A 57189-nucleotide genomic window follows, 5' to 3' on the forward strand; every position below is an offset into this window, starting at 1 on the left:
GACCGATTTTTCCTGGTCACGGGCCGAACTTCGCGGATCACTACGAGTGCCCCCGGAGGGACTCGAACCCTCACTCGAACCCTTTTAAGGGGTTTGCCTCTGCCATTGGGCTACGGGGACGCCGTAATCATACGTAACTGACCACTCATCAGAGGAGCACAACTTTGTATCAGGCGTCACACAAACCATGCCACAGCGTTCCGATCTCCGAGACCGCCCCCAGTCCCGGCCGTACGGTGTGAACGCGCGAGCCCCCTCCCGGAACGGACCGGGAAGGGGCTCGCGACGGACGGCGGCCACCTTCGGGTGACCGCCGGGTGGCCGTCAGGTCCTGGCCGCGCTGCGGAACTCCTCACGGGGCGCCTCGATCTCACCGAGCGAGACGGTCTCCCGCTTGAAGAACAGCGCGAGGGTCCAGTCCATCGTCACGCGGACCTTGCGGTTGACGGTCGGCACCCGCGACAGGTGGTAGGTGCGGTGCATGAACCAGGCGAGCAGCCCACGGAGCTTGATCCCGTAGACGTTGGCGACACCCTTGTGCAGGCCGAGCCCGGCGACCGAGCCGACGTACTTGTGGCGGTAGTCGGCCAGCGGCTGGCCGTGCAGGTGCCGGGTGATGTTGTCGGCCAGCACCTTGGCCTGCCGTACGGCGTGCTGGGCGTTGGGCGCGCAGTACTGACCGGGGCTGGTCACATCGGGCACACCGGCCACGTCGCCCGCCGAGAAGGCGTCCTCGACGCCGGCCACGGTCAGCCGGGTGGTGGTCTTGATCCGGCCGCGCTCGTCCAGGGGCAGGTCCCCGGCGTTGACGACGGGGCTGGGCTTTACCCCCGCGGTCCAGACGATGGTGGCCGCCTCGAACTCCTCACCGTCGGAGAGCTTCACCAGGCCGCCCTCGCAGGAGTCGAGGCGGGTGTTCATCTTGACCTCGATGCCGCGCTCACGCAGCTGCTCGGCGGTCCACTTGCCCATCTCGGGGCCGACCTCGGGCAGGATGCGGTCCGTCGCCTCGACGAGGACCCAGCGCATGTCCTTGCGGGAGACGTTGCGGTAGTAGCGGACGGCGTCGACGGCCATGTCCTCAAGCTCGGCCAGCGCCTCGACGCCCGCGAAGCCGCCGCCGACCACGACGAACGTCAGCGCCCTGCGGCGCAGCGCCTCGTCCTCGTCGGTCTCGGCGCGGTCGAGGAGTTCGAGCACCCGGTTGCGCAGCGCGATGGCCTCACCGACCGTCTTGAAGCCGATCGCGGCGTCGGCCAGACCCGGGATGGGCAGCGTGCGCGAGACCGATCCCGCCGCCATGACGAGGATGTCGTAGCCGATGTCGTGCGGGGTGCCGACGTTCGGCTCGAAGGCCACGGTCTTGGCCGCGTGGTTGACCTTGGTGACCTTGCCGTTGAGGATCGTCGCCTTCGACAGCACCCGCCGCAGCGGGACGACGACGTGCCGGGGCGAGAGGTTTCCCGCCGCCGCCTCGGGAAGGAACGGCTGGTAGGTCATGTGGGATTCGGGGGTGAGAACGGTGATCCGGACGCTACCGTCGCGCAGTTCCTTACGAAGGGTGTGCTGCAGACGCAGCACGGTGTAGAGCCCGACGTAACCTCCGCCGACGACCACGATGTGCTTGGCGGTACGGTTCACTTCGACGCCATCCTTAGGTCGATGCCTTGTGAAAGCTTTCACAAGCATACGTCTCCCTCGAAAACCAGACCAGGCACCCCCTGTGTAACTTTCGCCATAGTTTCCAGAACAGCGAGAAAATCCGGACATTTCAGAGCGAAGTTTTGACGATCTTCTCTTTGTGATCGAGTTCACAAGCTCCGCAACACGTTTGCCCTGGTCAGAAGGGTGTCGAGCATCTCGGCCGTCACCCGGCCGGTGAACGTGTTCTGCTGGCTCGGGTGGTAGCACCCGAGAAGACGGGCCGTTTTCCCGCCACGGGAGATCTCGACCTCGGCGCCGTGTCCGAAGGGCGGCCTGCGGGAGGGCAGGACGTACCCGGCTTCCCGTAGCGCGGGCCAGATCGCCTGCCAGGCGAATCCCCCGAGCACGACGATCACCCGGACGCTGTCGGCGACCAGTTCGATCTCCCTGGCCAGCCAGGGGAAGCAGGCCGTACGCTCGGCCGGCTCCGGCTTGTTGCCCGGCGGGGCGCAGCGCACCGAGGCCAGCATCCGGGCGCCGACGAGCCGCTGCCCGTCCCCGGCGCGCGTGCTGGTCTCCTGTACGGCGAGCCCCGTCCGGTACAGCGAGGCGAACAGCCAGTCTCCGCTGCGGTCACCGGTGAAGATCCTCCCGGTGCGGTTGCCGCCGTGCGCCGCGGGGGCGAGCCCCACGATGAGGACCTCCGGCCTGTCCTCTCCCCACCCGGCGATGGGCCTGCCCCAGTAGGTCTCCTCCGCGAAGGCCCGCCGTTTGACCGTCGCCACCTCCTCCCGCCAGGCGACCAGGCGTGGGCAGGCCCGGCAGACGGACTGCCTGGCGGTCAGTTCACCGAGCGTACGGCTCGCCGCCGCCAGCCGTACGACCTGGGCGGGGTCGTGGGCGACGGGGGTGTCCGGCAGGGCGGGGTCTTCGGGCCAGCCGGACCCTGGAGGAACGAATGTCATGTCCTCGATCGTGCCAGGAGGAAACACGCCCTTAACCTCGGGCACGCGAAAGCGGCGCCCGCCTGAGGCGAGCGCCGCTCTCTCAACTCGTTTCCGCCCCCGCGTCAGACGTGGGGCGGGCCGTCACGGAGCCGGGAGGGTTCCCCCGGCACGCGCTCAGGCCTGGCAGACCGCGTTGAAGTTCACCGACTGCGAGCCGGCCCCGTCGATCGCCAGCTTCGCGCTGCCGCCGTGGGTGCCGTTCGTCGCCTTGGTGAAGGTCACGGTCTTGGTGCCGGCCTCGGTGAAGACCAGCGGGCCGGACTCGACGGTCACGCCGTCAACGGTCCAGCGGTAGGTGAGCGTGGTCGCGCCACTGGCGTAGATCTGGCCGGAGCCGGACAGGGAGGCCGCGGGGCAGGCGCCCGCGGTCTGCGTGGCCGAGACGCTCTCGCCCACGACCCAGACCTTCACCTCGGGAGCGGGGGCCTGGCAGGTGACCTTGCCCTCGACGGTGCCGGTGGTCGAACCACGGTAGAGCTCGATCGCCCGCTTGCTCGTCCCGGAGGCCGAGGCGCCCCAGGAGTCGGTCACGGTGCGGGACTGGTAGCCGTGGCCACCGAAGTAGACGTCCTGCCAGGAACCGGCGACGCCGTCACGGATCCAGCGGTACTTGACGCTGCCACGACCCTCGGAGACCGAGATCGTGCCGGTGAAGTTACGGGTGACCGGGCAGGTGCCGGTGTAGGAGTCGGGAGCGCTGACGGACGCGGTCACCTTCGGCGACTCGTCCTTGCACCAGACCCTGAAGCCGACGCGGTTGGAGGAGTTCTGAACCGGGTCCACGATCTCCAGAACGGCCCAGCCGCTGAGGCTGTGACGCGGCCTGATCACGTGGAACACCTTGGTCGAGCTGCTGACGCGGACGACGTCACGGTCGACGACGTCACCGTTGACGACCCAGCGGTACCGCACCCAGGTGGGGCTGGAGGCGGTGATGCGGCCGACCAGCGTGGCCTGGCAGTTGCCCTCGTTGACCCACGCACGGGCGCCGACGCCGACCTGGATGACTTCCTTGCCGCCGCCCTCGTCGCCACCACCACAGGAAACCCGGAAGCTTCCCTTCTTGGAGGTCGCGCCCCTGGGGGCCAAGACCTGCAGGGCCTGCCAGCCCTTGACGTCACCCTTGAACTTCGAGGTCTCCTTGACGGTGACCGACTTGTTGCCCTTGCCCTTCAGAACAAGGGTCTTGACCTTGCTCTTGGAGCCGTCGCCGCGCAGCCAGCGGTAGGCGACGGTGGTCCGGGAGGCGACGGCCTTCACCTTGACGGTCGAGGAGAAGGTCACGTTGACGGGGCAGTCACCCTTGTAGTTCGAGGGGGACGCCTTGGGGGTGCCGACCGAGACCGCGGGCCTCGGCTTGGCGACGGCCGTGGCGGCCGTCTGGGTGGATGCGCTCGCAGCGGCCGCGGGCGAGGCCATCAGGGCCGTCGCCATCGTCGCCAGCATGGCCGTGCCGGCGCTCACCGCGGCTAGCCTGCGTGCTAGTCCGGACTTCATGAGGGGTTGCTCCGTTTCGTTAGGAAGCGAATGCGCTCCGGAGACGGTTGCCGCCCCGACACCAGCTGTGCCGGGCCCCACGGCAAAGCCTCGCTAAAGCCCCTTTACCTAATCATGAACGGAACGATCTCTCAATACCCCATCAACAAGTCAAATGTCTAGATCTCATTAAAGTTTAGATGTCAGCCATGCGATTCCATCGAGGATGTCACGTTCGCTGACAACGACTTCGTCGAATCCGTACCGCTGCAGGACGCGGTCGAGAATGAGGGCACCCGCGCCGATGACGTCCACCCGGCCGGGATGCATGACCCCTATGGCCGCGCGTTCCTCGTGGGTCATCCCCAGCAGTCGACGGGAAATCTCATGCGCCCGATTTGCCGGAATTCGCGAGTGGTGAATTTTATCCGGGTCATATTCCGGCAGGTCAAGCGCTATTCCCGCGACGGTCGTCACCGAGCCCGCGAGACCCACCAGCGTCAGCGCCCGCTCTACCGGAACCTTCTCCGCGACCCGGTCGAGCGCGTCGTCGATGTCGGAGGTGATGGCCTCGACCACCTCGGGGGACGGCGGCGCCGTCGAGCCCCGCAGGTGCCGCTCGGTCAGCCTGACGCAGCCGATGTCCACCGAGATCGCCTCCTCGGCGTGCGTCGAACCGAGCACGAACTCGGTCGAGCCACCGCCGATGTCGAACACGAGGTAGGGCGGCCTGGTTCCCTCCGGGGTCGGCAGGCCGGTCTCCGGCGAGAGCCGTACCAGGTCACGGGTGGCCCCGGTGAAGGACAGCTCGGCCTCCTCGGCTCCGGTGATCACCTCGGGCTCGACGCCGAAGATCTCCCTGACACCGTCGACGAAGTCCTGGCGGTTGGCGGCGTCCCTGGTCGCGCTGGTGGCGACGACCCGCACCGCCGAGGCGCCGTGCCGTTCGATGAGCCCGGCGTAACCGCGCATCGCGGCGAAGGTGCGTTCGAGCGCCTCCGGGGCCAGCCTGCCGGTCCTGTCGACGCCCTGTCCCAGCCTGACGATCTCCATCTGACGCTCGACGTCGGTCAGGACGCCCCCGTCGATGTCGGCGATGAGCAGGCGGACGGAGTTGGTGCCACAGTCGATCGCGGCGACACGGGTCACATGGTCTCCTCGTTGGTTGTCGTGTCTGAAGACTGGGTTTCCCCGGCGCAGCAGGGGCCGTCCGCCCACCACTCGCCGAGCGCGTCCAGCGCCTCGCGGCCGAACGGGTTGGTCCCCGGCGCCGCCAGTTCGTGCCCGACCAGGGCGTGCAGGCACTTGACCCTGACCGGCATGCCCCCGGTGCTCTGCATGTCCCTGGGCAGCGGCTCGATGCCCAGCTCGGCCGCGGCCTTGTCGCGGCGCGCGACGTAGTCGTCGTGCGCGGCCTGGTAGGCCCGGGCCAGCTCGGGGTCCTCGGCCAGCCTGGCCTGCATGTCCCGCATCATCCCCGAGGTTTCGAGCCTGCCGATGGCCGAGGCCGCCCTGGGGCAGGTCAGGTAGAACAGCGTCGGGAACGGCGAGCCGTCGGGCAGCCTGGGAGCCGTCTCGACCACGTCCGGCAGTCCGCACGGACAGCGGTGCGCGACCGCCCGCAGACCCCGTGGGGTCCGGCCGAGCTGCCGCTCCACAGCCGCGACGTCGCGGTCGTCAACCATCTGTGACACCCCCTGAAAGACGACATCCAGGGTATCGGGGTCATCCGCCGGTCCCGGCCACCTTCGCACCGGTTCCCGAGTCCGCCGCCTCGACCGACTCCCAGAGCGTCTGGTACCACGGCGACGTCACGGCCTTCTTCCCCCCGGCCGGGATGCTTCCGCCCTGCCCCTGGCTCTGGCCCTGCCGCTCCCGCATGACGACGTAGCACTTGCGGCCCGGGTCGCAGTAGAAGAGCCGCTCCCTGCCCTGCCGCTTGATGTAGCCGGGGTCGAAGTGCTGGCGGTAGCGGTCCTCCTGCTCCTTGATCTCGGCCAGTTCCCTGGCCCGTTGCTGTTCGAGCTGGGCGATGTAGCGCCGCTGCGCGACGTACTCCCTGATCGGGTAGGCGAGGCTCATGGCGATCGCGCACACCACGATCGCGAGGACCGCGGCCCGTCCCGTCAACTGCGGCCGTCTCGCCACCCGCGCCTCCCCGTCCCCGCTCGCTTCGCCCGCCTCGCCGTACGGCCGGGCCCTGAGCGCCCGCCGTATGGCTCGCGCCCGAGCAAATCGGGCGCAAGCCATACAGGCGAAACTACCGCTGGAAGCGCGGGAAAGCGGCGCGACCCGCGTAGCGGGCGGCGTCGTCGAGCAGTTCCTCGATGCGCAGCAGCTGGTTGTACTTGGCCACGCGGTCGGAGCGGGCCGGGGCTCCGGTCTTGATCTGACCGCAGTTGGTGGCCACGGCGAGGTCGGCGATCGTGGTGTCCTCGGTCTCGCCGGAACGGTGGCTCATCATGCAGCGGTAGCCGCTGCGGTGCGCCAGGTCGACCGCCTCGAAGGTCTCGGTCAGGGTGCCGATCTGGTTGACCTTGACCAGCAGGGCGTTGGCGGTGCCCTCGGCGATGCCCCGGCCGAGCCGCTCGGGGTTGGTCACGAACAGGTCGTCACCGACGATCTGGATCTTGTCGCCGAGCGCCTTGGTGATGGCCTTCCAGCCCTCCCAGTCCTCCTCGTTCAGCGGGTCCTCGATGGAGACCAGCGGGTAGTTGGCGACCAGGTCCTCGTAGAAGGCCACCAGTTCGGCGGAGGAGAGGCCCTTGCCGTCGATGGTGTAGACGCCGTCGGAGTGGAACTCCGAGGCCGCGACGTCGAGCGCGAGGGCGACGTCCTCACCGGGCACGTAACCCGCCCGCTCGATGGCGACCAGGATCAGGTCGAGCGCGTCACGGTTGGAGGGCAGGTTGGGCGCGAAACCGCCCTCGTCGCCGAGCCCGGTGGCGTAGCCCTTCTCCTTGAGCACGGCCTTGAGCGCCTGGTAGACCTCGGTGCCCATCCGCACGGCCTCACGGAACGACTCGGCTCCGATCGGCGCGATCATGAACTCCTGGATGTCGACGTTGGTGTCGGCGTGCGCGCCACCGTTGAGGATGTTCATCATCGGCACGGGCAGCACGTGCGCGTTCGGGCCACCGAGGTAACGGAACAGCGGCAGCTCCGCGCTCTCGGCCGCCGCCTTCGCCACGGCGAGGGAGACACCGAGGATCGCGTTCGCGCCGAGACGGCTCTTGTTCGGCGTGCCGTCGAGGTCGATCATCACCTGGTCGATGCTGCGCTGCTCGGCCGCGTCGAACCCGAGAATCTCGTCGGCGATCTCGTCGGTCACCCCGAGCACGGCCTTCTCGACGCCCTTGCCGCCGTAGCGGTTGTCGCCGTCACGCAGCTCGACGGCCTCGAACTGACCGGTCGAGGCGCCGCTCGGCACCGCTGCGCGCCCCTCGCTGCCGTCGTCGAGCAAGATGTCGACCTCAACCGTCGGGTTGCCCCTGGAGTCAAGGATCTCGCGGGCGGTGACACCCTCGATGGAAGCCACGAAGCGCTCCTAAAGTCGCAGGACAGATTGCCGCAGAAGCCTATCGAGGCCTACCTCCCAGTACGGTGGGCGGCTTCCCCCTTCGAATTCCGGATGTGCTCAAATCAGAACCATGAGCCAAGCCACGGCACTCGACCGGGTCCGTGAACTGCTGGACCCCACCCTGCTCGGCCTGGCGGGACGGGACGCCACGGCCGGCGGCTACCTGGACCTGCTCGGCGCGGAGCCCGCCGGATCGCCCGTCCAGTGGCTGATGCGTTCGGGATTCCTGCCGGGGATCTACGAGCGGGTCTGGCGCCCGGCGGTCCTCGGGGCGATGAAGGGCCCCTTCGGGCCGGGCACCCGCCAGGAGCTGGCACTGGTCGGCAGGATGCTCGAACTCGGACCCGGCGACCGGGTGCTGGACGTCGCCTGCGGGCCGGGCAACGTGACCCGGGCGCTGGCGGACGGCGTCGGCCCCGCGGGCCTGGCCGTCGGCCTGGACGCCTCGGCGTCGATGCTCGCCCGCGCGGTACGCGACACCCGGACGCGTGATCTCGGCAACGTCGGCTACGTCCGGGGTGACGCCGCCGGCCTGCCGTTCCTGCCCGGTTGCTTCGACGCGGTCTCCTGCCTGGCGGCGCTCTACCTGTTCGAACACCCCTTCGAGGCTCTCGCCGGGATGGCCAGGGTCCTCAGGCCGGGCGGCAGGATCGCCGTCATGACGACCAGGCGGGTGCCGTACGGCGGGCCGCTCAACGCCCTCGTCGGCGTGGCCTCGGGGGTGCGCCTGTTCGGGGACGAGGAGGTGGTCGAGGCCCTGAACAGGCTCGGCTTCTCCGGCCTGCGCCACCGCGCCTACGGCCTCGTCCAGTTCGTCAACGGCCGTCTGGTCTGACCCGGTTCAGGCCTCCCCGGTCTCCTCCGCCTCCCAGGCGCGGACCCGGTCGCGGTAGCGGCGGGCGGTGGCGCGCAGTTCGGCCTCGGGGTCGAGACCGGCCTCGTGCGCCCGCCGTACGAGGGCGAACAGGCGCGCTCCCAGGTCGTCTCCGGCGGCCTCGGGGTCGACGAGCAGGCCGTCCGGTGCGCCGACCCGCCCCGCGCGCCGGATGAGCTGCGCCGCCAGGGAGAGAGCGGGCTGGCCCATCGGGACCCCGTCGAGGACGGACCCGGCGTCGCCGTCGTTCTTGGCCGCGCGCTCGGCGGCCTTGATGGCCTCCCAGTTGTCGCCGACCTGCTCGGCGCCGGTGACCTTGACGTCCGCGAACACGTGCGGGTGGCGGCGGACGAGCTTGGCGACGATCCCGTCGGCCACGTCGTCGATGTCGAACCCGCCCTCCCCCGCGGAGCGCTCACGGGCGAGCCTTGCGTGGAAGGCCACCTGGAGGAGCAGGTCGCCGAGTTCCTCACGCAGCGCGGCGTGGTCGCCCTCCTCGATGGTCTCCAGCACCTCGTAGGCCTCCTCAAGGAGGTACGGCGCCAGCGACTCGTGGGTCTGTTTGGCGTCCCACGGGCAGTTCGTCCTGAGACGGTCCATCACCTCGACCAGGTCGAGCAGCCGCCCGCCCGGCAGGTCGTACGACCCCGGCACCACCTCGATCACCGGCGGGTCGTCGAGAGCGAGCGCCGCGTGCCCGACCGCGCGCATCAACGCCTCGTCGGCCCCGAGCCAGACCACGGTCCCGTCACGGGCCTCGCGCACCAGGGCCGCCGGATCGGGCTCGACGACCTCGACGGTGACGCCGGCCTCCTCCAGATGGGGCAGGTGCGGATGTCCGGCGGAGCCGGTGCGCACCGGCCCCTCCCTCAGGACCTGCCACGCGTGGTGGCTGAGCAGCCCGGGGGCGACCCTGGGCGAGGTGGTGACGACGATCAGGGGCATGCCCCCGAGACTACTGGGCCCGTGCGGCGGGAGGGATCGCGCCGAAACGGCCCGCGTCCACGAACAGCTGCGGAGACTGCTCGCTGCGGTTGTCGTTCAGCACGCCGTAACGCGGGCTCCAGGTGACCTTGACGGCCTGCAGGTCCTTGATCGCCTGGGCCTGGCCCCGCTGGAGCGCCTCCTGGTCGGCGCCGCCGCCGTACTTGGCCATGAGCTTGGTGAGCATCAGACCGGCCTTGGTGAACTCGCGCGAGTGCGACGGCGCGACGGCCTGCTGGAGCATCCGCTGCTCGTGCTGGGCCTCGCCACCGGAGGCGGCGACCACCTGGTCGATCTCGGCCTCGGTGACCGTGATGCCCTGCCGCTCGGCCGCCTTGGTGTACTGCTTGGCGGTGGCCAGCTGGAACAGCACCACCTGCGGGACGCTGCCGGGGAACTGCAGGTCAGCGGGGGAGACGTTGGCCTTGGCGAGGGCCTCCTCGTACTCCTTGACGCTGCTGTCCAGCTCGCCGGTGCTGATCCGCTCACCGCCGACGATGGCGGCGGTGCCTGCCTGCCCCGGAGAGCAGGCGGTCAGCGCGGCTCCTGCGGCGGCGACCGCCAGGATGACGCGCAGTCGAGTCGACTTCACTTGCGATCCCTTCACGACAGACGCCGTTTACTTTACCGGCTGGTTCTCAAGGAACATCGCCTGGACCAGGTCACCGCACCACCTGAGCAGGTCCAGGTCGCGCAGCGGCTGGCCGCCGAGCGGCCTGGTCTTCGGCACGGGTACGAGCAACGTACCGGCCGCCTGCTTCAGCAGTGCCTTCGGGTACAGCCTCTGCAGCCTGACCTGCTGGGAGTCCCTCAGGTCCACGGGGGCGAAGCGGATGTTCTGCCCCTGGAGGGTGACGTCGGTCAGCCCCGCCGTACGGGCCCGGATCCTGAAGCGGGCGACCTCAAGGAGGTTCTCGACCGGCTGGGGCGGCCTGCCGTACCGGTCGAGGAGCTCGTCACGGACCGCGGCGACCTGCTCGTCGGACTCGACGGCGGCGATGCGCTTGTAGGCCTCCAGGCGCAGTCGCTCGGAGGTCACGTAGTCGTGCGGGATGTGCGCGTCGATCGGCAGCTCGACCTTGACGTCGGCGCGTTCCTGGGTGACGGGGGCGCCGGACAGCTTGGCCTTCTGCTCCTGGACGGCCTCGGCCATCATCCGCACGTACAGGTCGAAGCCGACTCCCGCGATGAACCCGGACTGCTCGGCGCCGAGGATGTTGCCCGCGCCCCGGATCTCCAGGTCCTTCATCGCCACGTACATGCCCGCGCCCATCTCGGTGTGCTGGGAGATGGTGGCCAGGCGCTCGTGGGCGGTCTCGGTGAGCGGCTTCTCCGGCGGGTACAGGAAGTAGGCGTAGCCGCGCTCACGGCCACGCCCGACCCGGCCACGCAGCTGGTGGAGCTGGGACAGGCCGTAGTTGTCGGCCCGGTCGACGATCAGCGTGTTGGCGTTGGGCACGTCCAGGCCCGACTCGACGATCGTGGTCGAGACGAGCACGTCGAACTCGCGCTCCCAGAAGCCCACCATGATCCGTTCGAGCTGGTGCTCCTGCATCTGGCCGTGCGCGACGGCGATCCTGGCCTCGGGAACCAGTTCGTGCAGCATGGCCGCGACCTTGTTGATGCTGGAGACCCGGTTGTGCACGAAGAACACCTGGCCGTCACGCATCAGCTCGCGCCGGATGGCGGCGGCGATCTGCTTGTCGTCGTATGGCCCGACGAAGGTGAGGATCGGGTGCCGCTCCTCCGGCGGGGTGAGGATCGTCGACATCTCCCGGATGCCGGTGAGGCCCATCTCCAGTGTGCGCGGGATCGGCGTCGCGGACATGGCCAGCACGTCGACCTGGGTCCGCAGGTGCTTCATGGCCTCCTTGTGCTCGACGCCGAAGCGCTGCTCCTCGTCGATGATGATCAGGCCGAGCTCCTTGAACCTGATCTCCGGGGAGAAGAGCCTGTGGGTGCCGATCACCACGTCGACGGAGCCCTCGCGCAGTCCCTCCATCGTCGCCTTGGCCTCGGCGTCCGTCTGGAAGCGCGAGAGCGGCCTGACGTTCAGCGGGAATCCGGAGAAACGCTCGGTGAAGGTCGACAGGTGCTGCTGGACCAGCAGCGTCGTGGGCACGAGCACCGCGACCTGCTTGCCGTCCTGGACCGCCTTGAACGCCGCCCGCACCGCGATCTCGGTCTTGCCGTAGCCGACGTCGCCGCAGATCAGCCTGTCCATCGGGACGGCCCGCTCCATGTCGCGCTTGACCTCGTCGATGGCCTCCAGCTGGTCGCCGGTCTCGGCGTAGGGGAAGGCGTCCTCCATCTCCCGCTGCCAGGGGGTGTCGGTCCCGAAGGCGTGCCCGGGTGAGGCCATCCTGGCGGAGTAGAGGCGGATCAGCTCCCCGGCGATCTCCTTGACCGCCTTCTTGGCCTTGGTCTTCGCCTTGGCCCAGTCGGCGCCGCCCATCCGGTTGAGCGTGGGGGCCTCTCCGCCGACGTAGCGGGTGACCTCGTCGAGCTGGTCGGTCGGCACGTAGAGGCGGTCGCCCTTGGCGTACTCGATCACGAGATACTCGCGGGTCGCGCCCTGCACGGTCCGCTGCGCCATCTCGACGTAGCGTCCGACGCCGTGCTGCTCGTGCACCACGTGGTCGCCGACCTTGAGCTGGAGCGGATCGACCATGTTGCGCCGCTTGGAGGGCAGCCTGCGCATGTCCTTGGTCGAGGCCTTCTGCCCTACCAGGTCCAGATGCGTCAGTACGGCCAGCCCCGGCGCGACGAAACCGTGCTCGACCAGGCCGGTCGTGACGTGCACGACCTTGGGGTCGGGGGCCGTGTCGAGCCCGGCCTCAAGACGGGCGGGCAGGTCCACGCCCTTGAGCAGCTCGACCATGCGCTCGGCGGGGCCGTGGCCCTCACTGAGCAGCACGACGGCCCTGTCCTCCTCAAGCCAGCCCTTGATGTCGCCGAGTGCCCGCTGGGTGTCGCCCCGGTAGCTCTCCGCCTCCTTGGCGGGCAGGAGCAGCCCGTCGCCCAGGTCGTCGCCGCCGAACGGCGCGATCGACCACCAGGGCTGGCCCAGCTCCCGCGCGTGGTCGCGGACCTCCTCAAGGCTGCGGAAGGCCGCCGCCCCGAGGTCGATGGGCGCCTCGCCGCCCGAGGCGGCGTTGATCCACGACGCCTCAAGGAACTCCTGGCTGGTGCGCACCAGTTCCTCCGCCCGTCCCCTGATGCGCTCGGGGTCGCAGACGAACACCGCGGCGCGCGCGGGCAGGTGGTCGACCAGCAGGTCCATCTCCCCGGCGAGCACGGGCGCGAACGCCTCCATGCCCTCGACGGCGACCCCCTCGGCCAGCTGCCCGAGGATCTCGGTCAGCGCCGGGTGCTCCTCGGCCAGCAGCCGTGCCCGCTCCCTGACCTCCTCGGTCAGCAGCAGTTCCCGGCAGGGGGCCGCGAACAGGCCGCCCTCGGCCACCTCAAGGGAGCGCTGGTCGGCGACCTTGAACCAGCGGATCTCCTCGACGGTGTCGCCCCAGAACTCAAGGCGCAGCGGGTGCTCCTCGGTGGGCGGGAAGACGTCGAGCAGCCCGCCCCTGACCGCGACCTCGCCGCGCTTCTCCACCATGTCGACCCGGCTGTAGCCGTTCTCGACGAGTTGGGCGACGACGGCGTCGAGGTCGGCGTCCTGACCGGCGCGCAGCCGTACCGGGCGCAGGTCGCCCAGGCCCCGCACGATCGGCTGGAGCACGGCCCTGACCGGGGCGACGATCACCCGCAGCGGCCCGGCGGCGGCGTCGCCCGCGACGGGGTGCGCCAGCCTGCGCAGTACGGCCAGCCGCTGCCCGACCGTGTCGCTGCGCGGTGAGAGGCGCTCGTGCGGCAGGGTCTCCCAGGCGGGGAAGACCGCGACCGAGTCACCGTCGATGAGGCTGGTCAGCGCCGCGGCGAGGTCCTCGGCCTCGCGGCCGGTCGCGGTCACCGCGAGAACGGTCCGCGCGCCGTCCTCGGCCCCGTCCCTGGACAGCGCGGCCACGGTGAACGGCCGCAGCGCGGGCGGCGCGATCAGCGAGACGTCGGAGAGGTCGCCCCCGCGCACGTCACGGAGGACGGAGGCCAGCTTCGGCTCTCCAGCGACAAGGTCAAGTAGTCCGGAAAGGCTCATCAGATTCGCCCACAGCCCCACGACGGCAACACGGCAGGCCCCGGGCCGGGTCCGGCACGGGGCTCTCCCAGGCTACCGGTGTTCGCCCACGGTGTTCCGGCCCGCCGTCCGCCCGGTGGGCACGTGGGGCCCCTGGGGCGGGGACCGCAATCGTCACCGTCGGGCGATGGCCAATGCGCGACTATCGGTGCGCAATTGACTACTGTCGGTTGCATGTCTGAGGTACGGTCGGTCGTCTCGCGGGACGACATATTCAGCAGGCGGATTCGTGAGCAGGCGGCGGGGCAGCCCGGCAGACGGCTGGACATCCTGGTCGCCGGGTGCGGATGGCCGGAGCCGCTCGACCTCGAAGGGGTCCAGGCGCGGGTCACCGGGATCGACGAGGACCTGCCCGCGCTGCGGGTGAGCGCGGGGGCCCGCAAGGACCTCGACGCGCTGGCGCTGGGAGATCTGCGCTCGGTGCCCGTGCCGCCCCGCGCGTTCGACGTCCTGCACGTACCGTTCCTGCTCGAACGGATCGAGCACCCGGAGCTGGTGCTCGACCGGCTGCTCGCCGGGTTGCGCCCGGGCGGCCTGGTGCTGCTGCGGATGCGCGACCGCGCCTCGGCCTACGGCACGTGCGAACGGCTGCTGCCCAACGTGCTACGGCGGCTGCTGTGGCCGAAGCTGGCCCCCGAGGGCGCGGTCGGCCCGCTGCGCCCCTTCTACGGCGAGATCACCTCGCGCGAGGGGATGCACTCCTACTGCCTGACACGCGGCCTGATGGTGACCGACGACGTGTCGGCCACGAGCGGCCCGGCGCTGAGCGGGCCGAAGCACGCCCTGGTCAAGCTCGTCTGCTCCATGGTCGAGACCGTCTCCCGGGGGCGGCGGCCCGCCTCGCACGACGAGATCACCATGGTCGTCCGCAAGCCGCAGAACCACTTCGCCCGGTTGATATGAGCCGGAGGGGTTGGTGTGGGACAACTGGAGTAGGTAAGGTGATGAAATCCGACTAAGTTGATCGGGATTGTGGAGCAGATGACGGCCCCTTTCGAGTGGACCCCCGACGCCCATGAGCTGGCCGACCTGGAGCTGCTGCTCTCCGGTGCCTTCCAGCCTCTGACGGGCTTCATGAGCTCGGCCGACGCGCACTCCGTCGACGGGCACGGCGTCCTGACGGACGGCACGAGCTGGCCCGCGCCGGTCACGTTCGCGCTGCCCGACGACCACCCGGCCGCCCCCGGCGACCGGGTCACGCTGCGCGACCCCGAGGGCGCCGCGCTGGCCGTGCTCACCGTCACCGACCGTCACGACGGCCTCGTCGCCGGTCCGGTCGAGGCGCTCGACGCCCCGGAGCACGGCCCCTTCGCCAGGTTGCGCCTCACCCCGGCGGAGATCCGCAAGGAGCTGGGTGAGCGGCCCGCGCTCGCGGTCACCATGCGCGGCCCGCTGGACGACCTCGGCGAGATCGAGGCGACCGCGCGGGAGCTGGGCGCCGTGGTGCTGCTGCTGCCGCTGGCGTTCGGTGAGAACGGCCCCGCGGTGGTCCGCGCGGCGCTGAAGGCGCGTGAGAGGCTCGGCGAGGACGCCCTCCTGGCCGTGGTGCCCCTGGCTCGCAGAGACGACCCCAGCATCGATCTGGAGCTGCGTGAGCGTGTCGCGGAGGCCTACGGCGCCACCGAGCACCTGGCGGGCCCCGAGCCAGTGACGCTGCCCGGCCCGCCGCACCGGCGCGGCCTGGTGGTCTTCTTCACTGGCCTGTCCGGCTCGGGGAAGTCCACCGTGGCCAGGGGCCTGCGGGACGCGCTGCTCGAACGCGGCGGCCGTACGGTCACCTATCTGGACGGGGACGTGGTCAGGCGGCTGCTGTCCGCGGGGCTGACCTTCTCCAAGCAGGACCGCGACCTGAACATCCGCAGGATCGGGTTCGTCGCCGCGGAGGCGGCCAGGCACGGCGGGCTGGCGATCTGCGCGCCCATCGCGCCCTACGCCGCGACCCGCGAGGAGGTCAGGGAGATGGTCGAGGCGGTCGGCGCCGACTTCCTGCTGGTCCACGTGGCCACTCCGCTCGAAGAGTGCGAGCGCCGTGACCGCAAGGGGCTCTACGCCAAGGCGCGCGCGGGTCTCATCCCCGAGTTCACCGGGATCTCCGACCCCTACGAGGAGCCCGAGGACGCCGACCTGGTCGTCGACACCACCTCGATCAGCGTGGACCAGGCGGTACGGCAGGTGCTCGACCCGTTGATCCGGGGAGGGTGGGTCCGTTGACCCCGGGGCCCGGGGCGCCGGGCCCCCGCAACGGGCGGCCCCGCGCCGCCCGCCACACAGTGACCCTGAACGACCCTGAATGACCCAGAGTGACCGAGAAATGGTGAGCGACCGATGGCCATCGACATCCCCCTGGCAGCCGGCTCCTTCATCGTCGCGATCATCGTCGGGCTGACCGGCATGGGCGGCGGCGCGTTGATGACGCCGATGATGTTGCTGTTCTTCAACGTCCCTCCCCTGGCCGCCGTCTCCAGCGACCTGGTCGCCTCCGCCGTCATGAAGCCGGTGGGCGGGGTCGTCCACATGCGGCGCGGGACGGTGAACCTGCGCCTGGTCGGCTGGCTGTGCGCGGGCTCGGTGCCCGCGGCCTTCTGCGGGGTCTTCGCCGCCAGGGCCTTCGGGGACGGCGAGCAGGTCCAGGAGGTGGTCAAGTACGCCCTGGGTGTCGCCCTGCTGCTGGCGGTCGTCGGGCTGGTCACCAAGGCCTGGATGTCACGTGACGACCAGGGGAAGGCCTCGGCGGAGCTGTCGTCCATCGTCGTGCGCCCTATTCCGACCTTACTGGTCGGTACGGTCGGAGGCTTGGTCGTCGGCATCTCGTCGGTCGGCTCGGGTTCGCTGATCATCGTGGCGCTGCTCGCGCTGTATCCGGCGCTGAAGGCCAACCAGCTCGTCGGCACCGACCTGGTCCAGGCCGTGCCGCTGGTCGCCTCGGCCGCCCTCGGCCACCTGCTGTTCGGCGACTTCCAGCTGTCCATCACCACCTCCCTGCTGGTCGGCTCGATCCCCGGTGTCTACATCGGCGCCAGGATCTCCGCCTGGGCACCGGGCGGCGTCATCCGCGCGCTGCTCGCGGTCGTGCTGCTCGCCTCGGCGCTCAAGCTCCTGGGAGTCGGCAACACGGCCCTGCTGTGGAGCGTCGGCGGGATGTCCGTCGTCGGCGCCGTGGCCTGGTCACTTCTGCGGAACCGCGGGGGCGCGCAGGTCGGGGTCATGCGCGAGGCCGGAAAAGGCCTGTAGGGCCCCCGGGGTGGTGTCGAAGCGGGTGTCCCCCCTCGGGGCGTGCGGCGAGTCGAAGTAGACCAGCGCCTTGATCCGGGGGTAGTCGCGCACCTGCCGCCGTGCCCCGGCGAAGAACCTCTCCTTGAAGGCGGGGTCGCCCGGCCGCTCGAACACGCCCCACTCGGCGAGCATGACGGGCTTGCCCGGCAGGTGCGCGTTCATCCACCGGTAGGCCCCCGGCCAGCGGGCGAACCCCTCGCGGGTCCTGTCGACCAGGTCGCCGAAGTTCCGCACCCGCTCGTCGGCGTAGGGGTCCATCGCCACCCAGTCGACCACGTCGTCGCCGGGGTAGAGCCGGTCGAACCAGGGGCTCGCCCCCCAGTTGGGCGCGCCCATGTAGGTCATGACCGTGACCGCGTTGCGCACACCGTCCCCCCGCAGGCGCAGCACCACGTGCCGGAACATCGCGGCGTAGTCCTCGGCGGTCATACCCGAGCCCGGGCGCTGCCGTACGTCGTTCTCCGGCTCGTGATGGACGGTGAGGAAGAACCTCTCGGGGAAGCTCCCGGTGATGTGCGCGGCCAGCCGGTCGATGCGGGAGTCGATCGCGCCCTTGGCGATCTGCGCCCAGGTGTGGTCGAGGGACGGCTTCCAGTTGACCAGCAGGATTCTGCGGCCCTTCGGGTCACGGGCGATCCGGCGCTCCTGAGGGGTCGGGAACAGCTCGGTGCCCCGGTGGTAGAGGTGCACGATGTCGGCGCGGCGGCCCATGCGCCGTTCGGCGCGGGCGATCGCCCGCTGCGGGGGCCTGCCGGTGAAGATCTCCGGCGCGATCCCCCACCAGGCGCCGCAGGCGGGGACGAGCTTGGCGTCGACCGCGCAGGCGGACGGCCTCACGTCGGCCCGTGCCGGAGTGCTCCGCGGCCGGTCGCGGGAGGCGCCCTCGGAAGGAGCGCACGCCCCCGTTCCGAGCACCAGTGCCAGACCCGAAACGGCGAACAACGCCTTCCGCGAAAAAAGCCGCATCGCGGCATCACAAAAATACACCGTCAGAACCACCGTTTCCTCACGAACATTCCGACCATTCCGGTCATTCCGGTTTCTGGCTCCGCGGTCACCGCCGCGCCACAAGCCTGCCACCGCGTGGACGTGCCACGTCACCGGCTTCGAGGTTCCCGAGCCGCCCCCGCATGGCAATCGCAAGGAAATATCGGATAAATGGTGTTTATTTTCTTTCGGCCGCGACGGCGCCCGCCACGAAAATCTTGTGTATCGGATCGAGAAAACAACAGGCGGACCTATAGTTCCTAGCGTTCGAAATCATCGAACCCTCATATCAAACCCCCTCGAAAAGGACTCGAAACATATGAGCCCTCCGCCGGACGCCTCGGTCCGCCGCTCCGGCGGAGACCTGACGGACTACGTGTCCTTCCTCCGCCGCCGCTGGCCGACCATCCTGTTCCTGCTCGCCGGTGGCGCGGGCGCGGGTGCCGTGCTGCTGTGCGTGATCCCCCCCTCCTACACCGCCTCGGCCCAGGTGCTGGTCACCCCGACGGGCCTGCAGGAGCAGACGAACCAGGTCACCAACCGGCAGCGCGAGGCGCTCAACCTCGACACCGAGGCCCAGGTCGCCCAGTCCGCCGTGGTCGCGAGAAAGGCCGGGCGCACGCTCGGCGGCACCCCGGGGCCGGTGGAGGTCTCCGTGCCCCCGAACACCTCGGTCCTGGACATCTCCTACACCGCCTCCGACCCGGCCGCCGCGGCGGCGGGAGCGGGAGCCTACGCCAGGGCCTACCTGGACAACCGGCGCGAGGCCGCGGCACGGGCGATGGACGCCCAGCTGGGGGCGCTCCAGTCCAAGCTGAAGCAGGTCAACGCGAGCCTGTCCGCCGTGGTCGCCTCGCTCCCCAGCCTGCCCAAGGGTACGGCGGAGCGGACCCTGGCCGCGCAGCGGCAGAACGTCCTCGGCCGCCAGGTCTACAACCTCACCGTGAAGTACGACGCGCTGCGGACGGTGGCCGTGACCCCCGGCACCGTGATCAGCGAGGCCGTCCCCCCGACCGCCCCCAGCCAGCCAAGCCCGCCCCTCTACCTCGGCAGCGGCCTGATGGCCGGGCTCCTGACCGGGGTCGGCCTCGCCTGGCTCCGCGACCGCCCCGCCAGGCAGAACGCGCCCGCGACCGGAGGGACGGGACCCGGCGCCGTCCTGCGGGCACGCCCCGAGGAGATCGAGAGACTGGCGGGCGAGGAGGGCGCGGTGCTGCTGGTCAGCGTCGCCGGGATCTCCCCACGCGGGATGGCGCGGGCCGTACGGCGACTCGGAAGGCAGGGCATGCCGGTGGTCGGCGGCCTCCTCACCCCCCCGCCTCCCCCGCAGCGAACGGTGGAGCGCCCCGCCCAGCAGATCCCGCCGCAACCCCCGCAGGACACACCGCGCCATACGCGCAGCGTCGCGTCGCGCCGTGACGAGGCCCCCGGCGACTGGCCCACCTCCTTCCCGGTGAGCCGCCCGACGCCCCGCGCCGCCGGCCGTGCCCCGGAGAGCGTCCCCGAGCCGGGCAGGTGGGTCGCCGGGGCCTCGATGCCCACCGTGCCGATCAGGACGTTGTCCCCGCCAGAGACGGCCTTCCCCCCGTGAGAGGCCTGGACCGGGCGGCCTGGCCGATCGCCGCGCTGCTCGTCGGCTACCCCGTCTGGTGGGCGCTCGGTTTCGGCGGCCTGTCGATCGTCGTGCTGGCCCCGGCGATGGCGGCGGTGCTGTGGCGGCGACGGCCGATCAGGGTTCCCCGGGGGTTCGGCCTCTGGCTGATGCTGCTGGCCGGTTACCTCATCAGCGCGCTCATGCTGGGGGAGATGCCGCCGGGGACCTACGGCGACTTCGGTCTCGGGCGGGTGCTCGGCTACCTGATGCGCCTGGCCCTGTACGTCTCCCTGCTGATCATGGTCCTCTACCTGGGCAACCTGACCCAGCGGGAGCTCCCCCAGCTCACCCTGGTGCGCATGCTCGGCGCGCTGTTCGTCACGACCGTCGTGGGCGGCCTGCTCGGGGTTCTCGTCCCCGGCGCCGACCTCACCTCACCGGTCGAGATGGTGCTGCCCCACTGGATCGCCGACAACCCCTACGTGCACAACCTGATCCACCCGACCACGGCCCAGGTGCAGAAGGTCCTCGGCCACGCCTCCCCCCGCCCCGAGGCACCCTTCGAATGGGCCAACGCCTGGGGAAGCAACGTCTCGGTGCTGCTGGTCTGGTTCGTGGTCGGCTGGTGGACGTACGGCGGGCCGCGCAGACGCCTGGCCGTGGCCCCGCTGCTCGCGCTGTGCGCCGTCCCGGTCGTCTACTCCCTGAACCGGGGCCTGTGGATCGGCCTCGGGGTCGCGGCCGTCTACCTGCTGCTGCGCCTGGGCGCGCGGACCCGGATCATGGCCTGCTCGGCCATCGCCGCCGGGGCGCTGCTGCTGCTCCTGAGCCCGTTGCGCACCCTGGTCGCCGAGCGGCTGGACAACCCGCACAGCAACGACATCCGCGCCTTCACCGTCTCGGCGACCGTCGCCGCGGCACGCACCTCGCCGATCATCGGCTACGGCAACACCAGGAACGCCATGGGCAACCACAACACGATCACCACCGGCAGGACCGACTGGTGCGAGGGGTGCGGCCATCCACCGCTGGGCAGCGACGGTCAGCTCTGGCACCTGATGATCACCCAGGGGTTCGTCGGGGCCGGGCTGTACGTGGCGTTCTTCGTCGGGGCGATCCGCCGCCACTGGCCCGACCGGAGTCCCGTCGGCCTGGCCGGGGTGCTGGTGATGATCCTGACCCTGCTCTACATGTTCGTCTACGACGGGCTGGTCACACCGCTCAGCCTGTATCTGATCTCTTTCGCGCTGCTCTGGAGGAACTCGATGACGAGTGGGGCCGCATGAACGACACCCGTGTCCGGCTGCGCTACCTCACCAGGACGGTCGGCCTGCTGTTCCCCTCGGAAGGCGAGCCCCGCCCCTACAGCCTGCTCCCCCACCGCACGCTTCCCCGCAGGCTGGCGCCCCGCGCGTGGTGGCACCCGGGAAGGAGGGTGCTGGTGCCCTCCGGGGACGACACCATCGAGACCTACCTGAGCCAGGCGCTCGGCACCCCGATCCGGGTCGTGCTGCACGTCCGTCCCCCCAGGCGCGCCAACCGCAAGCCGATCCTCGAAGCCCACGCGCGGGACGGGCTGGCCGCCTTCGTGAAGATCGGCGACACGCCCCGGGTCCGTGACCTCGTCACACACGAGGCGCGCACGCTCGCCATGCTCGCCGACATCCCCCTGAAGACCGTCGTCGCCCCGACCGTGCTCCACCACGGGACGTGGCGCGGCCTGTCCGTGCTCGCGCTGTCCCCCCTGCCCGTACGGCGGAACGCCCGAGCGACCCCCGTGCCCGGCCGTCTCCTCGTCGAGGCCGTCACCGAGATCGGCCACCTGCCCGTCCCGCACAGGCGGGGCTTCGCCTGGCACGGCGACTTCGCCCCCTGGAACATCGCACGCGCGGCGGACGGCAGGCTGCTGGTGTGGGACTGGGAACGGTTCGGCACCGGTGTCCCGTTCGGCTTCGACGCCGTCCACCACCTATTCCACCGCCTGCTGCGCCGCAACGGCCCGGCGACGACCGCCAGGGCCTGCCTCGCCCAGGCCCTTCCTGCGCTGGCCCCCTTCGGGCTCTCCGCAGCCGAGGCCAAGCTGACGGTGATCCGCTACCTGATCGCGCTGGCTGACCGGCACGCGGCCGACGGCCACGCTCCTCTCGGCCCGCCGGAGCGCTGGCTCAACCCCACCGTCGACTTCCAGGAGCTCCTGTCGTGAAGCCCATGCTGAAACGTTCCGTGCACGCCGTCGCGCGGACCGCAGGCCGGTTCACCGCCGCAGGACGGGTGCTGCCCTCCTTCCTGATCGCCGGGGCGCAGCGCGCGGGCACCACCTCGCTCTACCGGGCGCTCTCCCAGCACCCGCTGATCCTCAAGCCCGGCCTCCACAAGGGGGTGCACTACTTCGACGTGGCCTATGACCGTGGCCTGTCGTGGTACCGGGCGCACTTCCCTCTGCACGCAGGAACCTCCAGGCTGACCCGCCGGTACGGCTGCCGCCCCCACGTCTTCGAGTCCTCCCCCTACTACCTGTTCCATCCGCTGGCCGCCTCCCGCATCGCCCGTGACCTGCCGGGTGTGAAGCTGATCGTCCTGGTGCGCGACCCGGTCGAGCGCGCCTTCTCCGCACACGCCCACGAACTGGCCAGGGGGTTCGAGACGGAGCCCTCCTTCGCCAGGGCGGTCGAGCTTGAGGAGGAACGGCTCGCCGGAGCCGCGGAGGGGCTGTGCGCCGCGCCGTACTCGACGAGTCACGCGCACCGTCACCACGCCTACCTCGCCAGGGGCCGCTACGCCGAGCAGCTCGCCCGGTTCGAGCCGCTGATCGGCAGGGACCGGATACTCGTGATCGACAGCGGGCGGTTCTTCGGCGAACCCGAGATCGTCTACGACCGGGTGCTGGAGTTCCTGGGGCTGCCGCACATCGGCGATCCGGTCTTCGAACGGCACAACGCCCGTCCCCGGCCCGGTCCGATGCCCGATTCGTTGCGCCGTGAACTCACCGACCACTTCGAGGAGTGGGACGCCAAGCTGCCCCACTGGCTCGGCGCGTCCCCCTCGTGGCGCCGCTGATCTCCGCGGGCCTGGCCAGGCTGCCGCGCGTCGGAGGAGCGGCCAGGGACGGCCTGGCGGGACTCGTCGGCGCCGGAGTCGGAGCGGGCGCCCAGTTCCTGACGGTCGTGCTGGTCACCAGGGGCACCGACCGGCAGACGGCGGGCGCCTTCTTCACCGCGACCGCGCTGTGCCTGACCGTCGCGGGCGTCCTGCGGCTCGACGCGGGCAACGGACTCGTCCACGCCATCGCCGGGACCGGCGCCTGCGGTCACGACCGCGCGCGAGGGCAGGTCCGTGCGGCGCTGGCGCCGGTCGCGGCGCTCTCGGTGGCCGTGGGGACGGTCCTGTTCGCCTGCCTGTCCGACCCGGCTTTCCGGGTGCTGGCGGTCGCGTTGCCCGCCGTCGTGTGCGCGGACGTCCTGGTCTCCGCCACACGCGGCTTCGGGATGATGCTGCCGACCCTGCTGCTCGACGGTCTGCTCCAGCCCGTCGCCCAGCTCGTGCTCGTCTCCCTCGCCGTCGCCTCCGGAGTGCGGACGGTTCCGGTCCTGGTGGCCGCCTGGGCGTTGCCGTACGTCCCGGTGCTGTGCCTGGCGGCGCTCTGGCTGCGCGGACGGCTGCCCCACACGCCCTACGCCGGGCCGTACGCCCTGGAGGCCGCGCGTGAGCTGTGGCGCCACACCTGGCCCAGGTCGGCCGCCGCCGCGATCCAGGCGGTGTTCCAGCGGCTGGACGTCATGGTCGTCGCGGTCCTCGCCGGGCCGGAGGAGGCCGCCGTCTACACCGCCGCCACCCGTTTCAAGGTGGTCGGCCAGCTCGTCAACCGGGGTCTGGCCCAGGCGGCGCAGCCCAGGCTGGTCGAGGCGCTCACCGCCGGGAACCTGGGCCGCGCCCGCGCGCTGTACCAGTCGGCGACGACGTGGCTGGTGGCGCTGACCTGGCCGCTCTGGCTGGGGTACGCCCTGTGCGCGCCATGGCTGCTCGGCCTCCTCGGCGACGGGTACGCCTCGGGTGCCGCCGTGGCGCTGGTCCTCGCCGTGACGATGATGCTCGCCGGGGCCTGCGGCATGGTGGACGTGGTGCTGACCGCCGCCGGGTACACCCGCTCCAGTCTGGCCAACCTGGTCGCCGCGATCACGGTGACCACGGCCTGCGGGGTGTTCCTGACCCCCGCGTACGGCGCGGCGGGCGCGGCCCTCGCCTGGGCCTCGGGCACGCTGGTCAAGAATCTGCTGCCGCTGTGGCAGATCCACCGCCGCCTCGGCCTGCGCCCCTTCGGCGCCCACAGTCTGGGGGCGTTGCGGCCCTGGCGGCCCCGGTGACGGGCCGGGTTCCCGTGCTCGTCACGGGGCTGCCCAGGAGCGGCACGAGCTGGACGGGCAAGATGCTGGCGGCGGGCGGCGGCCTGGTCTACGTCAACGAGCCGCTCAACCCCCAGCACCCGCCCGGCCGCTGCCCCGGGGTGCTGAACGCCCACGTCACCCACCGTTTCCAGTACATCTGCCCGGACAACGAGGACCTCTGGCTGCCCGCCTTCACCGACACGGTCGCGCTGCGCTACCGGTTCCTGGCCGAGCTGCGGCGCAACCGCTCGCCGTACGACCTGGCACGGATGGCCAGGTACGGCGCGGCCTTCACGCTGGGGCGGCTGACCGGGCGGCGGGCGCTGCTCGACGACCCGTTCGCGTTGTTCTCCGCCGGGTGGTTCGCAGAGCGCCTCGGCTGCCAGGTGGTCGTGCTGCAACGTGACGCGGTGCCGTTCGTGGGCAGCTGGCAACGGCTCGGCTGGACCGTCTACTTCCACGAACTGCTCGAACAGCCGCTGCTCATCAGGGACCACCCCCACCTGGAGGCGCTGCGCGCGTTCGTCGGCTGCCAGGACCGCATCGCCAAGGCCGTCGCGCTGTGGCGGGCGGCCAGACGGGTCGTCACGACCCTGGCGGCCGGGCACCCGGGGATCACCCTGGTCCGCTACGAGGACCTCGCCGCCGCCCCCGAGGAGGGCTTCCGCGCCCTGTACGGCAGGCTGGGCCTGACCTGGTCGGCCCGCGCGCGCGAAAGGGTCCTCAGGGCGTGCACGGCGTCCACGGGGCCGGCGGGCGGCTTCGTGTGGCACGGCCTGTCCCGTACGGCCTACCGCCCCATGGACTCCCGGCTGGCCCTGGCCCACGCCGCGAACCGGCTGAACCCCGAGGAGACCCGCCGGGTCCTGGAGCTGGCCTCCGGCGGGTGAGCCTCCCTCAGGAGAACAGACGCCGCAGCAGACAGACCGTGAGCAGCTTGAGCGCGAACGGCAGGTCGTGCAGAAGATAGCGGCGGGCCAGCCTGCCGGGCTCGTTGACCAGCCGGAAGAGCCATTCGAGCCCGGAGCGCCGCATCCACGCAGGCGCCCTGCGGGCCGTACCCGCCGCGAACGAGATCGCCGCGCCGCAGCCGATGAACCAGGTCGCGGGCATGTCCTGGCGGAGCCTCGCGATGAGCCGGTCCTGCTTGGGGAAGCCCAGGCCGACGAACACCACCCGGGGCGCGGCGGCCAGCATGGCGTCCTTGACCTCCGCGTAGCCCTCCTCGGTCGTCTCGAACCCGTGCGGCGGGGCGTCGGCCCCCACCACGCGCAGCCGGGGATGGCGGCCGCGCAACCGGGACGCCGCCTGCGCGGCGGCGCCCTGCGGGCCGCCGAGCAGGTAGACCGGGTAGCCGTAGAAGGCCGCCGCGTCCGACAGGGACCAGATCAGGTCGGCGCCGGTGACCCTGCCGGGGACGGGTGTGCCGAGCAGGTCGGCCGCCCACACCAGCGGCATGCCGTCGGCGACCGCCAGATCGGCCCTCTCGACCAGCTCGCGCGCCTCGGGGTCGCGGGCGACGGCCCAGCCGATGTCCACGTTGGGGGTCACCAGGTGGCCGCCCTCGCCGCGTTTCAGCGAGGCGACCACATGCTCGACGACCTCGCCCTCGGTCATCGGGTCGAGGACGAGACCGGCGACCCGCACCCTGCGGCGTTTACGGGCCTCCTCGTCCCTCCCCCCGTCCTGGCTCTTGTCCCGGCGCCGCCTGCCATGAGCCGGGCCCGGGGTCTGCCTGGCCGTACCGGTCGCCATCAGATGCCGTGCCCGCGGTGGTGCAACGCGCCCAGCACCGTGTGGGCGGAGACCAGACCGGCCGCGACGGCCAGCGCGATGGGCGTGCGTGGCTCGCCGCGCCGTACGGTGAACGCCCGCAACGCCCAGCGTCCGGCCTCCCTGCGCCTGCCGAGGGCCGCGTTGTGGAAGGCGATCTGGCCGTAGACCCGTGCCGCGCCGCGCGGGTCCACGGCCAGATCCGGGTGCCGGGCGAGCATCCACTCAAGCCCGGCGATGCGGTCCGCCCATCTGGTCGCATACTGCGAGGCGCCCCAGCGGACTCGCACCAGCGGACGGTCCACATGCACGATGGGACGGCGCTCGGCGGCGCGCAGCGCCAGGTCCCAGTCTTCGTTCTGACCGTTCGGCGCGCTCTCGTCGACCAGGAACGCTCCACGCCGGAACAGGAACGTCGAGGAGTGCACCATCGCCATCCGCGAGCGCAACAGGTGGGCCCGGGTGATGGAGGAGGTTCCCGCCAGGCGCCGGACGCTGCGGGAGCCGTACTCGATCTCGATGGCGCAGCTGGCGAACTCCGCGCCGGGCCGCGCCGCGAGCGCGCCCATCTGGGCGGCGAGTTTGCCCGGTGCCCACTCGTCGTCGTCGTCGCAGAAGGCGACCAGGTCGGTGTCGAGCGCCTCGATGCCCGTGTTTCGCGCCCCGGGAAGACCGGGGAGACGCCGGTTGGCCACGACCCGGACACTCCGCGAGGTCGTTCCCGCCCCCCGGGCGAGGAAGTCGGCTAGTTGGTCGGTGACCCCGGCGGTGTCCGTGCCGTCGACGACGACGACCACCTCGACCGATCCGGAGCACACCTGGCCGAGGGCGGCGCGCGTCGCGGCGCGCAGGTGCTCCGGCCTGTGACCTCTCGTGGGGATGACCACTCCCACCGACGGACTCACACAAGCCTCCCGCGATAGCCGTACTTGATCATCAGTGGCCAGGTCAGTGCGGTGACCAGGCTCCGGTGCAGGACGGGGGCCGCGGTGCGCCAGGCATCGTCGGGGACCAGCCCGATGGGGCCGACCGCGAAGCGCATCGGGTTCCCCGCGACCGTGTGCGCCCTGGAGAGCAGGGCCTTCTCACCGGTCAGGAAGTCAAGGCCGACGGGCAGGCCGATCCTGGCGGCCAGGTGCCCGAGCGTTTCCGCCGGGGCCCGGACGAGGTCCTCGTAGCGGACCCTGGTGACCGGCACGCCGCCACGGGCCAGCAGTTCGATGCCGAGGTTCTGCGCCAGCCAGTGCACCGAGGTGCGGCCGGGCGACCAGCGGGTCATCGGGGAGCCGCTCTCCGGGCGGATGACCCGCCTGTGCCAGGAGTGGGCGACCGCCCGGGGGTCGCGCACGACGTGCACGACGTGCACGTCGACCCCGGAGGCGGCCAGGCAGAAGGCCAGGGAGGCGTGCTTGCTCGAATCGACGACGACCGGGCAGCCCGCGACCTCACTCGCCGCGTCATAGAGACGGCGATGGGCGGCGACGTACTCGCCCAGTGCGGCGGGCCTCCGCGACGACCGGCCGCCGGCCAGGAACCGGGCCAGGGCGGGGATGCGCCGGGTGCGGTCGACCCGCAGGCCGAGTGTGACGACCCTTTCAGCGAGGTCCTCCGACCAGCCGCCGAAGGCGCGGGCGCCGACCTCGCGCCAGAAGGGGCAGGTGCCGAACGGCCTCGCGCACCCGCAGTCCTCGTTCGCGAGCACGCCCCGCGTCCAGAGGTGGGCGACCTCGCCGAGCGGCGCGATGCCGGGGACCTCACCGAGCAGCCGTTCGAGCAGTGTGGTGCCGCTGCGGCCGAGACCACCCAGGAAGACGACCCTGGCGGGAGACGGACTGTCAGACACGGGCACGAATCCTCACCGGATGGATACGGAACGTGCCGAGACTAGCGCGGAGAGTCACATTCGGGTTGGGGAACGGTCAAACGATCTACCGACCCCCACGCGGCGCGGCTTCGCGACCCGCCGGGACGGCTCGGCCGCGTGAACGCGAAGGTCCCCTCCCCCACCCGCGTACGGCGGGCGGTGAAGGGGACCGGAGGCAGGGCGTTATCGGGCCTCGACGATCATCCCGGCGCCGACGGTGTTGTTGGTCGTCTCGTCCACGAGGATGAAACCGCCGGTGAGGCGGTTCCTGGCGTAGTCGTCGACGAACAGCGGCTGGGTGACGCGCAGCGAGACCCGTCCGATCTCGTTCAGGCCGAGGGCCTCGGCCGACTCGTCGCGGTGCAGGGTGTTGACGTCGAGCCGATAGTGCAGGTCGCGGACCAGCGCGCGGGCCGTACGGGTGGTCTGCTTGATGGTCAGCTTGGCGCGCGGGCCCAGCTTGCTGGCGTCGGTCATCCAGCAGACCATCGCCTCAAGCTCCTGGGCGGCCTGCGGCTGGTTGTTCGGGCGGCAGATCATGTCGCCCCGGGAGATGTCGATGTCGTCCTCAAGGCGGAGGGTCACCGACATCGGCGGGAAGGCCTCGTCCACGGGGCCGTCGAAGGTGTCGATCGAGGCGATGCGCGTGGTCAGCCCGGAGGGCAGGTGCATGACCTCGTCGCCCGGCTTGAGGACGCCGCCCGCGACCTGGCCCGCGTAACCCCGGTAGTCGTGGAAGGCCGGGTCGGTCGCCCGCTGCGGCCTGATCACGTACTGCACGGGGAATCGCACGTCCACCAGGTTGCGGTCGGAGGCGATGTGCAGGTGCTCAAGGTGGTGCAGCAGCGAGGAGCCGTTGTACCAGGGCATGTTCTCCGAGCGGGAGACCACGTTGTCGCCGTGCAGCGCCGAGATCGGGATGAACGTCAGGTCCGGGGCGTTCAGCTTGGCGGCGAAGGCGGTGAACTCCTCGCGGATCTCCTCGAACCGCTCCTGGGAGTAGTCGACCAGGTCCATCTTGTTGACCGCGAGCACCAGGTGCGGCACCCGCAGCAGCGTGGTCAGGAAGGCGTGCCGCCGCGACTGCTCGACCACGCCCTTGCGCGCGTCGATCAGGATGATCGCCAGGTCCGCGGTCGAGGCGCCGGTGACCATGTTCCGGGTGTACTGGATGTGGCCCGGGGTGTCGGCGATGATGAACTTGCGCTTGGGCGTGGCGAAGTAGCGGTAGGCCACGTCGATCGTGATGCCCTGCTCCCGCTCGGCCCGCAGGCCGTCGGTGAGCAGCGACAGGTCGGTGTACTCGGTGCCGCGGTCGCGGGAGGTGCGCTCGACGGCCTCAAGCTGGTCCTCGAAGATCGCCTTCGAGTCGAAGAGCAGGCGGCCGATGAGGGTCGACTTCCCGTCGTCGACGCTTCCCGCGGTGGCAAAGCGAAGAATGTCCATCAGAGCTGCTCTCCAGAGATCGTACGGCTGGCACGGGAAGGCCGCGCGGCGCGCGGGCCGAGGGGGCGGGGCCGCTCCCGGGAGGGAGCGGGCCGGTGCGGCAGGACCTCGCGCACTAGAAGTACCCCTCCCGCTTGCGGTCCTCCATCGCCGCCTCGGAGGCCCGGTCGTCGGCGCGGGTCGCGCCGCGCTCGGTGAGCCGGGTCACCGCGATCTCCTCGATGATCTCCTCGACCGTGGTGGCGGTCGACTGGACGGCGCCGGTGCAGGTCACGTCGCCGACCGTGCGGTAGCGGACCGTCATCTCGACGAGCGGCTCGTCCTCGTCGCGGGGGATGAACTCGGTGTCGGACAGCAGCATGCCGTCGCGCTCGAACACCTTGCGCCGGTGGGCGTAGTAGATCGACGGGATCTCGATGCCCTCACGCCGGATGTAGTCCCAGACGTCGAGCTCGGTCCAGTTGGACAGCGGGAACACCCGGATGTGCTCGCCCTTGCGGATTCGCCCGTTGTAGAGGTTCCACAGCTCGGGCCGCTGGTTCTTCGGGTCCCACTGACCGAAGTCGTCACGGAAGGAGAAGACCCGCTCCTTGGCGCGTGCCTTCTCCTCGTCGCGGCGGGCGCCGCCGAACACGGCGTCGTACTCGTTGTCCTCGATCGCGTCGAGCAGGGTCGTGGTCTGCAGCCGGTTGCGGGAGGCCCTGCGGCCCGTCTGCTCGGTGACGCGCCCGGCGTCGATGGAGTCCTGCACGCTCGCCACGACCAGGCGGGCGCCCAGCTCGGCGGCCCTGCGGTCGCGGAACTCGATGACCTCGGGGAAGTTGTGCCCGGTGTCGACGTGCATCAGCGGGAAGGGGATCGGCGCCGGCCAGAAGGCCTTCTCCGCGAGACGGAGCATGACGATCGAGTCTTTACCACCGGAGAAGAGCAGACAGGGACGCTCGAACTCGGCCGCCACCTCACGCATGATGTGAATGGCCTCTGCCTCAAGGACATCGAGCTGCGACGTGGTGTAGTCGCACTGAAGCATCTGACTCTCCTAGCGGGGATTATCGGTGGAGATCCCGGATTCCGGCGAGCAAGGTCGGCGCCAGTCCCGGTAGGGAAACAAGGATATCCGGCAGCGACGGGTCGCCCTGGTTGTAGGTCAGGGGTGAGCCGTCGATCCGGCTGGCGTGGGCTCCCGAGGCGAGGGCGACGGCGACCGGGGCCGCGGAGTCCCACTCGTACTGGCCGCCCGCGTGCACGTAGGCCTCGACCCTCCCGGTGAGGACCGCGGAGATCTTGGCGCCCGCCGACCCGATCGGCACCAGGTCGGCCCCCGTACGGCGGGCCAGTTCGACGACGAACTCGGGGGGCCTGCTCCTGCTGACCGCGATCTTCGGCCTGGTGCCGGCCGTGAGCTGCGGGAGGACGGGGGGTTCCAGAGTGGACAGCGTCGTGCCGGCGGCGGGCAGCGCCACCGCCCCCGCGCGCAGTGCGCCGTTCTCCCACAGCGCCACGTGCACCGCCCAGTCGTCGCGGCCCTCCTCGGCGAACTCGCGGGTTCCGTCGAGCGGATCGACGATCCACACCCGCTCCGCCGTCAGGCGCCGGGGGTCGAGACGCTCGTCCTGAGTCGCCTCCTCGGATAGCACACTGTCACCTGGACGTGAGGTCGCCAGGGCGTCCATCAGGAGGCGGTGCGCGGAGGAGTCGCCCTCGGCGCGCAGCGCGGCCGGGTCGTCGAAGCCCCTCTTGTCGCGCAGGGCGAGCAGCAGTTCGCCCGCCTGAGTCGCCAGGTCCGCGGCGAGAACGTGGTCGTCGCGAATCGTCATCAGTATGCTCCAGCCCCTCGCGCGACAGCCGACCAGGTCTTCCACAGGATCTGCAGGTCCAGCGTGAGGGACCAGTTCTCCACATAACGTAGGTCCAACCGTACAGATTCCTCCCAAGATAGGTCAGACCGCCCACTGACTTGCCACAGGCCGGTCATGCCCGGCTTTACCAGCAGCCGCCGCCGGACGTCGTCGCCGTACCGGGCGACCTCCTCGGGCAGCGGGGGTCTCGGGCCGACCAGCGACATCTGACCGAGCAGCACGTTGACAAGCTGCGGCAACTCGTCCAGGGAGTGACGCCGCAGCCGGGCGCCCACCGGGGTGATGCGCGGGTCGTTGCGGATCTTGAAGAGCACGCCCTGGCCGTCTCCGGTCAGGGTGATCCGGCGCCGCTCCGCGTCGGTGGTCATGGTGCGGAACTTGTAGATCGTGAACTCGGCGCCGTCCCTGCCGACCCGCCGCTGCCGGAAGAACACCGGCCCCGGCCCCGAGGCCCGTACGGCCAGCGGCAGCACGGCGAACAGCGGCAGCAGCACGACGAGCAGCACCCCGGCGCCGACCCGGTCGAAGAGGTTCTTGACCAGTTGCCGCGGGCCGGTGAGCTCGGGGTGCTCCACGTGCAGCAGCGGCAGGCCCGCGGCGGGGCGGATGGTGATTCGCGGCCCGGTGACCTCCATGAGCGCCGGGGCGACGACCAGGTCGGTCTCGGTGCGTTCGAGGCGCCAGGCCAGACGCCGCAGCGCCACCCCGTCCATCTCGGGACAGGCCAGGACCGCGACCGTGTCGGCCGACACCTGCGGCACGGCGATCGGGACGTCCGACAGGCCGCCGAGCACGGCGACCCCCTCCACGTCCCCCATCCCGTCGTACGGCACGCAGACCCCGACGACCTCCATGCCGTGGTAGCGCTCCCTGCGGAAGCGGCGGACGAGGTCGGCGACCGCGGCGCGGTGACCGACCGCGACGACCCGGCGCATGCAGGCCCCCTGGGCCCGCCTGCGGTGCAGACGGCGGCGCAGGCCGTACCTGGCGAGGATGGTCAGCAGCGTCGCCAGCGGCAGGGCGAGCACGACGTATCCCCTGGCCACGTCGGTCTTCGTCACGTATGCGCCGATGGCGAGGGCCGCGGTGAGGGTGAACCCGCACTGGAAGATCCGCTGGAACTCCTCGGCCCCCAGCCCGATCAGGCGAGGCTCGTAGGCACGGTTGATCCTGATCGCGCAGACCCAGACGACCGGAAGCGTGAGGCTCAGCAACACGTACGGGGTCACATATGGGGTGACCTCGCCGAACCGGACGAACAGCGCGAGCGTCCCGGCCAGGGAGGCTGAGCCGAGATCGGCCACCGCGGCTCGCACCCGGTAACGACGGACCCAGTCCGGCAGACTCGGACGGACCGCCCATGCGGTCCTCGGCCTCGCCCGGTCGACGATTACGTCACGCACGCACTCCCCCTGCGTAACCATGCACCAACGGACAGTGACCGAATGTTAGCGTCAGGAACGGGAGGTACGAGGTTCGAAGGCCGAAACGCGCGCCGTTCGTACGAACGGCTAGAAGTCGATCACCGGGGCGGGCCCGAGATGTTCAGGTCGGTCGCGTGGAAGGCGTTCTGAGTGGGTTCGAGCCCCGCCTTCATCAGCGACTCGACCACGTCCGCCGCCTTGTCCACCAGGAACGGCAGGTCCTTGCGCTCGGCGGTCGCGAAGTCGCGCAGGACGAAGGAGGCGGCGTCCATCCGGCCGGGCGGGCGGCCGATCCCGAAACGGACCCGCAGGTAGTCACGCGTCGCGAGGGACTTGGTGATCGACTTCAGCCCGTTGTGGCCGTTGTCGCCGCCGCCGAGCTTGGCCCTGAGCGCTCCGTAGGGGATGTCCAGCTCGTCGTGGACCACGATCACCCGGGCCGGTTCGACCTTGTAGAAGTCGGCCAGGGCCTTCACCGGGCCACCGGAGAGGTTCATGAACGACAACGGCTTGGCCAGCACCGCGGAAAGGCCGGCGACCCGCCCCTCAAGCACCTCGGCCCGTGACCTGTGGGCCTTGAAGCGCCCCCCGGCCCGCGCGGCGAGCTCGTCGAGCACCATGAAGCCCGCGTTGTGCCGGTTCCCCGCGTACTCGGGACCGGGGTTCCCCAGACCAACGACCAGCCAGCGGTCCACGGTCGGCATCCCTTCTCGCATGCGCGTCAGGTCTCGCACGCGCGTCAGGGCAGCCCGGTCCCGGACTGCCCTGACAGGGGACGACGCGACGACCGCGCACCCCCGGCGTGCTCGGTTTCCCCGCCGCCGTACGGCGGAGCGGGGAAACGGGCCGGGCCGGCGCCCGTACGGCGCGCGGCCCGGTGTACCGGTCTTACCCGGTGTCCTACTCGGCGGCCTCGGCGGCCTGCTCGCCCTCGGCGGCCTCGGCGGCCTCACCCTCGGCGGCCTCGGGCTCCGGCTCGGCGGTCGGGGCGGCGGTGACGTGCAGGACCAGCGTCTCGGGGTCGGCGACCAGCGTCGTGCCCTTGGGCAGCTTCAGGTCGCCCGCGGTGATCTGGGCGCCGATCTCCAGGCCCTCGACGTCGACCTCGACACCTGTCGGGATGTGCGTGGCCTCGGCCTCGACGGAGACGGAGACGAGCTGCTGGTCGAGGATGCCGTCGGCGACCTCACCGGTCGTGGTGACCGGGATTTCGACGGTGACCTTCTCGCCGCGCTTGACCAGCAGGAGGTCGACGTGCTCAAGGAAGCCCTTGAGCGGGTCACGCTGGACGCCCTTGGGCAGCGCCAGCTCGGAGACCGCACCCTGGAGGCGGATCAGGACGTTCGGGGTGCGCAGCGCGAGCAGCAGCTCGTGGCCCGGCAGGGACAGGTGCTGGGGCTCGGTACCGTGACCGTAGAGGACGACGGGCACCTTGTGCTCGCGACGGATCTTGCGGGCGGCGCCCTTGCCGAAGTCGTTGCGGGACTCGGCGGTGATGACTACCTCGGACACGGTGGATCTCCTAGGGATCTTCGTCGGTGGAAAAGGACGCGCTCTCCCTCACCCGCCCTAGCGGAAGGCGTTACGAGCGCTGCGTCTCTTTGCCGGGCCGGCGCCCGGCGGCTCGGATGCCTTTCGAGCCGATGTCTTCGCCCGTCGTGCGGTCTCGGACATCTGCGGCATCCTCGCGGCGAACCCCATCAGCTTAGTGGGTTCCGCGGGGAGGTACGGCCCGGCGTCGCCGGGCCGTACCTCAGGGAGGGTCAGCTGTCGCCCTCGAAGAGGCTGGTCACCGAGCCGTCGCTGAACACCTCGGTGATCGCGCGGGCGATCAGCGGGGCGATCGACAGCACGGTGAGCTTGTCGAAGCGCTTGTCCTCGGCGAGCGGGAGCGTGTTGGTGACGATCACCTCGGAGACCCTGGAGTTCTTCAGCCGGTCGACCGCCGGGTCGGAGAAGACCGCGTGGGTGGCGGCGACGAGCACGTTGGTCGCGCCCTGCTCGTAGAGCGCGTCGGCCGCCTTGCAGATCGTCCCCGCGGTGTCGATCATGTCGTCGATCAGCACACAGGTACGGCCCCTCACCTTGCCGACGACCTCGTTGACCGTCACCTGGTTGGCCACGTCGAGGTCGCGGCGCTTGTGGATGAAGGCCAGGGGGGTGCCGAGCGTGTCGGCCCACCGTTCGGACAGGCGCACCCGGCCCGTGTCGGGCGAGACGATGGTCGTCGTCTCCAGGTCGAGCTTGTCCCTGAGGTAGTTGACCAGCACGGGCATGGCGAACAGGTGGTCGACCGGGCCGTCGAAGAACCCCTGGATCTGGGAGGTGTGCAGGTCGATCGACATCAGCCGGTCGGCCCCGGCCGTCTTGAACATGTCGGCCATCAGGCGGGCGGTGATGGGCTCGCGGCCCCTGCCCTTCTTGTCCTGCCGGGCGTAACCGAAGAACGGCATGATCACGGTGATCCGCTTGGCGGAGGCGCGCTTGAGCGCGTCCACCATGATCAGCTGCTCCATGATCCACTTGTTGATGGGCCCCGTGTGACTCTGCATCACGAAGGCGTCGCACCCCCGGACCGACTCGAGGTACCGGGCGTAGATCTCCCCGTTGGCGAAGTCCCGCAGGGCCGTCGGCGTCGTCCTGACACCGAGGTGGCTGGCCACCTCCTCGGCCAGTTCCGGGTAGGCGCGTCCGGAGAAGAACATCAGGTTCTTCTGGCCGGTCTGCTTCATACCGCTGCTCGTACCGCTGGTCATGCCGTCCTCCCGCCGTGACGGCCCACCGTTGCATTAGCGACGCCGCCGCGCCTGATGGCCCGCTTGCTTCGCTCGCTCACGTCTTGCTCCCCTGCTGGTTTTCGGCCTCGGCTGCCCGCAGTGCCGCCTCCGCCGACCTGGTGCCCGCGCGCCTGCGCGCGACCCACCCTTCAATGTTGCGCTGCCGCCCGCGGGCCACCCCTATCGCCCCGGGAGGGACGTCGCCGGCGATGACCGAGCCCGCGGCAGTGTAGGCGCCGTCGCCGATGTTCACCGGCGCGACGAGCATGGTGTCGCACCCGACGAAGGCGTGCTCGCCGACCGTCGTCTGGTGCTTGTCGACCCCGTCGTAGTTGACGAAGATCGTCGAGGCGCCGATGTTGGCCCCCGCCCCGATGACCGCGTCTCCCGCGTAGGTCAGGTGCGGCACCTTCGCGCCCTCGCCCACCTTCGCGTTCTTCATCTCGACGTAGGTGCCCGCCTTGGCCTTCCTGGCGAGCACGGTGCCGGGGCGCAGGTAGGCGTAGGGACCGACGAGGGCCTCGGGGCCGATCTCCGCCTCGACGCAGACCGCGTTGCGCACGACCGCGCGCTCACCGACGAGCGTGTCGGTCAGCGTCGTGGCCGGGCCGACCTCCGCGCCCTCCGCGATCGCCGTACGGCCGTGCAGCTGGGTTCCGGGGTGGAGGACCACGTCGGGCTCCATGGTCACCTCGACGTCGACCCAGGTGCTGGCGGGGTCGATCACGGTGACCCCGGCGCGCATGTGGGCTTCGAGCAGCCGGGTGTTGAGCACCTTGCGGGCGAAGGCGAGCTGCACCCGGTCGTTGACGCCCTCGACCTCGACGTGGTCGGCGGCCACGTGCGCGCCGACCCGGTGGCCGTCCTCCCTCAGGATGGACAGCACGTCGGTGAGGTACTCCTCGCCCTGGGCGTTGGTGGTCGAGACGCGCTTGACCGCGTCGGCGAGCAGGGTCCCGTCGAAGGCGTAGACGCCGGAGTTCATCTCCCTGATCGCCCGCTGCTCCGCGGTCGCGTCCTTCTCCTCGACGATCTGCAGGACCGCCCCCGTGGTGTCTCGCACGATGCGGCCGTAGCCGTACGGGTCGGGGACCTCGGCGGTCAGGACGGTGACGGCGTTGCCGTCGGCCTCGTGCCGCTCCAGCAGGGCGGCGAGGGTCTCGGTGCGCAGCAGCGGGGTGTCGCCGTAGGTCACCAGGACGGTTCCCTCGATCGCACCGACCGTTTCGAGCACGACTCTGACCGCGTGGCCGGTTCCCCGCTGGTCCTCCTGGATCACGGGCAGCGCGTCGGGACCGGTTCTCGACAGGTGTTCCCGGACCCGGTCTCTCTCATGACCGATGACAACAATGAGCCGCCCGGGTTCGAGGCCTCGGGCGGCTGCGAGCATGTGGTCGACCAGGGTGCGGCCGCACAGCTCGTGCAGGATCTTGGGTGTTTTCGATTTCATCCGGGTGCCCTCGCCTGCGGCGAGGACGATGACGGCGGCCGGGCGCGGCACACTCACGGACGAGGCTCCCTCGGCGTCGCAGCTGAGACATGACAAAGCGGGATGAGATGCGATTACCGCCTGGGAACCGTCCCGTCACCCACTCGACAACGCGAGGATACCTTCCCGTCCACCAACCCACCCAGCCGACCAGCCGGGTTGCCAAACTAGGCAGAACGGACAGCTCCGGCACCAGGACTCGAACCTGGACAACAAGGACCAAAACCTTGCGGGCTGCCAATTACCCAATGCCGGATCAGCCTGGCGACTCGGATCACATCCGATCGCCCGACTCCCCTACGATACCGACCCCTTGCTATCAAACGCGCCTCGTTTGGAGACCTCATCTGATACAGGGCGTGCCGGTCGCCGGAACAGCACCGGACAGGCGCAGGCCAAGTGCCGTCTAGCAGACGGCCGGGTGGCGCGCAAGTCGTTAAACCCCTAGACGACGTTCCCCCAAGAGTCACCTTCCCCACATTAAGCACTTAGGGATTCCTAACTTACGATGGCGTAGGTTACGGTTGCGTAGCCCGACAAACGCCCACCTCCTCCCAGCTTCCGTGAGGTAGTGCATGACCGTCATCGAAGAACGCCCCGCGCCCGGCCCGAAGCCGGAGGCGGACCCAGAGCCGAAGACCACGATCGAACTCGTCACGTTCGGCGTGGTCGTGGCCGCGCCTCTGCTCGCCTTGCTCGCCGCCGTTCCCTTCGCGTGGGGATGGGGGCTCGGCTGGACCGACGTCGCGATCTTCTTCGTGTTCTACGCGGTTTCCGGGCTGGGTGTGACCGTTGGCCTGCACCGCTACTTCACTCACGGTTCCTTCAAGGCCAAGCGCCCGATGAAGATCGCGCTGGGCATCGCGGGCAGCCTCTCGCTGGAGATGTCGGTGCTCGACTGGGTGGCCACCCACCGCAAGCACCACAAGTTCTCCGACAAGGAGGGCGACCCGCACTCGCCGTGGCGGTTCGGCAGCGGCTTCCTGTCGCTGACCAAGGGACTGCTCTGGGCGCACGCGGGCTGGCTGTTCGAGACCGACCGGGTCAACCGGGAGAAGTACGCCCCCGACCTGCTCAAGGACCCCGACATCGTCAAGCTGCACAAGTTCTTCCCGGTGATGGCGATCTTCTCGATGGTGCTCCCCCCGCTGCTCGGCGGCCTGCTGACCTGGTCGTGGTGGGGCATGCTCACCGCCTTCTTCTGGGGCACGCTGGTCAGGATCGGACTGCTGCACCACGTGACCTGGTCGATCAACTCCATCTGCCACGTCTTCGGCGAGGAGGTCTTCGAGTCGCGTGACAAGTCGCGCAACGTGTGGTGGCTGGCCATCCCGTCGTTCGGCGAGTCCTGGCACAACCTGCACCACTCCGACCCGACGTGCGCCAGGCACGGCGCGCTCAAGGGACAGATCGACCTCAGCGCCGGGGTCATCCGCTGGTTCGAGAAGGCGGGCTGGGTTCACGACGTCCGCTGGCCGACGCCGGAACGACTGGCGGCCAAGCGCATATCCGCCTGAATCATGACACCGCGCCGCACCTCCGGTGTCCCCCCTAACACCTTGGACAACACGCCCGCGCCCCCCTCAAGAAGGGGGCGACGGCCCCCGGTCCGGCGAAATACGGTTCCCGTTTCGCAACCTGGGAGCGCCATCATTGGAAACGTGAGCGAACCCCGACGACGCATGTCAGGCAAGGAACGCCGGGAGCAGCTGATCCAGATCAGCCGGACCCTGTTCGCTGAGAAGGGGTTCGACGGCACATCGGTCGAAGAGATCGCGGCGACCGCCAACGTCTCGAAGCCCGTGGTCTACGAGCACTTCGGCGGCAAGGAGGGAGTCTACGCGGTCGTGGTCGACCGGGAGATGCAGAAGTTGCTCGGCCTGGTGACGGAGGCCCTCTCCGCCTCACACGCGCTGATCAAGCTGGAGCGGGCCGCGCTGGCGCTGCTGGCCTACGTCGAGGAGAACAGCGAGGGCTTCCGCATCCTGGTCCGCGACTCACACGCGGCCTCGGGGACGGGCACGTTCGCCAGCCTGATCAACGACATCGCCAGCCAGGTCGAGGACGTGATGGTCGACCAGTTCGCCGAGCGCGGCTACGACCCGAAGCTGGCGCCCATGTACGCCCAGATGCTGGTCGGCATGGTCGCGCTGACCGGCCAGTGGTGGCTCGACGTCCGCAGGCCCGCCCGCGAGGAGGTGGCCGCGCACCTGGTCAACCTGGCCTGGAACGGCCTCACCGGTCTGTCCCCGACCCCCCGCCTGACCTCCTTCTCCCACGGCCTGGAACCCCGCGGCCTGGAACCCCGCGGCCCCGAAGCTCAGGGCGTCGTGGCCCCGGCGCCGACCGAGAAGGAGCTTCGCGAGCGGGAGAAGGCGCGCGAACGCGAACTGAAGGAGCAGGAGAAGGCCCGCGAGCGCGAGCGGCGCGAGGCCGACAAGCTCGCCCGTGACCTGGAGAAGATCAGGCAGCGGGAGCTGAAGGAGCAGGAGAAGGCCCGTGAGCGCGAGCAGAAGGAGCGCGAACGGCTGCTCAGGGAGCAGGAGAAACTCCGCGAGCGGGAGCTGAGGGAGCAGGAGAAGCTCCGTGCCAGAGGGGCGAGGACACCCGCGGGAGGGTCGGCGACGGCCTCCGGAGATGGGGAAAACCTGGAAACAAGCGAGTAACCAACAGCAGCCGTTGATCCCAAATTAACGTTCCGTTCAATCAAAGCGGGCATTCTGGTCATATGTCCGCCGATCCCGCGCACCCCACCCCCGAAGGACTTCCTCTCCCCCAGGAACGCTTCCTCAACCGCGAGGAGAGCTGGTTGCAGTTCAACCAGCGGGTTCTTGAACTGGCCGAGGACACGTCCCTGCCCCTGCTTGAGCGGGTACGGTTCCTGGCGATCTTCGCCAGCAACCTGGACGAGTTCTTCCGGGTACGGGTCGCGGGCCTCAAGCGGCGGATGGCCACCGGCCTGCTGCTTCGCACCAAGAGCGGGCTCAAGCCCCGCGAGGAACTGGCCAGGATCGCCGCGATCGCCGACGAGCTCGCGCAGCGGCACTCGGCCTGTTTCCACGAGCAACTGCGCCCGCAGCTCGCCTCCGAGGGCATCGAGATCGTGCGCTGGGACGACCTCGGCCGGGACGAGCGCACCGAGATGCGCAAGCTGTTCCGGGAGCGAATCCGGCCGGTTCTGACCCCGCTGGCCGTCGACCCCGCCCATCCTTTTCCCTATATTTCCGGACTCTCGCTCAACCTTGCCGTGACCGTCCGAAACCCGGCGACCGGCAACACCGTGTTCGCCAGGGTGAAGGTGCCCAGCAGACTCCCCCGGTTCGTCGCGGCCTCCAAGGACCGCTTCGTCCCCCTCGAAGACGTCATCGCCGCCCACCTGGGACAGCTCTTCAAGGGCATGGAGGTCGTCGAGCACCACGTCTTCAGGGTGACCCGTAACGAGGACCTGGACGTGGACGAGGACGTCACGGAGAACCTCATGCAGGCCCTGGAGCGGGAGCTGCTCAAGCGCCGCTTCGGCCCTCCGGTGCGCCTGGAGGTCGAGGACACCATCACCCCCGAGGTTCTCGACCTGCTGGTCGACGAGCTGGGGGTGGCCCAGCACGAGATCTACCGGGTGCCCGGTCCGCTCGACCTGACCGGGCTGCACGCGATCTCCGACCTGGAGCGGGGCGAGCTGAGCTTCCGCCCCTTCGTGCCCGCCGAGGTGGTCCACGTCGAGGACGACATCTTCGCCGTCCTGCGCGAACGGGACGTGCTGCTGCACCACCCCTACGACTCCTTCTCCACCAGCGTGCAGCGCTTCATCGAGCAGGCCGCCGCCGACCCGAACGTGCTGGCCATCAAGCAGACGCTCTACCGGACCAGCGGTGACTCGCCGATCGTGGACGCGCTGATCGACGCGGCCGAGGCGGGCAAGCAGGTCGTCGTGGTCGTGGAGATCAAGGCGAGGTTCGACGAGCACGCCAACATCACCTGGGCGCGCAAACTGGAACGGGCCGGATGCCACGTGGTCTACGGGGTCGTCGGCCTGAAGACCCACTGCAAGCTCGCCCTCGTCGTACGGCAGGAGCCCTCCGGCGAGCTGCGCAGCTACTGCCACATCGGCACGGGCAACTACAACCCCAAGACCGCCAGGCAGTACGAGGACCTGGGTCTGCTGACCGCGGACCCGCTGGTCGGCGAGGACGTCACCGACCTGTTCATCCACCTGACCGGCTACTCCAACCACTCGGCCTACCGGCGGCTGCTGGTCGCCCCGCACTCGCTGCGCGGCGGTCTGGTCGCCAGGATCGAGCGGGAGATCTCCCACCAGGAGGCGGGCCGCCCGGCCAGCATCAGGATGAAGACCAACTCCCTGGTCGACGAGCTGGTCATCGACGCCCTCTACCGCGCCTCTCAGGCGGGTGTCCCGGTCGACCTGTGGGTGCGCGGGGTGTGCACGTTGCGTCCCGGCGTTCCCGGGCTCTCCGAGAACATCCGGGTCAGGAGCGTGCTCGGCCGCTTCCTCGAACACTCCAGGATCTACGAGTTCGGCCACGGGCGCAGGCCGGAGATCTGGATCGGCAGCGCCGACCTCATGCGGCGCAACCTGGAGCGCCGCGTCGAGGCGCTGGTCAAGGTCACCAGCCAGCAGCAGCGGATGTACCTCAGCTCACTGCTCGACCGGGCCATGTCGGAGGAGACCTCGACCTGGTGGCTCAACGCGGACGGCAGCTGGGCCCAGCACCCCGGTGACGACCTGCAGAACCATCTGATCAGCACCCGGCGGTGGAGGACGATAGATGACTGAACTGGACGTCCACCCGACCGACATGATCCGCGCCGCGGGGGCGGTGGTGTGGCGGGGGCAGGAGACGGCCCCCGAGGTCGCACTCGTCCACCGTCCCAAGTACGACGACTGGACCTTCCCCAAGGGCAAGTTGAAGCCGGGTGAGCACGTCATCGCCGGAGCCCTGCGCGAGGTGGCCGAGGAGACCGGGATCACCGCGCTGCTCGGCCGGGCGTTGCCGCCGATCCACTACCTGAAGGGCAAGCGGCTCAAGCGCGTCGACTACTGGGTGGCCAGGGCCGCCACCAGCGAGCCGTACACCGACGTCGAGGAGGTCGACGAGGTCGTCTGGCTCTCGCTGAAGGAGGCCAGGCGGCGGCTGACCTACGAGTGGGACGCGGGCCTGCTGCGCGCCCTCACCGCGGTCCCGCTCGCGACCACCCCCCTCGTCCTGGTACGGCATGGCATGGCCGGTTCGCGCCAGGATTGGGAGGGTGACGACGACGAACGTCCCCTGGACGAGGTGGGAAGGCTGCAGGCCGAGGTCCTCACCGACGCCCTGGCGGCCTACCGTCCCGTCGAACTGATCAGCTCGACGAGCAGCCGGTGCGTGCAGACGCTTGAGCCGTACGCCGAGAGCGCCGGGCTTGAGATCCGTCAGGAGCGGCTGCTGTCCGAGACCTACCACGACCCGAGGGCCGCGCTGCGGCTGGTGTCGAAGGTGCTGGACTCGGAGCGTTCGACGGTGCTGTGCAGCCACGGCAAGGTGCTTCCCGAGCTGATCGCCGGGATCACCGACCGGCCCGGGGACGTGCAGTTACGCAAGGGCGCCTTCATGGTGCTGCACCACGCCGGCGGCAGGGTCGTCGGCGTGGACCGCTACATCACCTGAAAGCCGACAGAAGCTCCTCCACGGCCTTGGAGGTCTCGGCCCAGACCGCCGGGAACTCCTCCCACGCCCGTGCCGCTCCGGCCCGCTCAAGGCCGGTCAGCACGCCGTAGGTGAAGGTGTCCTCCCCCGCGAGCCTGGCGTTGGCCGCCTCGGCCGCGAGCCGTTCCTGGGCGACGACGCCGTCCTGGTGGGTGCCGAGCACCTCCTGTACGGCCTCTGCGTGTTTGGCCAGCTTGCCCAGGCCGAGCACCTCGGCGGTGTAGCGGGCCCGCTTGGCCGTCTTGCGCACCTCGTGCATGGCCTCCTCGCGCTCCGGGCCCTCGACGGCCTGGGCCGCCGCGTACGCCTTGGTGACCCGGTTCCAGCCCTTGGCCGCGACGGCTTCGAGGGAGTCGGCGGGCCGCTTGGCGGCCTTGGTGAGCGTGGGCGTGGCGACCAGGTCGTCCAGCGCGTCGAGCAGCGCGAAGTAACGCTCCCCGCCGAGCACCTCCCTGATCCGGTCGTAGGCCTCGTGCTCGGCGTCGAGCAGGTCGGAGCTGAGGCGGGTCCCGACCGGGCCCACGACCAGCTCCTGGTCGAGGGTCGCGAGGCTGCGGGCGAAACGCTCCCTGATGACCTCCAGGTCCCGGGCCTCGCCGAGGACCCCGGCCAGCCACTTCAGCTCCTCCTGGAGGGTCTCGGTCCCCTCGACGACCGATTTGAAGGACTTCAGCGCGCTGCGCAGCCTCCGGGAGGCGACGCGCATCTGGTGGACGGCGTCCTCCTCGGCGCGCCGTACCCGGGGGTCCTGGGCCAGGAGAGCGGCCACCTGGGCGCCGAGATAGCCCATGACGACCTCGCCCGCCGAACCGGACTTGGTCTCGGCGAGCCGTACCGTGGGGACGGGGGCGGCGGAGTTGAGCAGGCGGGCCAGCTTGCTCGACGAGTCGGCGGGCGAGGCTCCCGCCTTCGTCAGCCGCTTGCCGACCTTGGCGAGCAGTTTGACGTCGCCCTCGATCAGTTCGGCCTCGACCTCACGCCAGCGTTCGAGGTGCGGCTGCTCACCCAGCACGGTGCCCTTGACCCGGTCGTCGGCGATCTCGACGAGCCGAACCCCGGCCCCGTTCACCAGGTGGGTCACCGAACGGCGGGTGTCGAGCTCGGCGACGGGGGTCAGGGGCGCGCCCCTGGTGTAGGCGAGCACGAGGTCGGCCAGCTCCCTGGGCACGATCTTGGCGCTGCGGGTCAGCGGGTGGACGATCTCCTGCCGGACGCCCTTCGCCTTGGGGAGCTTCAGGTGCCAGCCCGGGTCGGTGCCGCCCCGGCGCCGCCGCAGGGTGATGCCCCGGGCCGCGAGCCGCAGGTCAGGGGTGTCGAAGTAGAGCGCGACGAGCTGGTGGGTCTTGGGACCGACGACCCCCGAGCAGCCCGGCAGACCGGTCAGTTCGGGCAGCTCGTAGTCCACCGGCACGTCGAACTTGTCTTCTATTTCTATAGCCACAGGCCGTCCCCTGATGTGCCCAGATATCTCTCTCAGTCCCTGCAGTATTTATTGACGTCCCACCATTCGTCCACAACTCCGGACGATCGACCTGCAATTACCCATCGGGTACAGACCCCACCCTGTCCGGACAACGCCTTTCGTTAAGGATTTGTTCATTTTTCGGTCATCTTTTGGGCCACCACGAAAATCCGCCGGAAGGGGAACAGGGTGCCGTGGGGACCGCAGGGGTAGGCCCGCGCGAGCACGTCGGAGCAGTCGTGCAGGAAGTCGTCCGCCTCCTCGGGAGACAGCCGGTCGAGCATGGGGCGCAGGAAACTGCCGGTGATCCATCCGAGCACGGTCTCCTCGCCGGTGAGAACGTGCAGGTAGGTGGTCTCCCAGGCGTCGACCCGGCAGCCCGCCCCGGCCAGCAGGTCGTGATACTCGGCGGGCTCACCGACCGGATCCGGCCTGACCAGGTCGGCGAGCCGATCACGCCAGGTCGTACGGCACAGCTCGTGCACCAGCGCGTGGCTGGGCGCGCCGAAGTTGCCGGGGACCTGGAAGGCGAGCCAGCCCCCCGGCGCGAGCGCCTCCACCCAGCGCGGCAGCAGGTCACGGTGGCCGGGAACCCACTGCAGGACGGCGTTCGACACGATCACGTCGACCGGTTCGCGGGGACGCCACCGGGTGACGTCCTCAACGGAGAAGCTCAGCCCACCCGTCGCCGGGACCCCGGAGGGGGCCCCGGCGAGCATCGCGGGCGAGGAGTCGAACCCGTGCACCTCGGCCTCGGGCCAGCGTTCGGCCAGCGTGGCGGTCAACTCGCCGGTGCCACATCCCGCGTCCACCACCCGGCGCGGGCTCCGCGCCGCTATCCTCGCGACCAGGTCGAAGAAGGGCCGCGACCGCTCGTCGGCGTACCGGCCGTAGACCCGTGGGTTCCATATATCTCTTGACATCAAGACAACTCATAACGGGTTATTTATCTCGATGTCAAGACAGATAGACTCACCACATGACCGTGCACCGCTCCGGCCGCGACCTCGACCGGCCCCGCGACGAGGTGGACCGGCTGGTCACCGCCTGGCGCCAGGAACGCCCCGACCTCGACGTCGAGCCCCTCCAGGTGCTGAGCCGGGTCTCCCGGCTGGCCCGTCACCTGGACCGCGCCCGCCGGGCGGCCTTCGCCGAACACGGCCTGGAGAACTGGGAGTTCGACGTCCTCACCGCGCTGCGCCGGGCGGGCGAGCCGTACGAGCTGAGCCCCGGCGCGCTGCTCAGGGCCACCCTGGTCACCTCGGGAACCATGACGAACCGGATCGACAGGCTCGCCGCCGCCGGTCTGGTACGGCGCCGCCCCGACCCCGAGGACAGGCGAGGGGTGCTGGTCTCCCTGACCGACGCCGGACGGGTCCGGGTCGACAACGCCTTCGCCGACCTGCTCCGCCGCGAACGCGACTTACTGGCAGGCCTCGGAAAGCATGAACAGCAGGCCCTCGCGGGCCTGCTGCGCACGCTACTCGTCCCTTTTGACGCGACCGACACCGGAGCGCACTGACCCCACTGCCCTCATGTCAGGGGACAAACCTCTGACTTTCACTCGCCCAGGCGGTCGGCCAGCTCCAGCCACTCGGTCTCCACGGCCTCCTTCTCCGCGAGGACCTCCTTGAGCTCGGCGTCGAGGGAGGCCAGCCTGCCGTAGTCGGCGGCGGCGTCCGCCATGGAGGCGTGCAGCTTCTCCTCGCGGGTGCCCAGCTTGTCGAGCTGACGCTCAAGACGCGAGAGCTCCTTGCGCAGCTCCCGCTCCTCCTTCGCCGACAGGCCGGTGGTCTCCGTCGGCTGCGGCGTGGCACGGACGTCCGTCGAAGCCGCGGCCCTGGCCGACAGCGCCCCGCCGGAGGCACGCCGTTCGAGATACTCGTCGACACCGCCGGGCAGCATCGACAGCCTGCCGTCGCCCAGCAGCGCGACCGTCCTGTCCGAGACCCGCTCCAGGAAGTAGCGGTCGTGGCTGACCACGATCAACGTGCCCGGCCAGCCGTCGAGCAGGTCCTCAAGCTCGTTCAGCGTCTCGATGTCGAGGTCGTTGGTCGGCTCGTCCAGCAGCAGCACGTTGGGGTCGTCCATCAGCAGCCGCAGCAACTGCAGGCGGCGCCGCTCGCCACCCGACAGGTCACCGACCACCTTCCACTGCGCCTCACCCCGGAAACCGAGGCGCTCAAGCAGTTGGGAGGCGGTCCACTCCTTCTTGCCGACCTGGATGAACTTGCGGATCTCCTCGACGGTCTCCAGCACCCGCCGTGTGGGGTCCAGCTCGGCCAGCTCCTGCGACAGATGAGCCAGCCGGACGGTCTTGCCCCGCACGACCTTGCCGGAATCAGGTCGCACCGTGTCGGCCAGCAGCCGCAGCAGCGAGGACTTGCCCGAACCGTTGACCCCGATCAGGCCGACCCGGTCACCGGGGCCGAACTGCCAGGTCGCGTGCTCCAGAACCAACGGCCCCGCCCCGGGACCGCCCGCGTGCAGCGTGACGTCCTCAAGGTCATAGACCGTACGGCCCAGCCTGGCGGCGGCGAACTTCACCAGCTCGACGCTCTCCCTGGGCGGCGGCTCGTCCGCGATCAGCGCCTGGGCCGCCTCGATGCGGAACTTCGGCTTCGAGGTACGCGCGGGCGGGCCCCGGCGCAGCCAGGCGATCTCCTTGCGCATCAGGTTCTGCCGCCGGGCCTCCGAGGCGGCGGCCACCCGGGCCCGTTCCGCCTTGGCCAGCACGTAGGCGGCGTACCCGCCCTCGTAACGCTCGACCGTGCCGTCGACCACCTCCCACGTTCTGGTGGAGACCGCGTCCAGGAACCACCGGTCGTGGGTGACCACCAGCAACGCCGTACGGCGCGCGGACAGGTGCCTGGCCAGCCAGTCGATGGCCTCGATGTCCAGGTGGTTGGTCGGCTCGTCCAGAATGATCAGATCGTGCTCGCCGACCAGCAGCCTCGCCAACGCCGTACGGCGCCGCTCACCACCCGACAGGGTCCCGGCCAGCGCGGTGAGGTCGATGTCGCCGAGCAGACTGGCCATGATCTCGCGGATGCCCGCGTCACCGGCCCACTCGTGCTCGGGCCTGCCGCCGACGACGATCTCCTGCACCGACAGCGCCGGGTCGAGGTCGTCGCCCTGGGACAGAACCCCCACGTGCAGACCCCGGTTGTGGGTGACCCGTCCCGCGTTCGGCGTGAGGGCACCCGCGATCACCGAGATGAGCGTGGTCTTACCACCACCGTTGCGGCCGACCACCCCGACACGGTCACCGGCCTCGATGCCCAGGGAGACATCCCTCAGCAGAGGCTTGGGACCGTAGGAGTGGGAAACCGACTCAAGATTGACCAGATTCATCGTTTCATAAGGTTACTGCGTTGATGGCGGCGCCTTCGGCGCCGCGGGGCTTGGGCGCCCCGAGTCGGCGCTTTCCCTCGTCACTCCGTCGCTGCGCTCCTTCGCTCCTCAGTCCAAGCACCGACGCACCCAAGCCCTGTCTCTTTGCTCCGCCTGGCGGCGTCGCGGGTTCGGGCGCCTTGAGCCAACGCTTTCCCTCGTCGTTCGTCCGCTTCGCTCCCTCACTCCTCAGTCCAAGCGTCGGCGCGCCCGAACCAAAACTCCACACACTTGGGGCCGGGAAAGCACAAGATGTGCCGCTTTGCGGCGCCTTCGGCGCCGCGGGGCTTGGGCGCTTCGGGTCGGGGTCTTCCCTCGTCGCTCATCCGCTTCGCTCCTTCGCTCCTCAGTCCAGACACCGACGCGCCCAAGCCGGACACTCCTCACGCACGGCATCGGTAAGGCCGAGATCGAACCCTTCGTGGCCAGCGCCGATGGTTGGTCGTGGGGTTGGGGAGAGTTGGAACCTTGGCCGAGTTGTCGCGCTGTCTTGCCGGGGATCGGGGCCGCCTGGAGGGGCTGGGAACAAGGGAGTGGGGCGGGGTGGGGTTTGGGACTCCTCTGATGATCATTTTTGGGTGTTCGCATTGGCTGTTTGCTGATCAAGCGGTGAATATGTGGCATATGGTGCGCGGATGCGTCCTCCTGAGCAGCCTTCCCCCACGGGCTCGCCACCCGGTCGGCGGCCGGAATCGCCGCCGCCGAGGAGTCGCAGGAGCATCGCGGTCTTCCTGGCCGTAGCCGTCGCGGCCGTCGCGGTGATAGGCGTGCTCAGGCTGTTGGGCGGCCTGGCCGCCCCGCCCGACGACGGCGGCGGGATACCCGTGGCGGAACCGGTGGCCTCGACGCCGACGCCCATGAGGACACCGCCCCCGGTCGAGGAGGACACCGGGCCGAGTACGCCGAGCATGGAGCCGACGGCGGCGCCCGACCCGTCGGCGTCGGCAATCGAAGCGGCGTTCACGGCGGCGGTGAGGCAGCGGAAGGCGCTGGGGGACGCCGACCCCTACAAACTGGGATGGCTCGGCCGGAACATGTGCGCGGCGCTGGAGGAGGGAAAGGGTTTCGCCGCGGCCGCACACCTCGGGACCAGCGGGTTCGACCCGGAGACGTCCGCGTACATAGCGAAGCTCGCCATCGTCAACCTGTGCCCGCACCAACGGGATGCGATTCCCGGTTAACGCGCCCCCGGGCCTCAGACGACCGTGGGGCCCGGGGTGGGGCCCTGGGCGGTCAGGACGTCCCTGGCCACTCCGGCAGCCCGCAGGCAGGCGGCCAGGGTGACGGCGTGGTCGGCGGACTCGGCCAGGAAGGCGCAGGTGGGACCCGAGCCGGAGACCAGGGCGCCCAGGGCTCCGTGTTCGCGGCCCGCGTCCAGGGTCCTGGCCAGGCTGGGGCGCAGGGACACGGCGGCGGGCTGCAGGTCGTTGGCCAGTTCGGCGCCCAGGGCCTTGGCGTCTCCGGCGCGCAGCGCGGCCAGCAGGGGCTGTGACGCCCGGGGCGGGCCGACCGGGTCACCGCTCTCGGCGCGCAGGCGGTCGCACTCGGCGTAGACCCTCGCCGTGGACAGGCCGCCGTCGGCCAGGGCGAAAACCCAGTGGAACGTGCCATCCGCCTCAAGGGAGGTCAGCCGCTCCCCCCTGCCGGTGCCGACGGCCGTACCGCCAAGCAGGGCGAAGGGCACGTCGCTGCCGAGGTCGGCGGCGATCTCCATCAGGTCCTCGACCGGCAGGCCGAGGCCCCACAGTTCGTTGCAGGCGACCAGGGCCGCGGCCGCGTCGGCGCTGCCGCCGGCCATGCCGCCCGCGACCGGGATCGCCTTGCGGATGACGAGACTGACGCCGTAGGACCTGCCTGCGTGCCCGGCGAGCGCGAGGGCGGCCCGGATGGCCAGGTTGTCGGCGTCCTGCGGCACCTCGCTCGCCGACTCACCCTCGACGCGGACCCGCATCCCGGTCTCCGCGACGGCCGTCACCTCGTCGAAGATCGACACGGCGTGGAAGACGTTCACCAGGTCGTGGAAGCCGTCGTCGCGGAGCGGCCCGACCGCGAGCCGCAGGTTGACCTTGGCGGGCACCCGGACGGTCACCGAGTTCATGCGTCCCTCTCATCGCTCGTCACGGTCCCCGATCGTAACGGGGTCCCCGCACACGTCCTCGCAAAGCTCCCCGACAAATCAGCTCATGTGCGCTTTTCAGCGATTCGTGCGAAGTCCTCGATGGACAGCTGCTCGCCACGGAGTGTGGGATCGACCCCGGCGGCGCGCAGCGCCTGCTCCGCGGCGGCGGCCGTACCGGCCCAGGAGGCGAGGGCGGCGCGCAGGGTCTTGCGGCGCTGGGCGAAGGCGGCGTCCACCACCGCGAAGACCTCCTCGCGCGAGGCGGTGGTCTCCGGGGGCCGCCTGCGGGTCATCGCGACAAGCCCGGAGTCCACGTTGGGCACCGGCCAGAAGACCGTCCTGCCGACGGGACCGGCCCTGCGGACGTCGGCGTACCAGGCCGCCTTGAGCGAGGGGATGCCGTAGACCTTCGAACCCGGCGCCGCGGCCAGCCGGTCGGCCACCTCGGACTGGACCATGACCAGGACGGCACGCAGGGACGGCAGCGTCTCCAGCAGGTGCAGCACCACCGGGACCGACACGTTGTAGGGGAGGTTGGCGACCAGGGCGGTCGGCCTGTCCTCGGGCAGTTCCTCGGGCAGCACCCGCATGGCGTCCGCGAGCACCACGGTCAGGCGGTCGGCGAGCTCGGGGGCGTGCCCGGCGACGGTCAGCGGGAGCTGTTCGGCCAGGACCGGGTCGATCTCGACCGCCACGACGCCGCGTACCTCGGGGAGCAACGCGAGGGTGAGCGACCCGAGGCCGGGCCCGACCTCGATGACCACGTCGTCGGGGCGCAGATCGGCCACCCGGACGATCCTGCGCACCGTACCGGCGTCGATCACGAAGTTCTGGCCGAGTTTCTTGGTCGGGCGGACGCCGAGCCGCTCCGCCAGCTCACGTATCTCGACCGGGCCGAGAAGGCTCATCGCCGCCCCTCACTCACCGCATGCTCCCCACGTCATCCGACAAGTGTCGCGCATGGAATCCCCCGGTGAGGACGCCCGGTCTTCCGGATAACGTGATCCGTACGGGGGTTCGTCGGCGATGGAAGGATTGCCCCCGTGATGGATGCCAACCGGCCCGGCGTCGAGGGGTTACGTCCCGGCGACCCCGGATGGATCGGGGAGCACCGGCTTCTCGGGCGCCTCGGCGAGGGCGGCATGGGCACCGTCTACCTGGCACGGAACCCGCAGGGGCGCCTGGTCGCGGTGAAGGTGATCAAGCCCGAGGTCGCCGTCGAGGACGGCTTCGCCGAACGGTTCCACGCGGAGGTGCGCAACGCCCGGCGGGTCGCCTCGTTCTGCACCGCCCAGGTGCTCGGCGACGGCAACGCCGACGACGGCAGGCCGTACATGGTCACCGAGTACATCCCGGGCACTCCCCTGTCACGCCAGATCAGCGTGTACGGCGCGCTCGACCCCGCCCAGCTGCACGGTGTGGCCCTCGGGGTGGCCGCCGCCCTGGCGGCGATCCACGTCGCCGGGCTGGTCCACCGCGACCTCAAGCCCGCCAACGTGATCCTGTCCCTGTCCGGGCCGCGGGTGATCGACTTCGGCGTCGCCAGGGCACTGGACTCCACCCGTGGCTTCACCCGTTCCGGCGAGGTGCTCGGCAGCCCGGGGTGGTGGGCGCCGGAGCAGGTGAAGGGCCTTGAGATCACCCCGGCCGCCGACGTCTTCGCCTGGGGGTGCCTGATCGCCTACGCGGGCAACGGCCGCCACCCGTACGGCCGGGGCGACATGATCACCATGGCGACGCGGCTGCTGAACACCCCACCCGACCTGGGCTCGCTTCCCGCCCCGCTCGACGACCTGGTCCGCAGGGCGACCGCGATGGACCCCGGAGCGCGCCCGACCGCGCAGGACCTGCTGATCGCGCTGGTCGGCGGCGCCCCGGCCCCCGCGGGCCCCCTGACTGCGGACCCGCCGGCTCCGGTCGTCGACGTGCTCGGTGACACGTGGCGGCCTCCGGCCAACGTGGAACCGGACACCACCCGGGTCCTCGGTGGCCTCGGCGCCCCCGGGGCGCCCCCCGCGGCCCGGTCCCGGCGGAGGAAATCAATCATGGTGGGACTGGTGGTGGCCACCGCGCTCGCGGTCACCGTCGCGGTGCTGGCCCACGTCCTCGGGAGCCCTGGCGGCACAGGAGGCGGAACCTCCTCGGGCGGCGGTCCGACCGACGTGGGCAGGCGGATCCCGATCGGCTCTCCGGTCGGAGACCCGCAGCTGATCGTGCCACGGGCTCCACGCTGCGGCCTGACCTCCTACGAGGGCACGACGGCGCGCGGCAGGTTGTGCGTGGTCACGCTCACCCTGCTCAACCCGGGTGGCGAACGCGTCCCCCTCAGTCGTGACCCGTTCACCCTGCTCGACGACGCGGGGACGCCCCACACCCCCGAGGCGCCCGTGGCGGGCCTGACGGACACGCTGGCCCCCGGGGGCAGGCTGGACCGGGTCCTGGTCTACGACCTGCCTCCCGAACGACGGCCGGCCCGGCTGAGCGGCCAGGTGACCGGCGGCGGACGGCGGATCGAGGTGCGGCTGTGAGGTTCCTCCCGCAGGCCGCCGTGCCGTTCGCGCTGCTGTTCGCCCTCGTGGCTGTGCCGTCGTCGCCGTCGTCACCCTCGTCGCCCGCGGGCTGTGGCGGGGACACCGCCGTCGGCGACCCGTTCGCCTCCCCGGGAGGGGTGACCGGGGCGGGAGCCGTACACGTCCTGTCCGGCAGGGGCGACGAGGCAAGGGTCGTGCGCGCCCCCGCGCCTGCGGCGGGCGACGGGTTCGGCTGGTCGGTACGGCTGGCCGACCTCGACGGCGACCGCTGCGCGGACCTGGTGGTCGGCGCGCCGTACACGGACGTGGCGGGGCGGCCGGACGCGGGTGCCGTCTACATCGTGTACGGCACGGCCTCCCGCCCTCCGGCGCGCCTGCTCCCCTCCTCTCCCGAGGCGGGCGCCCACTTCGGCTGGTCGCTGGCCGTGGGGCGGGGCACGCTCGCCGTCGGAGCCCCGCACGAGGACGCCGACGGGGTCGAGGACTCCGGCGCGGTCCACCTGTTCGACGTGGGGGCGGGGTTCGGTGAGGGGCGGCGGATCTCCCAGGACACGCCGGGGGTGCCGGGCAGCGGTGAACCCGGCGACATGTTCGGCTGGTCGGTGGCCGTCGGCAGGATGGGCGGCCGACGGGACGCGGCCGACCTCGCGGTCGGCGCGCCGTACGACAACGACGACGGAACGGGACGCCAGGAGAGCGGGGGCGCCGCGGACGCGGGCTCGATCGCCGTGATCTACGACGTGTCCGGCGCGAGGGACGCCTACGCCAGCAGGAAGTGGGACCTGCGCCGGATCATGGAGACCCACGCCGGCGACCGGTTCGGTTACTCCATGGCCTACGCGGAGGAGGGGGAGGCTGGCTACCTCGCGGTCGGGGCGCCGCTCGGCGACGGCGGTGGGGTACGCGACTCGGGGCTGGTGCGGCTCTTCCGCTCCTCGGCGACAGAGGAGATCACCCCGCTGGCCACCCTCGACCAGGGTTCCCGAGGCGCCACGGGCGACGGGTACGGCTTCTCGCTCGCCCTCACCGGGGAGGGCGGCGCCCGGCTGGCGGTCGGCGCCCCGTTCGGCGGTCCCGGCGGACGCGGCCGGGTCGTGGTGGTCCCGGTGCGAGATCCGTCCGCGGCCCGGGTGGTCGAGCGGGGGAAGGCGGGAGACCGGTTCGGCTGGGCGGTCGGGTTCGGCGGCAACCGCCTCGTGGTCGGCGCTCCGGACCGCGACGGCTCCGGGGCGGTGACGGTCCTCGGCCGCAACGACACCGTGGGAACCCCGCTGCCCCCCGCCCAGGACGACGGGGAGCCTGCGGAGTTCGGCGCCTCGGTGGGCTGAGCCTCCGTGGGCTGAAGACGAGGTGAAGCCGCCGTGGCCCGGACACCGTGGGCCGAGCGGCGCTGTGGGCCGAAAGCCGTTGTGGCGGGGCGTCGTGTGGCCTGGTTGTGTTCTGGCGGTGCTCTGGCGGTGTTCACCAGGTGCCGAAGACGGCCTCCCCGTTGGCGCTGATGGCCGTGGCCAGCTCGCCCGGGTCGATCCCCTTGACCTCGGCGAGGCAGCGCAGCGTGAGGGGGATGAGATAGGGGGCGTTCGGCTTGCCCCGGTGCGGCGTCGGCGGAAGGTAGGGCGCGTCGGTCTCCACCAGCATCAGCTCCACGGGCGCGAGCGCGGCGGCCTCCCGGAGATAGCCCGCGTTCTTGTAGGTGACCGGGCCGGAGAAGGACATGTGATAGCCCGCCTGGACGCACCTGGCGGCCATCTCGGCGTCACCGGAGAAGCTGTGGAAGACCACGACGTCCGGCGCCCCCTGGTCGGCCAGGACGTCCAGCACGTCGTCGTGGGCCTCCCGGTCGTGGATCACCAGGGCCTTGCCGGTCCGTTTGGCGATCTCGATGTGCGCCCTGAAGCTGGCGTGCTGGTCGTCCTTCGACGCCCAGTCGCGGTAGTAGTCGAGGCCCGTCTCCCCTACCGCCCTGACGTGCGGCAGCCGGGCCAGCGCCTCGATCTCGGCGAGCACCTCGGGCGTCGAGGCGTGCGCCTCGTTCGGGTGGATCGCGACCCCCGCGTAGACGTCGGGGTGCAGTTCGGCCACCTCCGCGTTCCACCGGGAGGAGGGCAGGTCGTAGCCGATCGTGACCAGCCGGGTCACCCCGACGGAACGGGCCTGGTCGAGGATGCTCTCGACGCTCGCCTGGGCCGCCTGCGCCGCCTGGGCGACGGGGTCACCCGAGGACGCCTGACGGTTGCCCACCATGATGTCGAGGTGGCAGTGGCTGTCGAACACCTCCGCGGCCAGGGGCTCGGGAGGGGCGGGAAGCTTCGTCGTGCTCACCCGCCCCAACCTATCGAGCCTGCCACGTCACCCCAACCGGGCGAGCTCCTCATCGACGATCTTCGGGTCGAGCTTGGTGAAGAGCCTGGTCGGCGGCGCGAGCGGGACCCCGGGCCGGATCGGGGTGTGCTCCCAGCGCGCCTGGCCGTCGTAGTCGCCGGTGATGATGGGGTACGGCCTGCCGTTCTCCTCGACCTCCCTGATCTCCGGCATCCCCGACCAGACGCCGGTGCCGCCGAGCATCTCGTGGATCTTGTTGGAGGAGGAGGGCAGGATCGGGGTCAGCAGCGTCTTGGCGTCGTCGACGACCTGCAGGGCCACGTGCAGGATCGACTTGACCCGCTCGGGGTCGTCCTTGATCTTCCACGGCTCCTGGTCCGCGAGGTACTTGTTGGCCTCGCGGATGACGTCGAACGCCTCGTTCGTGGCGTTCTTGAAGCGGGAGCGCCCGAGCTCGGCGCCGACCCTGGGGAAGGCGGCCCGGCTGCGTTCGAGCATGGCGCGGTCGGCGTCGGTGAGGTCGCCCGCCTCGGGGATGGCGCCGAAGTTCTTGGCGGCCATCGAGATCGACCGGTTGACCAGGTTGCCCCAGGCCGCGACCAGTTCGCCGTTGTTGCGGTTGAGGAACTCCGACCAGGTGAAGTCGGTGTCCTGGTTCTCCGGACCGGCGACCGCGATGTAGTAGCGCAGCGCGTCGGCGTCGTAGCGGGCCAGGAAGTCACGGACGTAGATGACGACCTGACGGGAGGAGGAGAACTTGCGCCCCTCCATGGTCAGGAACTCGCTGGAGACGACCTCCGAGGGCAGGTCCAGCGCGCCGAGCGCCCCCGGCGTGCCGTTCCTGGCGCCCTGGCCGTTGTAGCCGAGCAGCAGCGCCGGCCAGATCTCGGCGTGGAAGACGATGTTGTCCTTGCCCATGAAGTAGTAACCACGGGCGTCGGGGTTCTGCCACCACTGCCGCCAGGCCTCGGGGTCGCCGGAGCGGCGGGCCCACTCGATGGAGGCGCTGAGGTAGCCGATGACGGCGTCGAACCAGACGTAGAGCCGCTTGTTCGCCTGGTCGCTCCAGCCGTCGAGCGGGATCGGCACGCCCCAGTCGAGGTCACGGGTGATCGCCCGGGGCTGCAGGTCGCCCAGCAGGTTGAGGGCGAACTTCAGCACGTTTGGCCGCCAGTCGCCCTGCTTGGACTGCAGCCAGGTGGCGAGCACCTCGGCGAAGGCGGGCAGGTCGAGCATGAAGTGCTCGGTCTCGACGAAGACCGGCTTCTCGCCGTTGATCCTGCTGACCGGGTTGACCAGCTGGATCGGGTCGAGCTGGTTGCCGCAGTTGTCGCACTGGTCGCCACGCGCGCCGTCGTAGCCGCAGATGGGGCAGGTGCCCTCGATGTAGCGGTCGGGCAGGGTGCGCCCGGTCGACGGGGAGATGGCGCCCATCGTCGTCTTGGGGAAGACGTAGCCGTTGGCGTGCAGCCCCTTGAAGACCTCCTGGACCACGGCGTAGTGGTTGTCCGTCGTGGTCCGGGTGAACAGGTCGTAGGACAGGCCGAGCGCCTGGAGGTCTTCGGCGATGACCCGGTTGTAGCGGTCGGCGAGCTGACGGGCGCTCAGCCCCTCCTTGTCCGCCTGGACCTGGATCGGGGTGCCATGCTCGTCGGTCCCGCTCACCATGAGGACCTTGTTGCCCACCATCCGCTGGTAGCGGCTGAAGATGTCGGACGGCACGCCGAATCCGGAGACGTGCCCGATGTGGCGGGGGCCGTTGGCGTACGGCCAAGCGACCGCGGTCAGGATGTGCTGGGACATGTAGCCAAGCCTAAGGGACGCCGACTCAGGCCTTGGTGCGCTCCCGGGGATCGGGCCGTGCCGCTCTCCCGGGAGGGGCTCAGGCCTTGGTGCTCTCTCGGGGGACCGTCTGCTCCTCGCCGTCCAGGCTGACGGCTTGGGCGGCCTCCTCGGCCGCGGAGGCGGCCACGTCGATCGGCGTCTCCTTGGAGCGGCGGATGCCCAGGATGCTGATGAACAGGGCGGCGAAGATGGTCTGGAAGCTCATGATCAGCGCGGTCGCCGAGGGGACGACCAGGCGCAGTGACTCCGACGGGATCAGCGGGCCGAAGCTGCGCGTCTGCCAGTGGACCAGCGAGGCGCCCAGGCCGAAGAGTCCGGCCAGGGCCAGCAGGCCTCCGGCGATCAGGCCCTTCTCCAGGGTCACGATGTCGACGAGCTTGCGCACGCGCCTGTCTTCGGGCAGGAAGCCCTCCTCGGCCGCGTAGACCTTGGTGAACAGGGCGAACAGGACCGCCTGGAAGCCGATCACCACGGCGGCCGAGGCGCCGACCAGGGTGTCGACGTCGAAGCCGAGCTTGCCGATGTAGATCGGCCCGAAGCTCAGGGCGGCGCCCGCGACCAGGCCCAGGGTCATCAGGATCAGGCCGGGGATGAAGAACAGCCAGCGCGGGCTGTACAGCATCAGGAAGCGCAGGTGGCGCCAGCCGTCGCGCCAGGAGCGCAGGTGCGGCGGGCGGGAACGGCCGTCGGGCGACAGGGTGGTCGGCACCTCGCGCACGTCGAGACCGGACAGGGTCGAGCGCACGACCATCTCGCTGGCGAACTCCATGCCGCCGGTCTGCAGGCCGAGCCTGAGGATCGAGTCGCGCCGGAAGCCGCGCAGGCCGCAGTGGAAGTCACCGATGGCGCTGGGGAAGAACAGCCTGCCGATGAAGGACAGCACCGGGTTGCCGAGGTAGCGGTGCAGCGGGGGCATGGCGCCGGGGGCGATGCCGCCCTTGAAGCGGTTGCCCATCACCAGGTCGGCCCCGTCGCGCAGTTGCTCGACGAACGGCAGCAGCGCGGTGAAGTCGTAGGAGTCGTCGGCGTCGCCCATGATGACGTACTTGCCGCGGGCGGCCCTGATGCCCCCTATGAGGGCGTTGCCGTACCCCTTGGCGTCGACGTGCACGACGCGGGCGCCCGCGTCACGGGCGAGCTGCTGGGAGCCGTCCGTGCTGCCGTTGTCGGCGATCAGCACCTCTCCGTCTATC

Annotated in this window: 48 protein-coding genes and 2 tRNA genes (1 of these 50 running past the window's edge); 18 read left to right on the forward strand and 32 right to left on the reverse strand. The window is 70.5% G+C overall.

Features of this window, described 5'->3' with window-relative positions:
- Window positions 1-47: 47 nt before the first annotated feature.
- The 8 genes from ABT340_RS28350 to eno form a co-directional block, all read right to left on the reverse strand.
- A tRNA-Leu gene (locus tag ABT340_RS28350) sits at window positions 48-120 on the reverse strand.
- Between the two features lie 204 nt (window positions 121-324).
- The gene (locus tag ABT340_RS28355) at window positions 325-1641 is read right to left on the reverse strand and encodes an NAD(P)/FAD-dependent oxidoreductase (RefSeq protein ID WP_352013887.1); all 1317 of its coding nucleotides are present in this window, start codon (window positions 1639-1641) and stop codon (window positions 325-327) included.
- A 170-nt stretch (window positions 1642-1811) separates the two neighbouring features.
- The gene (locus ABT340_RS28360; protein ID WP_352013888.1) at window positions 1812-2609 is read right to left on the reverse strand and encodes a uracil-DNA glycosylase; all 798 of its coding nucleotides are present in this window, start codon (window positions 2607-2609) and stop codon (window positions 1812-1814) included.
- Between the two features lie 156 nt (window positions 2610-2765).
- Window positions 2766-4115, reverse strand: a complete 1350-nt coding sequence (locus tag ABT340_RS28365) for a hypothetical protein (protein ID WP_352013889.1) — start codon at window positions 4113-4115, stop codon at window positions 2766-2768.
- A gap of 201 nt (window positions 4116-4316) precedes the next feature.
- The gene (locus tag ABT340_RS28370) at window positions 4317-5276 is read right to left on the reverse strand and encodes a Ppx/GppA phosphatase family protein (protein WP_352013890.1); all 960 of its coding nucleotides are present in this window, start codon (window positions 5274-5276) and stop codon (window positions 4317-4319) included.
- Window positions 5273-5812: a DUF501 domain-containing protein gene (locus ABT340_RS28375; RefSeq protein WP_352013891.1), complete on the reverse strand. Its 540-nt coding sequence runs from the start codon at window positions 5810-5812 to the stop codon at window positions 5273-5275. Before ABT340_RS28375 ends, ABT340_RS28370 begins: the two co-directional genes overlap by 4 nt.
- Before the next feature lie 40 nt (window positions 5813-5852).
- Entirely contained in the window at window positions 5853-6275 is a 423-nt protein-coding gene (locus ABT340_RS28380; protein ID WP_352013892.1) for a septum formation initiator family protein, read from the reverse strand.
- 112 nt (window positions 6276-6387) lie between these two features.
- Window positions 6388-7665: a phosphopyruvate hydratase gene (gene eno / locus ABT340_RS28385; protein ID WP_352013893.1), complete on the reverse strand. Its 1278-nt coding sequence runs from the start codon at window positions 7663-7665 to the stop codon at window positions 6388-6390.
- Between the two features lie 112 nt (window positions 7666-7777).
- Here eno and ABT340_RS28390 point away from each other — a divergent pair, with 112 nt between their 5' ends.
- Window positions 7778-8542: a methyltransferase domain-containing protein gene (locus ABT340_RS28390; protein WP_352013894.1), complete on the forward strand. Its 765-nt coding sequence runs from the start codon at window positions 7778-7780 to the stop codon at window positions 8540-8542.
- Between the two features lie 6 nt (window positions 8543-8548).
- On the opposite strand, the gene ABT340_RS28395 is transcribed toward ABT340_RS28390, so the two are convergent.
- Genes ABT340_RS28395 through mfd form a run of 3 tightly spaced genes read right to left on the reverse strand, consistent with a single transcriptional unit; the run spans window position 8549 to window position 13715 of the window.
- Complete coding sequence (locus tag ABT340_RS28395) at window positions 8549-9526, reverse strand: nucleoside triphosphate pyrophosphohydrolase (protein ID WP_352013895.1); 978 nt, start codon at window positions 9524-9526, stop codon at window positions 8549-8551.
- 10 nt (window positions 9527-9536) lie between these two features.
- The gene (locus ABT340_RS28400) at window positions 9537-10157 is read right to left on the reverse strand and encodes a SurA N-terminal domain-containing protein (protein ID WP_352013896.1); all 621 of its coding nucleotides are present in this window, start codon (window positions 10155-10157) and stop codon (window positions 9537-9539) included.
- A 27-nt stretch (window positions 10158-10184) separates the two neighbouring features.
- Entirely contained in the window at window positions 10185-13715 is a 3531-nt protein-coding gene (gene mfd, locus ABT340_RS28405; RefSeq protein WP_352013897.1) for a transcription-repair coupling factor, read from the reverse strand.
- A 213-nt stretch (window positions 13716-13928) separates the two neighbouring features.
- Here mfd and ABT340_RS28410 point away from each other — a divergent pair, with 213 nt between their 5' ends.
- The 3 genes from ABT340_RS28410 (at window position 13929) to ABT340_RS28420 (ending at window position 16985) form a co-directional block, all read left to right on the forward strand.
- On the forward strand, window positions 13929-14657 hold the full coding sequence (locus tag ABT340_RS28410) for a class I SAM-dependent methyltransferase (protein ID WP_352013898.1): 729 nt from the start codon (window positions 13929-13931) through the stop codon (window positions 14655-14657).
- A 78-nt stretch (window positions 14658-14735) separates the two neighbouring features.
- Entirely contained in the window at window positions 14736-15965 is a 1230-nt protein-coding gene (gene cysC / locus ABT340_RS28415) for an adenylyl-sulfate kinase (protein WP_352013899.1), read from the forward strand.
- A gap of 114 nt (window positions 15966-16079) precedes the next feature.
- Entirely contained in the window at window positions 16080-16985 is a 906-nt protein-coding gene (locus tag ABT340_RS28420; protein WP_352013900.1) for a sulfite exporter TauE/SafE family protein, read from the forward strand.
- On the opposite strand, the gene ABT340_RS28425 is transcribed toward ABT340_RS28420, so the two are convergent.
- Entirely contained in the window at window positions 16920-17993 is a 1074-nt protein-coding gene (locus ABT340_RS28425) for a glycoside hydrolase family 26 protein (protein WP_352013901.1), read from the reverse strand. The two genes, ABT340_RS28420 and ABT340_RS28425, sit on opposite strands and share 66 nt — an antisense overlap.
- A 340-nt stretch (window positions 17994-18333) precedes the next feature.
- Between ABT340_RS28425 and ABT340_RS28430 the strand changes: the two genes are divergently transcribed.
- From ABT340_RS28430 to ABT340_RS28455, 6 genes are read left to right on the forward strand one after another with little or no spacing between them, the layout of a single operon-like run.
- A complete protein-coding gene (locus ABT340_RS28430; protein WP_352013902.1) occupies window positions 18334-19605 on the forward strand; it encodes a YveK family protein in 1272 nt (423 codons plus the stop codon).
- On the forward strand, window positions 19602-20894 hold the full coding sequence (locus ABT340_RS28435) for an O-antigen ligase family protein (RefSeq protein WP_352013903.1): 1293 nt from the start codon (window positions 19602-19604) through the stop codon (window positions 20892-20894). Before ABT340_RS28430 ends, ABT340_RS28435 begins: the two co-directional genes overlap by 4 nt.
- On the forward strand, window positions 20891-21811 hold the full coding sequence (locus ABT340_RS28440; RefSeq protein ID WP_352013904.1) for a hypothetical protein: 921 nt from the start codon (window positions 20891-20893) through the stop codon (window positions 21809-21811). Before ABT340_RS28435 ends, ABT340_RS28440 begins: the two co-directional genes overlap by 4 nt.
- Window positions 21812-21816: 5 nt before the next feature.
- On the forward strand, window positions 21817-22665 hold the full coding sequence (locus tag ABT340_RS28445) for a sulfotransferase family protein (protein ID WP_352013905.1): 849 nt from the start codon (window positions 21817-21819) through the stop codon (window positions 22663-22665).
- Entirely contained in the window at window positions 22653-23969 is a 1317-nt protein-coding gene (locus tag ABT340_RS28450; protein ID WP_352013906.1) for a lipopolysaccharide biosynthesis protein, read from the forward strand. The genes ABT340_RS28445 and ABT340_RS28450 overlap by 13 nt, the downstream gene beginning before the upstream one ends.
- Window positions 23966-24880 carry a sulfotransferase gene (locus ABT340_RS28455; protein ID WP_352013907.1) on the forward strand — a complete coding sequence of 305 codons (915 nt, stop codon included), beginning with the start codon at window positions 23966-23968 and terminating at the stop codon, window positions 24878-24880. The genes ABT340_RS28450 and ABT340_RS28455 overlap by 4 nt, the downstream gene beginning before the upstream one ends.
- 7 nt (window positions 24881-24887) lie before the next feature.
- On the opposite strand, the gene ABT340_RS28460 is transcribed toward ABT340_RS28455, so the two are convergent.
- From ABT340_RS28460 to ABT340_RS28515, 12 genes are all read right to left on the reverse strand, one after another.
- Window positions 24888-25745 carry a WecB/TagA/CpsF family glycosyltransferase gene (locus tag ABT340_RS28460; protein WP_352013908.1) on the reverse strand — a complete coding sequence of 286 codons (858 nt, stop codon included), beginning with the start codon at window positions 25743-25745 and terminating at the stop codon, window positions 24888-24890.
- Complete coding sequence (locus ABT340_RS28465) at window positions 25745-26668, reverse strand: glycosyltransferase family 2 protein (protein WP_352013909.1); 924 nt, start codon at window positions 26666-26668, stop codon at window positions 25745-25747. Before ABT340_RS28465 ends, ABT340_RS28460 begins: the two co-directional genes overlap by 1 nt.
- The gene (locus tag ABT340_RS28470; RefSeq protein ID WP_352013910.1) at window positions 26665-27606 is read right to left on the reverse strand and encodes a sulfotransferase family protein; all 942 of its coding nucleotides are present in this window, start codon (window positions 27604-27606) and stop codon (window positions 26665-26667) included. Before ABT340_RS28470 ends, ABT340_RS28465 begins: the two co-directional genes overlap by 4 nt.
- Before the next feature lie 204 nt (window positions 27607-27810).
- Entirely contained in the window at window positions 27811-29073 is a 1263-nt protein-coding gene (gene cysN, locus ABT340_RS28475; protein WP_352013911.1) for a sulfate adenylyltransferase subunit CysN, read from the reverse strand.
- Between the two features lie 115 nt (window positions 29074-29188).
- Window positions 29189-30103, reverse strand: coding sequence for a sulfate adenylyltransferase subunit CysD (cysD, locus tag ABT340_RS28480; RefSeq protein ID WP_352013912.1), 915 nt, complete (start codon window positions 30101-30103; stop codon window positions 29189-29191).
- Between the two features lie 19 nt (window positions 30104-30122).
- Entirely contained in the window at window positions 30123-30890 is a 768-nt protein-coding gene (locus ABT340_RS28485; RefSeq protein ID WP_352013913.1) for a 3'(2'),5'-bisphosphate nucleotidase CysQ, read from the reverse strand.
- A complete protein-coding gene (locus ABT340_RS28490) occupies window positions 30890-32356 on the reverse strand; it encodes a sugar transferase (RefSeq protein WP_352013914.1) in 1467 nt (488 codons plus the stop codon). Before ABT340_RS28490 ends, ABT340_RS28485 begins: the two co-directional genes overlap by 1 nt.
- Before the next feature lie 98 nt (window positions 32357-32454).
- Window positions 32455-33060 carry an aminoacyl-tRNA hydrolase gene (gene pth, locus ABT340_RS28495; protein WP_352013940.1) on the reverse strand — a complete coding sequence of 202 codons (606 nt, stop codon included), beginning with the start codon at window positions 33058-33060 and terminating at the stop codon, window positions 32455-32457.
- A 196-nt stretch (window positions 33061-33256) separates the two neighbouring features.
- Window positions 33257-33868, reverse strand: coding sequence for a 50S ribosomal protein L25/general stress protein Ctc (locus tag ABT340_RS28500; protein WP_352013915.1), 612 nt, complete (start codon window positions 33866-33868; stop codon window positions 33257-33259).
- Window positions 33869-34119: 251 nt separating this feature from the next.
- Window positions 34120-35112: a ribose-phosphate diphosphokinase gene (locus tag ABT340_RS28505; protein WP_352013916.1), complete on the reverse strand. Its 993-nt coding sequence runs from the start codon at window positions 35110-35112 to the stop codon at window positions 34120-34122.
- A gap of 76 nt (window positions 35113-35188) precedes the next feature.
- Window positions 35189-36640 (reverse strand): bifunctional UDP-N-acetylglucosamine diphosphorylase/glucosamine-1-phosphate N-acetyltransferase GlmU, encoded by a 1452-nt coding sequence (gene glmU, locus ABT340_RS28510; RefSeq protein WP_352013917.1) that lies wholly within the window; start codon window positions 36638-36640, stop codon window positions 35189-35191.
- Between the two features lie 166 nt (window positions 36641-36806).
- Window positions 36807-36878 (reverse strand) — tRNA-Gln (locus ABT340_RS28515).
- 319 nt (window positions 36879-37197) lie between these two features.
- On the opposite strand from ABT340_RS28515, the gene ABT340_RS28520 reads away from it, so the two are divergent.
- From ABT340_RS28520 to ABT340_RS28535, 4 genes are all read left to right on the forward strand, one after another.
- Complete coding sequence (locus tag ABT340_RS28520) at window positions 37198-38139, forward strand: acyl-CoA desaturase (RefSeq protein WP_352013918.1); 942 nt, start codon at window positions 37198-37200, stop codon at window positions 38137-38139.
- Between the two features lie 144 nt (window positions 38140-38283).
- Window positions 38284-39288: a TetR family transcriptional regulator gene (locus tag ABT340_RS28525; RefSeq protein ID WP_352013919.1), complete on the forward strand. Its 1005-nt coding sequence runs from the start codon at window positions 38284-38286 to the stop codon at window positions 39286-39288.
- A gap of 62 nt (window positions 39289-39350) precedes the next feature.
- Window positions 39351-41414: an RNA degradosome polyphosphate kinase gene (locus ABT340_RS28530; protein WP_352013920.1), complete on the forward strand. Its 2064-nt coding sequence runs from the start codon at window positions 39351-39353 to the stop codon at window positions 41412-41414.
- Window positions 41407-42285: an NUDIX hydrolase gene (locus tag ABT340_RS28535; protein WP_352013921.1), complete on the forward strand. Its 879-nt coding sequence runs from the start codon at window positions 41407-41409 to the stop codon at window positions 42283-42285. Before ABT340_RS28530 ends, ABT340_RS28535 begins: the two co-directional genes overlap by 8 nt.
- Here the strand turns inward: ABT340_RS28535 and ABT340_RS28540 are convergent.
- Both ABT340_RS28540 and ABT340_RS28545 read right to left on the reverse strand, forming a co-directional pair.
- Window positions 42278-43765: a CYTH and CHAD domain-containing protein gene (locus ABT340_RS28540; RefSeq protein WP_352013922.1), complete on the reverse strand. Its 1488-nt coding sequence runs from the start codon at window positions 43763-43765 to the stop codon at window positions 42278-42280. The genes ABT340_RS28535 and ABT340_RS28540 overlap by 8 nt on opposite strands.
- 155 nt (window positions 43766-43920) lie before the next feature.
- Window positions 43921-44709 (reverse strand): trans-aconitate 2-methyltransferase, encoded by a 789-nt coding sequence (locus ABT340_RS28545; RefSeq protein WP_352013923.1) that lies wholly within the window; start codon window positions 44707-44709, stop codon window positions 43921-43923.
- Window positions 44710-44765: 56 nt separating this feature from the next.
- Between ABT340_RS28545 and ABT340_RS28550 the strand changes: the two genes are divergently transcribed.
- Complete coding sequence (locus ABT340_RS28550) at window positions 44766-45308, forward strand: MarR family winged helix-turn-helix transcriptional regulator (protein WP_352013924.1); 543 nt, start codon at window positions 44766-44768, stop codon at window positions 45306-45308.
- Window positions 45309-45346: 38 nt separating this feature from the next.
- On the opposite strand, the gene ABT340_RS28555 is transcribed toward ABT340_RS28550, so the two are convergent.
- Window positions 45347-47140 (reverse strand): ABC-F family ATP-binding cassette domain-containing protein, encoded by a 1794-nt coding sequence (locus ABT340_RS28555; protein WP_352013925.1) that lies wholly within the window; start codon window positions 47138-47140, stop codon window positions 45347-45349.
- A gap of 674 nt (window positions 47141-47814) precedes the next feature.
- On the opposite strand from ABT340_RS28555, the gene ABT340_RS28560 reads away from it, so the two are divergent.
- A complete protein-coding gene (locus tag ABT340_RS28560; RefSeq protein ID WP_352013926.1) occupies window positions 47815-48360 on the forward strand; it encodes a DUF732 domain-containing protein in 546 nt (181 codons plus the stop codon).
- Between the two features lie 14 nt (window positions 48361-48374).
- On the opposite strand, the gene ABT340_RS28565 is transcribed toward ABT340_RS28560, so the two are convergent.
- Together ABT340_RS28565 and rsmA are read right to left on the reverse strand one after the other, a co-directional pair.
- Window positions 48375-49277, reverse strand: a complete 903-nt coding sequence (locus tag ABT340_RS28565) for a 4-(cytidine 5'-diphospho)-2-C-methyl-D-erythritol kinase (protein ID WP_352013927.1) — start codon at window positions 49275-49277, stop codon at window positions 48375-48377.
- An 83-nt stretch (window positions 49278-49360) separates the two neighbouring features.
- Window positions 49361-50206: a 16S rRNA (adenine(1518)-N(6)/adenine(1519)-N(6))-dimethyltransferase RsmA gene (gene rsmA, locus ABT340_RS28570; protein WP_352013928.1), complete on the reverse strand. Its 846-nt coding sequence runs from the start codon at window positions 50204-50206 to the stop codon at window positions 49361-49363.
- Between the two features lie 138 nt (window positions 50207-50344).
- Here rsmA and ABT340_RS28575 point away from each other — a divergent pair, with 138 nt between their 5' ends.
- Complete coding sequence (locus tag ABT340_RS28575; RefSeq protein ID WP_352013929.1) at window positions 50345-51826, forward strand: serine/threonine-protein kinase; 1482 nt, start codon at window positions 50345-50347, stop codon at window positions 51824-51826.
- Window positions 51823-53157 (forward strand): hypothetical protein, encoded by a 1335-nt coding sequence (locus ABT340_RS28580; protein ID WP_352013930.1) that lies wholly within the window; start codon window positions 51823-51825, stop codon window positions 53155-53157. The genes ABT340_RS28575 and ABT340_RS28580 overlap by 4 nt, the downstream gene beginning before the upstream one ends.
- Before the next feature lie 133 nt (window positions 53158-53290).
- Here the strand turns inward: ABT340_RS28580 and ABT340_RS28585 are convergent, their stop codons facing one another.
- The 3 genes from ABT340_RS28585 to ABT340_RS28595 all read right to left on the reverse strand — a co-directional run.
- Window positions 53291-54151 carry a TatD family hydrolase gene (locus tag ABT340_RS28585; protein WP_352013931.1) on the reverse strand — a complete coding sequence of 287 codons (861 nt, stop codon included), beginning with the start codon at window positions 54149-54151 and terminating at the stop codon, window positions 53291-53293.
- Window positions 54152-54178: 27 nt separating this feature from the next.
- Entirely contained in the window at window positions 54179-55954 is a 1776-nt protein-coding gene (metG, locus tag ABT340_RS28590; RefSeq protein ID WP_352013932.1) for a methionine--tRNA ligase, read from the reverse strand.
- A 79-nt stretch (window positions 55955-56033) separates the two neighbouring features.
- Window positions 56034-57189, reverse strand: partial view of a glycosyltransferase gene (locus tag ABT340_RS28595; protein ID WP_352013933.1) — the 3' portion only. 92 nt of this gene lie beyond the right edge of the window; the window shows 1156 of its 1248 coding nt (coding positions 93-1248); its start codon lies off the right edge, out of view — the gene reads right to left on this strand; the stop codon is at window positions 56034-56036.

Origin of the sequence: Streptosporangium sp. NPDC000239 (genome assembly GCF_040300765.1) — a bacterium.
Classification (GTDB): domain Bacteria; phylum Actinomycetota; class Actinomycetes; order Streptosporangiales; family Streptosporangiaceae; genus Streptosporangium.

Coding starts and splice junctions, on each gene's coding strand:
- ABT340_RS28360 (WP_352013888.1), bottom strand. CDS start 2,609: ATGACATTCGTTCCTCCAGGGTCCGGCTGGCCCGAAGACCCCGCCCTG.
- ABT340_RS28375 (WP_352013891.1), bottom strand. CDS start 5,812: ATGGTTGACGACCGCGACGTCGCGGCTGTGGAGCGGCAGCTCGGCCGG.
- ABT340_RS28390 (WP_352013894.1), top strand. CDS start 7,778: ATGAGCCAAGCCACGGCACTCGACCGGGTCCGTGAACTGCTGGACCCC.
- ABT340_RS28395 (WP_352013895.1), bottom strand. CDS start 9,526: ATGCCCCTGATCGTCGTCACCACCTCGCCCAGGGTCGCCCCCGGGCTG.
- mfd (WP_352013897.1), bottom strand. CDS start 13,715: ATGAGCCTTTCCGGACTACTTGACCTTGTCGCTGGAGAGCCGAAGCTG.
- ABT340_RS28410 (WP_352013898.1), top strand. CDS start 13,929: ATGTCTGAGGTACGGTCGGTCGTCTCGCGGGACGACATATTCAGCAGG.
- cysC (WP_352013899.1), top strand. CDS start 14,736: ATGACGGCCCCTTTCGAGTGGACCCCCGACGCCCATGAGCTGGCCGAC.
- ABT340_RS28420 (WP_352013900.1), top strand. CDS start 16,080: ATGGCCATCGACATCCCCCTGGCAGCCGGCTCCTTCATCGTCGCGATC.
- ABT340_RS28425 (WP_352013901.1), bottom strand. CDS start 17,993: ATGCGGCTTTTTTCGCGGAAGGCGTTGTTCGCCGTTTCGGGTCTGGCA.
- ABT340_RS28430 (WP_352013902.1), top strand. CDS start 18,334: ATGAGCCCTCCGCCGGACGCCTCGGTCCGCCGCTCCGGCGGAGACCTG.
- ABT340_RS28440 (WP_352013904.1), top strand. CDS start 20,891: ATGAACGACACCCGTGTCCGGCTGCGCTACCTCACCAGGACGGTCGGC.
- ABT340_RS28445 (WP_352013905.1), top strand. CDS start 21,817: ATGCTGAAACGTTCCGTGCACGCCGTCGCGCGGACCGCAGGCCGGTTC.
- ABT340_RS28460 (WP_352013908.1), bottom strand. CDS start 25,745: ATGGCGACCGGTACGGCCAGGCAGACCCCGGGCCCGGCTCATGGCAGG.
- cysN (WP_352013911.1), bottom strand. CDS start 29,073: ATGGACATTCTTCGCTTTGCCACCGCGGGAAGCGTCGACGACGGGAAG.
- cysD (WP_352013912.1), bottom strand. CDS start 30,103: ATGCTTCAGTGCGACTACACCACGTCGCAGCTCGATGTCCTTGAGGCA.
- ABT340_RS28485 (WP_352013913.1), bottom strand. CDS start 30,890: ATGACGATTCGCGACGACCACGTTCTCGCCGCGGACCTGGCGACTCAG.
- ABT340_RS28490 (WP_352013914.1), bottom strand. CDS start 32,356: ATGGTTACGCAGGGGGAGTGCGTGCGTGACGTAATCGTCGACCGGGCG.
- pth (WP_352013940.1), bottom strand. CDS start 33,060: ATGCCGACCGTGGACCGCTGGCTGGTCGTTGGTCTGGGGAACCCCGGT.
- ABT340_RS28505 (WP_352013916.1), bottom strand. CDS start 35,112: ATGACCAGCGGTACGAGCAGCGGTATGAAGCAGACCGGCCAGAAGAAC.
- ABT340_RS28520 (WP_352013918.1), top strand. CDS start 37,198: ATGACCGTCATCGAAGAACGCCCCGCGCCCGGCCCGAAGCCGGAGGCG.
- ABT340_RS28530 (WP_352013920.1), top strand. CDS start 39,351: ATGTCCGCCGATCCCGCGCACCCCACCCCCGAAGGACTTCCTCTCCCC.
- ABT340_RS28535 (WP_352013921.1), top strand. CDS start 41,407: ATGACTGAACTGGACGTCCACCCGACCGACATGATCCGCGCCGCGGGG.
- ABT340_RS28545 (WP_352013923.1), bottom strand. CDS start 44,709: ATGTCAAGAGATATATGGAACCCACGGGTCTACGGCCGGTACGCCGAC.
- ABT340_RS28550 (WP_352013924.1), top strand. CDS start 44,766: ATGACCGTGCACCGCTCCGGCCGCGACCTCGACCGGCCCCGCGACGAG.
- ABT340_RS28555 (WP_352013925.1), bottom strand. CDS start 47,140: ATGAATCTGGTCAATCTTGAGTCGGTTTCCCACTCCTACGGTCCCAAG.
- ABT340_RS28560 (WP_352013926.1), top strand. CDS start 47,815: ATGCGTCCTCCTGAGCAGCCTTCCCCCACGGGCTCGCCACCCGGTCGG.
- ABT340_RS28565 (WP_352013927.1), bottom strand. CDS start 49,277: ATGAACTCGGTGACCGTCCGGGTGCCCGCCAAGGTCAACCTGCGGCTC.
- rsmA (WP_352013928.1), bottom strand. CDS start 50,206: ATGAGCCTTCTCGGCCCGGTCGAGATACGTGAGCTGGCGGAGCGGCTC.
- ABT340_RS28575 (WP_352013929.1), top strand. CDS start 50,345: ATGGATGCCAACCGGCCCGGCGTCGAGGGGTTACGTCCCGGCGACCCC.
- metG (WP_352013932.1), bottom strand. CDS start 55,954: ATGTCCCAGCACATCCTGACCGCGGTCGCTTGGCCGTACGCCAACGGC.